At 58.5% G+C, this 57,671-nt stretch carries 48 protein-coding genes and 4 pseudogenes (1 of these 52 running past the window's edge); 27 read left to right on the forward strand and 25 right to left on the reverse strand.

Annotated elements, in window-relative coordinates; translation table 11 throughout:
* Window positions 1-118: 118 nt before the first annotated feature.
* The 5 genes from J4E42_RS24820 to J4E42_RS24840 all read right to left on the reverse strand — a co-directional run bounded on the left by J4E42_RS24820 (window position 119) and on the right by J4E42_RS24840 (window position 4,531).
* Window positions 119-1,522, reverse strand: coding sequence for a heavy metal sensor histidine kinase (locus tag J4E42_RS24820; RefSeq protein WP_207286388.1), 1,404 nt, complete (start codon window positions 1,520-1,522; stop codon window positions 119-121).
* Window positions 1,519-2,190 carry a heavy metal response regulator transcription factor gene (locus J4E42_RS24825; RefSeq protein ID WP_008043704.1) on the reverse strand — a complete coding sequence of 224 codons (672 nt, stop codon included), beginning with the start codon at window positions 2,188-2,190 and terminating at the stop codon, window positions 1,519-1,521. The genes J4E42_RS24820 and J4E42_RS24825 overlap by 4 nt, the downstream gene beginning before the upstream one ends.
* Before the next feature lie 40 nt (window positions 2,191-2,230).
* The gene (locus J4E42_RS24830) at window positions 2,231-2,488 is read right to left on the reverse strand and encodes a DUF2790 domain-containing protein (protein WP_008032450.1); all 258 of its coding nucleotides are present in this window, start codon (window positions 2,486-2,488) and stop codon (window positions 2,231-2,233) included.
* A 123-nt stretch (window positions 2,489-2,611) separates the two neighbouring features.
* A complete protein-coding gene (locus tag J4E42_RS24835; RefSeq protein ID WP_008043703.1) occupies window positions 2,612-3,382 on the reverse strand; it encodes an alpha/beta hydrolase in 771 nt (256 codons plus the stop codon).
* A 246-nt stretch (window positions 3,383-3,628) separates the two neighbouring features.
* Entirely contained in the window at window positions 3,629-4,531 is a 903-nt protein-coding gene (locus J4E42_RS24840) for a LysR family transcriptional regulator (protein ID WP_207286389.1), read from the reverse strand.
* 142 nt (window positions 4,532-4,673) lie between these two features.
* Here J4E42_RS24840 and J4E42_RS24845 point away from each other — a divergent pair, with 142 nt between their 5' ends.
* The 6 genes from J4E42_RS24845 (at window position 4,674) to J4E42_RS24870 (ending at window position 11,741) form a co-directional block, all read left to right on the forward strand.
* Entirely contained in the window at window positions 4,674-5,975 is a 1,302-nt protein-coding gene (locus J4E42_RS24845; protein ID WP_207286390.1) for an FAD-binding oxidoreductase, read from the forward strand.
* A 51-nt stretch (window positions 5,976-6,026) separates the two neighbouring features.
* A complete protein-coding gene (locus J4E42_RS24850) occupies window positions 6,027-7,115 on the forward strand; it encodes a polyamine ABC transporter substrate-binding protein (protein WP_207286391.1) in 1,089 nt (362 codons plus the stop codon).
* Between the two features lie 314 nt (window positions 7,116-7,429).
* A complete protein-coding gene (locus tag J4E42_RS24855; protein WP_207286392.1) occupies window positions 7,430-8,401 on the forward strand; it encodes a tripartite tricarboxylate transporter substrate binding protein in 972 nt (323 codons plus the stop codon).
* The gene (locus J4E42_RS24860) at window positions 8,398-8,892 is read left to right on the forward strand and encodes a tripartite tricarboxylate transporter TctB family protein (protein ID WP_008032439.1); all 495 of its coding nucleotides are present in this window, start codon (window positions 8,398-8,400) and stop codon (window positions 8,890-8,892) included. The genes J4E42_RS24855 and J4E42_RS24860 overlap by 4 nt, the downstream gene beginning before the upstream one ends.
* A gap of 24 nt (window positions 8,893-8,916) precedes the next feature.
* Window positions 8,917-10,425: a tripartite tricarboxylate transporter permease gene (locus tag J4E42_RS24865; RefSeq protein WP_008032438.1), complete on the forward strand. Its 1,509-nt coding sequence runs from the start codon at window positions 8,917-8,919 to the stop codon at window positions 10,423-10,425.
* Between the two features lie 317 nt (window positions 10,426-10,742).
* Window positions 10,743-11,741, forward strand: a complete 999-nt coding sequence (locus J4E42_RS24870; RefSeq protein WP_008032437.1) for a bile acid:sodium symporter family protein — start codon at window positions 10,743-10,745, stop codon at window positions 11,739-11,741.
* Between the two features lie 19 nt (window positions 11,742-11,760).
* Here the strand turns inward: J4E42_RS24870 and J4E42_RS24875 are convergent, their stop codons facing one another.
* Entirely contained in the window at window positions 11,761-13,326 is a 1,566-nt protein-coding gene (locus J4E42_RS24875) for an aldehyde dehydrogenase (NADP(+)) (protein ID WP_207286424.1), read from the reverse strand.
* 6 nt (window positions 13,327-13,332) lie between these two features.
* Window positions 13,333-13,962: an isochorismatase family cysteine hydrolase gene (locus J4E42_RS24880; RefSeq protein ID WP_207286393.1), complete on the reverse strand. Its 630-nt coding sequence runs from the start codon at window positions 13,960-13,962 to the stop codon at window positions 13,333-13,335.
* 100 nt (window positions 13,963-14,062) lie between these two features.
* On the opposite strand from J4E42_RS24880, the gene J4E42_RS24885 reads away from it, so the two are divergent.
* Entirely contained in the window at window positions 14,063-14,569 is a 507-nt protein-coding gene (locus tag J4E42_RS24885; RefSeq protein WP_008042728.1) for a helix-turn-helix domain-containing protein, read from the forward strand.
* 47 nt (window positions 14,570-14,616) lie between these two features.
* Here J4E42_RS24885 and J4E42_RS24890 read toward each other — a convergent pair whose 3' ends face one another.
* From J4E42_RS24890 to J4E42_RS24915, 6 genes are all read right to left on the reverse strand, one after another.
* Window positions 14,617-15,786 (reverse strand): M20 aminoacylase family protein, encoded by a 1,170-nt coding sequence (locus J4E42_RS24890; protein ID WP_207286394.1) that lies wholly within the window; start codon window positions 15,784-15,786, stop codon window positions 14,617-14,619.
* Window positions 15,787-15,811: 25 nt separating this feature from the next.
* Window positions 15,812-17,044: a diaminopropionate ammonia-lyase gene (locus J4E42_RS24895; protein WP_207286395.1), complete on the reverse strand. Its 1,233-nt coding sequence runs from the start codon at window positions 17,042-17,044 to the stop codon at window positions 15,812-15,814.
* Between the two features lie 59 nt (window positions 17,045-17,103).
* On the reverse strand, window positions 17,104-17,880 hold the full coding sequence (locus J4E42_RS24900; RefSeq protein ID WP_008032422.1) for an amino acid ABC transporter ATP-binding protein: 777 nt from the start codon (window positions 17,878-17,880) through the stop codon (window positions 17,104-17,106).
* Window positions 17,873-18,538 (reverse strand): amino acid ABC transporter permease, encoded by a 666-nt coding sequence (locus tag J4E42_RS24905; protein ID WP_207286396.1) that lies wholly within the window; start codon window positions 18,536-18,538, stop codon window positions 17,873-17,875. Before J4E42_RS24905 ends, J4E42_RS24900 begins: the two co-directional genes overlap by 8 nt.
* Window positions 18,539-18,546: 8 nt before the next feature.
* Window positions 18,547-19,188: an amino acid ABC transporter permease gene (locus J4E42_RS24910; protein ID WP_207286397.1), complete on the reverse strand. Its 642-nt coding sequence runs from the start codon at window positions 19,186-19,188 to the stop codon at window positions 18,547-18,549.
* A 115-nt stretch (window positions 19,189-19,303) separates the two neighbouring features.
* A complete protein-coding gene (locus J4E42_RS24915; protein ID WP_259331713.1) occupies window positions 19,304-20,281 on the reverse strand; it encodes a transporter substrate-binding domain-containing protein in 978 nt (325 codons plus the stop codon).
* Between the two features lie 261 nt (window positions 20,282-20,542).
* Between J4E42_RS24915 and J4E42_RS24920 the strand changes: the two genes are divergently transcribed.
* Window positions 20,543-21,007, forward strand: coding sequence for an Lrp/AsnC family transcriptional regulator (locus tag J4E42_RS24920; RefSeq protein ID WP_008032416.1), 465 nt, complete (start codon window positions 20,543-20,545; stop codon window positions 21,005-21,007).
* Window positions 21,008-21,070: 63 nt separating this feature from the next.
* Here J4E42_RS24920 and J4E42_RS24925 read toward each other — a convergent pair whose 3' ends face one another.
* The 6 genes from J4E42_RS24925 to J4E42_RS24950 all read right to left on the reverse strand — a co-directional run bounded on the left by J4E42_RS24925 (window position 21,071) and on the right by J4E42_RS24950 (window position 27,227).
* Window positions 21,071-23,506, reverse strand: a complete 2,436-nt coding sequence (locus J4E42_RS24925) for a TonB-dependent receptor (protein WP_207286398.1) — start codon at window positions 23,504-23,506, stop codon at window positions 21,071-21,073.
* Between the two features lie 91 nt (window positions 23,507-23,597).
* A complete protein-coding gene (locus J4E42_RS24930) occupies window positions 23,598-24,575 on the reverse strand; it encodes a FecR domain-containing protein (protein WP_207286399.1) in 978 nt (325 codons plus the stop codon).
* Entirely contained in the window at window positions 24,572-25,078 is a 507-nt protein-coding gene (locus tag J4E42_RS24935) for a sigma-70 family RNA polymerase sigma factor (protein WP_207286400.1), read from the reverse strand. The genes J4E42_RS24930 and J4E42_RS24935 overlap by 4 nt, the downstream gene beginning before the upstream one ends.
* A gap of 169 nt (window positions 25,079-25,247) precedes the next feature.
* Window positions 25,248-25,922: a metalloregulator ArsR/SmtB family transcription factor gene (locus tag J4E42_RS24940; RefSeq protein WP_207286401.1), complete on the reverse strand. Its 675-nt coding sequence runs from the start codon at window positions 25,920-25,922 to the stop codon at window positions 25,248-25,250.
* A gap of 19 nt (window positions 25,923-25,941) precedes the next feature.
* Window positions 25,942-26,571, reverse strand: coding sequence for a hypothetical protein (locus J4E42_RS24945; protein ID WP_207286402.1), 630 nt, complete (start codon window positions 26,569-26,571; stop codon window positions 25,942-25,944).
* Between the two features lie 224 nt (window positions 26,572-26,795).
* Window positions 26,796-27,227, reverse strand: a complete 432-nt coding sequence (locus tag J4E42_RS24950) for a nuclear transport factor 2 family protein (RefSeq protein ID WP_207286403.1) — start codon at window positions 27,225-27,227, stop codon at window positions 26,796-26,798.
* Between the two features lie 232 nt (window positions 27,228-27,459).
* Between J4E42_RS24950 and J4E42_RS24955 the strand changes: the two are divergent.
* A pseudogene (locus J4E42_RS24955) lies at window positions 27,460-27,681 on the forward strand (hypothetical protein); the annotation flags it as partial.
* 163 nt (window positions 27,682-27,844) lie between these two features.
* Here the strand turns inward: J4E42_RS24955 and ilvD are convergent.
* Entirely contained in the window at window positions 27,845-29,527 is a 1,683-nt protein-coding gene (gene ilvD, locus J4E42_RS24960) for a dihydroxy-acid dehydratase (RefSeq protein ID WP_008042755.1), read from the reverse strand.
* A 385-nt stretch (window positions 29,528-29,912) separates the two neighbouring features.
* Between ilvD and mqo the strand changes: the two genes are divergently transcribed.
* The 6 genes from mqo (at window position 29,913) to J4E42_RS24990 (ending at window position 38,630) form a co-directional block, all read left to right on the forward strand.
* Window positions 29,913-31,559, forward strand: a complete 1,647-nt coding sequence (mqo, locus tag J4E42_RS24965) for a malate dehydrogenase (quinone) (protein ID WP_207286405.1) — start codon at window positions 29,913-29,915, stop codon at window positions 31,557-31,559.
* A 169-nt stretch (window positions 31,560-31,728) separates the two neighbouring features.
* Entirely contained in the window at window positions 31,729-32,544 is an 816-nt protein-coding gene (dapF, locus tag J4E42_RS24970) for a diaminopimelate epimerase (protein WP_207286406.1), read from the forward strand.
* A 248-nt stretch (window positions 32,545-32,792) separates the two neighbouring features.
* Entirely contained in the window at window positions 32,793-33,971 is a 1,179-nt protein-coding gene (locus J4E42_RS24975; RefSeq protein ID WP_207286407.1) for an SIR2 family protein, read from the forward strand.
* Window positions 33,968-35,770 (forward strand): ATP-binding protein, encoded by a 1,803-nt coding sequence (locus J4E42_RS24980; protein WP_207286408.1) that lies wholly within the window; start codon window positions 33,968-33,970, stop codon window positions 35,768-35,770. The genes J4E42_RS24975 and J4E42_RS24980 overlap by 4 nt, the downstream gene beginning before the upstream one ends.
* Before the next feature lie 73 nt (window positions 35,771-35,843).
* Window positions 35,844-36,731, forward strand: coding sequence for a hypothetical protein (locus J4E42_RS24985; protein WP_207286409.1), 888 nt, complete (start codon window positions 35,844-35,846; stop codon window positions 36,729-36,731).
* A 219-nt stretch (window positions 36,732-36,950) separates the two neighbouring features.
* The gene (locus J4E42_RS24990; protein ID WP_207286410.1) at window positions 36,951-38,630 is read left to right on the forward strand and encodes a hypothetical protein; all 1,680 of its coding nucleotides are present in this window, start codon (window positions 36,951-36,953) and stop codon (window positions 38,628-38,630) included.
* A gap of 277 nt (window positions 38,631-38,907) precedes the next feature.
* Here the strand turns inward: J4E42_RS24990 and J4E42_RS24995 are convergent.
* A pseudogene (locus J4E42_RS24995) lies at window positions 38,908-39,000 on the reverse strand (integrase); the annotation flags it as partial.
* A 221-nt stretch (window positions 39,001-39,221) separates the two neighbouring features.
* Here J4E42_RS24995 and J4E42_RS25000 point away from each other — a divergent pair.
* The 3 genes from J4E42_RS25000 to msrA all read left to right on the forward strand — a co-directional run bounded on the left by J4E42_RS25000 (window position 39,222) and on the right by msrA (window position 40,692).
* A complete protein-coding gene (locus tag J4E42_RS25000) occupies window positions 39,222-39,512 on the forward strand; it encodes a DUF6124 family protein (protein ID WP_207286411.1) in 291 nt (96 codons plus the stop codon).
* A 193-nt stretch (window positions 39,513-39,705) separates the two neighbouring features.
* Complete coding sequence (locus J4E42_RS25005) at window positions 39,706-40,071, forward strand: hypothetical protein (protein ID WP_207286412.1); 366 nt, start codon at window positions 39,706-39,708, stop codon at window positions 40,069-40,071.
* 114 nt (window positions 40,072-40,185) lie between these two features.
* Window positions 40,186-40,692, forward strand: coding sequence for a peptide-methionine (S)-S-oxide reductase MsrA (gene msrA / locus J4E42_RS25010; protein ID WP_008042771.1), 507 nt, complete (start codon window positions 40,186-40,188; stop codon window positions 40,690-40,692).
* A gap of 56 nt (window positions 40,693-40,748) precedes the next feature.
* Here the strand turns inward: msrA and J4E42_RS25015 are convergent, their stop codons facing one another.
* Both J4E42_RS25015 and J4E42_RS25020 read right to left on the reverse strand, forming a co-directional pair.
* A complete protein-coding gene (locus J4E42_RS25015; protein ID WP_207286413.1) occupies window positions 40,749-42,188 on the reverse strand; it encodes a DHA2 family efflux MFS transporter permease subunit in 1,440 nt (479 codons plus the stop codon).
* 76 nt (window positions 42,189-42,264) lie between these two features.
* Window positions 42,265-43,113: a type 1 glutamine amidotransferase domain-containing protein gene (locus tag J4E42_RS25020; protein WP_207286414.1), complete on the reverse strand. Its 849-nt coding sequence runs from the start codon at window positions 43,111-43,113 to the stop codon at window positions 42,265-42,267.
* Between the two features lie 121 nt (window positions 43,114-43,234).
* On the opposite strand from J4E42_RS25020, the gene J4E42_RS25025 reads away from it, so the two are divergent.
* The gene (locus J4E42_RS25025; RefSeq protein WP_207286415.1) at window positions 43,235-44,161 is read left to right on the forward strand and encodes a LysR family transcriptional regulator; all 927 of its coding nucleotides are present in this window, start codon (window positions 43,235-43,237) and stop codon (window positions 44,159-44,161) included.
* A gap of 786 nt (window positions 44,162-44,947) precedes the next feature.
* Here J4E42_RS25025 and katG read toward each other — a convergent pair.
* Complete coding sequence (gene katG, locus J4E42_RS25030; RefSeq protein WP_207286416.1) at window positions 44,948-47,200, reverse strand: catalase/peroxidase HPI; 2,253 nt, start codon at window positions 47,198-47,200, stop codon at window positions 44,948-44,950.
* Between the two features lie 422 nt (window positions 47,201-47,622).
* Between katG and J4E42_RS25035 the strand changes: the two genes are divergently transcribed.
* From J4E42_RS25035 to J4E42_RS25045, 4 genes and pseudogenes are all read left to right on the forward strand, one after another.
* Window positions 47,623-48,750 carry a diguanylate cyclase gene (locus tag J4E42_RS25035; RefSeq protein ID WP_008042064.1) on the forward strand — a complete coding sequence of 376 codons (1,128 nt, stop codon included), beginning with the start codon at window positions 47,623-47,625 and terminating at the stop codon, window positions 48,748-48,750.
* Window positions 48,751-49,143: 393 nt separating this feature from the next.
* Window positions 49,144-50,037: pseudogene (locus tag J4E42_RS29800) on the forward strand (cache domain-containing protein); the annotation flags it as partial.
* Window positions 50,038-50,361: 324 nt separating this feature from the next.
* Window positions 50,362-50,898 (forward strand): annotated as a pseudogene (locus J4E42_RS29805) (methyl-accepting chemotaxis protein); the annotation flags it as partial.
* A 187-nt stretch (window positions 50,899-51,085) separates the two neighbouring features.
* Entirely contained in the window at window positions 51,086-52,573 is a 1,488-nt protein-coding gene (locus tag J4E42_RS25045; RefSeq protein ID WP_310650444.1) for an FGGY family carbohydrate kinase, read from the forward strand.
* Here the strand turns inward: J4E42_RS25045 and J4E42_RS25050 are convergent.
* Window positions 52,530-53,513: a LysR family transcriptional regulator gene (locus tag J4E42_RS25050; RefSeq protein ID WP_259331715.1), complete on the reverse strand. Its 984-nt coding sequence runs from the start codon at window positions 53,511-53,513 to the stop codon at window positions 52,530-52,532. The two genes, J4E42_RS25045 and J4E42_RS25050, sit on opposite strands and share 44 nt — an antisense overlap.
* Before the next feature lie 289 nt (window positions 53,514-53,802).
* Between J4E42_RS25050 and J4E42_RS25055 the strand changes: the two genes are divergently transcribed.
* The 4 genes in view from J4E42_RS25055 to J4E42_RS25070 are tightly spaced (at most 56 nt apart) and all read left to right on the forward strand, a layout consistent with a single transcriptional unit that may run on beyond the window.
* Window positions 53,803-54,318, forward strand: coding sequence for a flavin reductase family protein (locus J4E42_RS25055; protein WP_207286419.1), 516 nt, complete (start codon window positions 53,803-53,805; stop codon window positions 54,316-54,318).
* 56 nt (window positions 54,319-54,374) lie between these two features.
* Window positions 54,375-55,361: an ABC transporter permease gene (locus J4E42_RS25060; RefSeq protein WP_008033226.1), complete on the forward strand. Its 987-nt coding sequence runs from the start codon at window positions 54,375-54,377 to the stop codon at window positions 55,359-55,361.
* A 46-nt stretch (window positions 55,362-55,407) separates the two neighbouring features.
* Window positions 55,408-56,358 carry a sugar ABC transporter substrate-binding protein gene (locus tag J4E42_RS25065; protein ID WP_192228388.1) on the forward strand — a complete coding sequence of 317 codons (951 nt, stop codon included), beginning with the start codon at window positions 55,408-55,410 and terminating at the stop codon, window positions 56,356-56,358.
* 22 nt (window positions 56,359-56,380) lie between these two features.
* Window positions 56,381-57,671: the 5' portion of a sugar ABC transporter ATP-binding protein gene (locus J4E42_RS25070; protein WP_008033229.1), read on the forward strand. Its footprint extends 209 nt past the window's final position; the window shows 1,291 of its 1,500 coding nt (coding positions 1-1,291); the start codon lies at window positions 56,381-56,383; the stop codon falls past the right edge of the window.

Genomic DNA, 57,671 nt, shown 5'->3' on the forward strand with positions numbered 1-57,671 from the left:
GAGCCTTTTGGTTACTTTGGGGCTTTTCCAAAGTGACTCGCCGTAAGGGCGAAACCAATAGCCGGCGTTACCGCAGAAAACGGATATACACACTAAATGCTAAAACACCAAGCCAGCCTCACTCACCCACCCGCCGCCCCGGAAAAAACAACTCAAAACACGTCACCCCCTCACTGCTGCTCACACTGTAAGCCCCGTTATGCAACTGCATGATCGTCGCCACGATCGACAGCCCCAAGCCATTGGAATGAGCCGAACGCTCGCGGGATTCGTCAACCCGGTAAAAGCGTTCAAACAGCCGGGGCAGGTGCTCGGCAGGGATGGTCTGGCCAACGTTACGCACGACCACCCGGATCCCCTCAGCCGAAGGTATGGCGCGAATGACCAGCTCAGAATGCGCCGCGCCATATTTGATGGCATTGGCGCACAGGTTGGCCAACGCACGGCGCAGCAGCATCGGCTCAGCCCAGATCACGCCGCTGCCCTGGGCATCGATGCTGATCCCGACATCCGCCGCCAGCCCTTCAAAATAGTCGGCCATACGTTCCATTTCGTCAGCGGCATCCAGCTCCTGGCGTTGGCTCAGGGCACTGGCCGGGTCGGTACGCGCCAGAAACAGCATGTTGTCGAGCATCCGCGCCAGACGCTCAAGCTCTTCGACGTTGGAGGCGAGCAGTTGCTGATAGGCCTCGACGCTGCGGTTCTGCTGCAACGCAACCTGGGTTTCGCCGAGCAGGTTGTTGATCGGCGTGCGCAATTCATGGGCCATGTCGGTCGAGACCTGACCCAGTTGCACGAAACCCTTGCCCAAACGGTCGAGCATTGCATTGAGCGCGTCGATCATCGGCAGCAGCTCCCGTGGCGCGCCCTGGCCATCGAGGCGCTCGGTGAGGTTGCCGACACCAATGCCGTGGGCATGCCGGGCCAGGCGTCGCACGGGCAGCAGGCCGCGATGCACCAGCAGATAGCCGGACAGCGCCAGCAGAATCGCCGCCACGCTGGCGAAGAGGTACACGTTGAGGCGGTAACGGGCGAGCACGGCGGTGCGCTCGGTCATCAGGCGTCCGGTGACCACCTGCAAGCTGCCCATATCGTCGGATTCGATGGTCGCCGCGACGGCCGCGAAAGGGACGCCGTCCACGCCGGGATAGTGCTGCACATCGGCCAGGCTCAACGGATGGTCCATCGACACCGGTGCCAGCGATGGCAAGGCGAGGTTGCCGGGATTGACCACCAGCAGCGGTTTTTGTCCGGCGGCGCCAATGGTCAGCAGGGCTTCGCGATTGCCCAGCATGTTCTGGAACAGCGCCGGTTTGGTCTTGATCAGCTCCAGCGTATTGCTGTCGTTGAGGAAGGTGCGCAGTTGATCGATGCGGTTCACCAGGGCCGCGTCGTCGCGGCGGATCAGCTCGCGCTCCAGGTCGCGGTACAGCGCCACGCCCAACAGGGTCAGCGAGACAAACGCGAGCAGGGCAAACACCAGCGCCAGGCGCAGTGTCAGGGAATGGCGAAGGCGACTCATGCCTGGGTGTCGAAGCGGTAGCCGATACCGCGCACGCTGTGGATCAGCTTGAGCTGGAACGGGTCATCGATTTTCAGGCGCAAGCGACGCACGGCGACGTCGACGACGTTGGTGTCACTGTCGAAATTCATGTCCCAGACCCGTGACGCGATCATCGAGCGCGACAAGACCTGGCCTTGATGCGTGGCAAACAAATGCAGCAGGGCGAATTCCTTGTTGGTCAGGGTGATCTTCACGCCTGCGCGGGTGATGCGGCGCTTGAGCACGTCGATCTGCAGGTCGTCCACCTGCAGTTGTTCTTCTTCGCGGGTGGGGCCGCGGCGGGTCAGGGTGCGCAGGCGCGCCACCAGTTCGGCGAAGGAAAAAGGCTTGATCAGGTAATCGTCGGCGCCCAGTTCCAGGCCCTTGATGCGGTCGGCGATGTCATCCCGCGCGGTGAGAAACAACACCGGCGTGTCGGCTTCCTTGCGCAAGCGGCGCAGAACCTCCCAGCCATCCATTTTCGGCATCATCACGTCCAGCACGATGACATCGAAATCGTGCTCCAGAGCCAGGTGCAGGCCATCGATGCCGTCCCGCGCCAGGCTGACGGAGTAACCGAGCTCCTGCAGGCCGTTGAGCAGGTAATTGCCTGCCTTGGGTTCGTCTTCGACTACCAGGATATTCATGGGGTTTGTGCCTCAGCCAATTGGCGCCAGTGTAGCCGGATCAATGATCGTTGGTGCAGCCCGTGCCGTTGACCTGGTAATCGAGGACGTGCTCGCGACCCTGGTGGTCGAGGTAGTCGAGTCGCGCCGGGATCACGCCGCATTGCTGCGAGATGTCGGTACTGGCGAGGACTTTGGCGACGTCCATGTGCACGAAGAAACCGGTCTTGTCGTGGATCACCGGCGCAGTGGTCTGCGTATCGGCAAACGCCGAGCCGGTGGCGAGGAGGGCGGCGAAACCGAGGATTAACATTTTCATGAGGTGTCTCTCTATTCAGGTTGGCTGCCGGGAATGGCCTGACAGTGAGTTCAGGTTAACCAGGCGATCCGGACAGCCGACCAACAGTTCAATGACAAAGTTGTAATGAAACCGGGCCTGGCGTTATGGCTGGCGGCCGGAGGCTTCGAGGATCAGGTCGGCGATTTCTTTGGAATGGGAAACCAGCGACAAATGGCTCGACGGCAGCTCGATGGTGGTCGCGCCCATGCGTTTGGCGAGGAAGCGTTCGAGGTCCGGGTTGATGGTCTGGTCGAGGCTGGAGACCGCGTACCACGACGGTTTGCTGTGCCAGGCGGCTGCGGTGGTGCGATCAGTGAATAGGGTTTTGGCAATCGGCTGCTGCACGGCGAACAGTTGCATCGCCTTGTCGTGGGGCACGTCGCTGGCGAAATATTTGAGGAAGGCATCCTGTTTCAGGCTGACGAAACCGTCGTGTTCTTCGGTGCCGGCTCGCACGGGCATGGTCGGGTATTTGGCTGACAGGGCGACGAAATCTTCCCCGGCGTCCGGGGCGCGGGCCGCGACGTAGACCAGCGAGCTGACCTTTGGATTGACCCCGGCTTCACTGACCACGGTGCCGGCGTAGGAGTGGCCGACCAACACCGTCGGGCCGTCCTGTTGGTTGAGTACACGCTGGGTGGCGGCGACGTCATCGGCGACCGAGGTCAACGGGTTTTGAACGGCGGTGACGTGCAATCCGGCGGCCTGTAACCGCGAAATCACGTCCGCCCAACTTGAGCCATCAGCCCATGAGCCGTGTACCAGCACGACGTTGTCGGCCTTGACCGGCGCGATGTCGCCGGCCATGGCGGAGCCGGTGCCGAGCATCAGCAGGCTGGCGGCGATCAGGCAGAGTTTGTTCAATGGTTTCATGGTATCGACCCTTGTCATCATCAGTGGGAGGCGTCACCCGGTGTGGGTGACTGACGACGCCACTTTAGGAAGCGAGGGTGCTGGCTACGCTGACAACTCGATGACAAGTTTGTAATGCACGGCTGTCGGGTTTTGCGGTGATCTTGCGACCGTCATCGCCGGCAAGCCGGCTCCTACAAGTACGTGGTGTTTGTACCGAATCCTTGTAGGAGCCGGCTTGCCGGCGATGGGGCCGGTGGGATGCACCTAAGGCTCAAGCGCTTCCCTTTCAGCCTGCTGCGCAAACCATTGCAGGACCATCGCGCAAGCCGGATGAGCAACGGCTGAAGGTTGCAGATTCAACGCGTAAATACCGCGTGTTGCCAACGGCCGGCCAAACGGGATAACCAGTACCCCTCGCTCTATCGACTCGCCTGCCAGCGTCATATCCGTCATCGCCACACCCAATCCTCTCGCCGCCGCGTCCAGCGCCAGTTCATCGAGGTTGAAGGGGATGTGCCGGTAATCATCCAGCGATTTACCGCCATTGGCCGACAACCACTGAGCCCAATCATTGCGGTCCGCCGAGCGATGCAACAGCGGGAAACTCACCAGGTCTTCCACCGCTGCCAATGGCCGCGTCGAGGTGCCCAGCCCGGGCGCGCACACCGGCACCAACGCTTCCTTGAACAAGGTCAGGCTATCCGGATCAGCAGACGGCTCGGGCAGATAGAGAATGTACGCATCACTGTCGATGGCCGGCTCCACCACTTCTGTCGCCACGGTCTCGATCGACAGCGAAACCTGCGGATGACTTCGATAAAACTCGCTCAACTTCGGCAGCAACCAACGAACCGCCAGCGACACATGCATGCGGATGCGGAAGGGGCGTTCCTGTGGCGAGAGGCGGTCCTCCAGGGTTTTCAGTTGCGCCAGGATATTTCGTGCGGTTGCCAACACCTGTTCGCCTTCCGGCGTCAGTCGCACATGGCGGCTGTTCCGCGCAAACATCGGCACGCCAAAGTGGCTTTCCAGCAGCTGAATCTTTCGGCTCACCGCACTTTGGGTCAGGCACAGCCTGGCGGCCGCTTGGGTGAAGCTGCCCGAGTCGGAGACTTCCACCAGCGCCTGCAAGGCCTGGAGCGAAGGAACGTGGCGAATTTTATCCATGCGTTTTATGAATGGCTCGATGATTTTATAACGTTGGTTGTATCACTACAGGCCTTATAGATTCTAGCTCTGGCGAGCGTTTCCGGAAACGTCCATGCGATTACAGCATGCGCTCGCAGAATGACAGTCAATGAGGTGAGGCATGACCAATGAATGTGGCTGGATTGCGCAGGCGGGAAGTTCAGCCGCTCGCGGTCCTCTCAAAGGCACGGTAAAAGCCGACTGGCTGATTATCGGTGCCGGTATCACCGGGCTGAGTGCCGCGCACTCGCTCGCGCAATTGCACCCTCAGGCGCGGATCGTGATCGTCGACCGGCAGCGTGCGGCGCAGGGCGCTTCGGCGCGCAACTCAGGCTTCGTCGTAGGCCACGAACATCCGACCAGGGACGAGTTGATCGGCAACCACGGGTTTGCCGGTTATGAAGTGGACACCGCGATTTCACGGGCTGCCAGCGATGAAGTGCGCCAACGCATCGCCCGTCACGGTATCGAATGCGACTTCAGGGATTGCGGTTACTTCTTCGCGGTCAGCGACCCAGGCAAGTTGACCGATGTCGAGGGAAAACTGGCCACGCTACGCGCCGTCGGTGCCTCTGCTGAGTTTCTGCAAGGTGAGCAACTGAGCGAAAAACTCGGCACCCGGCACTACCAGGCCGCGATCTGGTGCGGTCAGGGCAACGCGCTGCTGCAACCGGCGAAATACGTGAAGGGCTTGCTGGATGCACTGCCGGACAGCGTGACCGTGTTCGAGAACACCGACATCACCGGCCTGGAGCGTCTGGGCAAAGGGCGAATTCGCGCCAATGGCATCGCTGGCAGCATCGAGGCGACGCAAGTCATGGTGTGCCTGAATGCGTTCATTCCCCGGTCGGGCATAGAGGACAGCGGAACCTTCCCGATGGAACTCAGCGCCAGCCTTACCCGTCCGCTCAGCGATGAAGAGTTCCAGTCCATCGGTGCCGTCGAACCGTGGGGCGTGCTCTCCACCCGGCCGCTCGGCGCCACGGTGCGCCTGACCCCGGACCGTCGCGTGATGATCCGCAACACTGCGGAGTACCGCTCTCGTGACCTGACCGACAGTGAACTGTTGCATCGGCGCAAACACCATGTGCTCGGCTTGCAACGGCGTTTTCCGTTTTTGGGCGAGCAGGACATCCAGTACACCTGGACCGGACATTTGAGCGCCTCGCGCACCGGGCAACCCTTTTTCGGCAAGGTCGAAGAGGGCGTGTATGCGGTGGCTGGCTGCAATGGTTCGGGTGTCGCGCGCGGCACGCTGTGGGGGCGATTGCTCGCCGAAATGGCCTCGGGCACCAGCTCGCCGATCCTCGAATCGGTCATGCGCAGGGCGCAACCGGGCTGGCTGCCGCCAAAGCCCTTGCTCGATATCGGTGCCATGCTTCGCATGCGCGTGGAGGCGGTCAGGGCCAGAACAGAAATCTAGAAACCCCGGCGATCAAAAAACAACAAAAGCTCATCAATAAGGTGATTGAACATGCGCGCGAACACAATTCCCCTGATGGTTGTACTGACCACGTTGTCGGCCGCCACGTACGCCGACGAAGTCGTCAATATTTCCAACTGGAACGGCTACATCGCCGACGACACCCTGACCAGCTTCACCCAGGCAACCGGGATCAAGGCGACTTACGACATCCACGACAGCAACGAAGTGCTGGAATCCAAGCTGATGACCGGCAACACCGGCTACGACGTGGTCAGCCCGTCGAACCATTTCCTGTCGCGCCTGATCAAGGCCGGGGCCATTCAGAAACTCGACCGGAGCCAACTGCCGAACTGGAAAAACCTGGACCCGGCGCTGATGAAAAAACTCGAAGTGAACGACCCGGGCAACCAGTACGGCTACCCATACATGTGGGGCACGGCGGGGATCGGTTACAACGTCGAGAAGATCAAGGCGATCTTCGGCAACACCGATGTCACCCATTCCTGGAAGCTGTTTTTTGAAGAAGAAAACATCAAGAAACTCAGCCAGTGCGGCGTGGCGATCATCGATAACCCGACGCAAATCCTGCCGATCACCCTCAATTACCTGGGCCTGCCGCCCCATAGCCACGAGCCGGCGGACTACAAGAAAGCCGAGCAGGCGCTGCTGAAAATCAGGCCGTACGTGCAGTACTTCCATGCGTCCAAGTACATCAGTGACCTGGCGAACGGCAATGTCTGCGCGGTGATCGGCTTCAACGGCGACATCGTTCAGGCGGCCGCCAGCGCCAAGGAAGCGAACAACGGCATCGACATCGCTTACTCGATTCCTGATGAAGGCTCGACCCTGTGGTTCGACATGGTGGTCATGCCCAAAAGCGCGCCGCACGAGAAAAACGGCTACGCCTACATGAACTACCTGCTGACACCGCAAGTCATTGCCAACATCAGCAACAGCATCCACTACGCCAACCCCAACCTCGCCGCGGATCAATATGTGACCCCGGCCGTGAAGCAGGACCTGGCGATCTACCCGCCGAAGAGCGTGCTGGACAAGCTGTTTACCGTCGATGAACTGCCGGCGGCGATTGCGCGGTTGAGCACGCGTCTGTGGACCAAGTTGAAAACCAATACTTGAGGTTGATTGCCCCTTCCTTGACTGCGCGAGTCAGGGAAGGGGCAGTGTCAGCGGGTCAATCCCCGTCAACGACGCTCAAAGCCATCGCGCAACCCTGCAACTACTCCCACCGCGACGGCCACCACTTTGAGTCCGTGCAACGCCCCGCGCGTTCATTCAGGCGTCTTCCTGAAATGAACTGATTCACTGTTGTATGCCGCCATTCAAACCATGGCCTACGCTTATCCCGAGATGGCTGTTCAACGATCCGGATTTATGCCCGGACCGACGTTCAGCCGGCGCCCCATAAAAACAAAAGTCCCGGGAGAAAACGCATGTTCGCATCGTTACGTCGATCCACCCTTTGCCTCGCGGTTGTCGTCACTGCCGCTGTGCTCACAACGCCTGCCTTTGCGCTGGAAACCGTCAAGTTCATGGCCCCAGGTTCGGTGGGGGGCGGTTATGACCAGACCGCTCGCGTGCTGGGCAAAGCCTTGATTGAAGCCAACGCGGCCAAATCCGTCACCTTTGAAAACAAGGGCGGCGCAGGTGGCACGCTGGGGCTGGCGCAGTTTGCCAACAGCACCAAGGGCGATCCGGATGCGCTGCTTGTGATGGGCGCGATCATGGTCGCTGGCATTGAGCAGAACAACCCGCAGATTACCTTGAAGGATGTGACGCCGATTGCCCGGTTGTTCACTGAGTACAACGTAATTGCGGTGCGCAAGGAATCCGAATTCAAAACCCTGGACGACTTGCTGAAAGCCTTCAAGGAAAAACCGACCAGCATTGCCTGGGGCGGGGGTTCCAAGGGCTCGATCGATCACATCGGTATTGCTGAACTGGCCGCGAAAATGGGCGTCCCGGTCAACAAGGTCAATTACGTCGCTTTCGCCGGCGGAGGTGAAGTGGTTGCCCAGGCGTTGGGCGGGCAGATCAAAGTCATCACCGGCGGTTATGCCGAACTTGGCCAGTACATCAGGAGCGATCAGTTCCGTGTACTCGCCATCGGCGCACCGGAGCGCGTTGCAGGCATCGACGCCCCGACGCTTAAAGAAAGCGGGTATGACGTGATCATCGGCAACTGGCGTGGTGTTTACGGTGCCGCGGGCCTCACGCCCGAGCAACGCAAGGAAGTCACCGACGCCGTGGTGGCGGCCGCCAACAGCAAAGTCTGGAAAGACAACATCGAAACCAACAAATGGTCGCCCAACATCCTCACCGGTGACGAGTTCGGCAAATTCGTCGATGCGGAGCACGTGCGGCTGCGGGCAATGCTGGTGGAAGTGGGGCTGGTCAAGCCATGAGTCAATCGCGTGCAATCGTGCCGGTGCAACTGGCGATTGGCGTCGGTGTGCTCGCCATTAGCGCCATGCTGGGCTACGGCGCCTTTCTGTTTCCCGAGGAGATGGGGTTCGTCATCCTGGGGGCGTACGTCTATCCCTACGCCGTGGCGGTATTCCTCGCGGGCGTGGGGGTGGTTCTGTGCTTTCAAGCCGTCACCGGCGGTTTTCGCGAACTGGCCGATCACGATGACGAATCCGCCAAAGTGGTGCCTGGCGGCAAAGCGGGGGTGGCCTGGGTGACGGGGGGGCTGCTAGGCGTTGCCGTGCTTATCAATCTCATTGGCTTTGTCCTGTCGGCCGCGTTGTTGTTTGCCTGTTCGGCGAGGGGTTTCGGCAGTCGTCATCCGCTGCGCGATCTCGCCATCGGCATTGCCCTGACGCTCCCGATTTATTGGCTGTTCAATGCCGGGCTGGGGGTTTCCCTTCCGCCGCTTGTCAACGCCTGGATCTGATTCAGGCCGCAGGAGATCAACAGGGTGGATATTCTCGCAAGCCTGGCAATGGGGTTTTCCTCGGCCCTGACGCCGATCAATCTGATGTGGGGGTTCATTGGTTGCCTGCTCGGCACCGCCATCGGCGTCTTGCCGGGCATCGGGCCGGCGCTGACTGTGGCGCTGTTGCTGCCCATTACCGCGAAGGTCGATCCCACCGGCGCGCTGATCATGTTCGCCGGTATCTACTACGGCGCTCAGTTCGGTGGTTCCACGACTTCCATTTTGCTCAATACCCCAGGGGAATCGTCTTCCATGGTCACGGCCCTGGAAGGCAACCTCATGGCCCGCAATGGTCGAGCGGGGCCGGCCTTGGCCACGGCGGCCATCGGGTCCTTTGTGGCAGGCACTGTCGCCACGGTTCTGCTGACCTTGTTCGCGCCCATTGTGGCGAAACTGGCACTGAAGTTCGGGCCTGCGGAGTATTTCGCGATTCTGGTGCTGTCGTTCACGACGGTGTCTGCGGTGCTCGGGGCGTCGATGTTGCGCGGCTTTGCATCCCTGGGGATTGGCTTGACCATCGGTTTGATCGGGCTGGACTCGACCTCGGGTATCGCTCGTTACACCTTGGGCGTCCCGGAGCTGGTGGATGGCATCGAAGTTGTGCTGGTGGCGGTCGGGCTGTTTGCGGTGGGCGAGGCGTTGTACAGCCTGCTGTATCAGAAAGAAGAGGCTTCCGGCCGACACCGCATGTCCTCGTTGTGGATGACGCGCGCCGACTGGAAGCGCTCGGTTCCGGCCTGGCTGCGAGGGACACTGATCGGTTTTCCCTTCGGTTCGATTCCGGCCGGTGGTGCGGAGATCCCGACGTTCCTGTCCTATTCGACCGAGCGCAAACTCAGCAAGTATCCGAAAGAATTTGCCGCCAACAAAGGCGAGGGCGCCATCGAGGGCGTCGCCGGCCCTGAAGCGGCGAACAACGCAAGCGCCACAGGTTCGTTGGTGCCGTTGCTGACGCTTGGTATCCCGACTTCCGCCACGGCAGCCATCCTGTTGGCGGCGTTCCAGAACTACAACCTGCAACCGGGGCCGCTGCTGTTTGAAACCTCGGGTGCACTGGTCTGGACCCTGGTGGCCTCGCTGTACATCGGCAACGTCATCCTGCTGGTGCTGAACCTGCCGTTGGTGGGGCTGTGGGTCAAACTCCTGCAAATCCCCCGGCCTTATCTGAATGCCGGGATTCTGGTGTTCGCCACCATCGGCGTGTATGGCATGCGTCACTCATCTTTCGACCTGTTGCTGATGCTGGCGATCGGGTGGGGCGGGGTGTTGATGCGGCGGTTCGACTTCCCCGTCGCGCCGGTGATCGTGGGCATGCTGCTGGGGCCGATGGCGGAGAAACAGCTGCGTAACGCGTTGTCGATCAGCGAGGGCGACTGGACGGTGTTTCTGACACAGCCGATTTCCGCCGCGTTTCTGGCGTTGACGTTACTGGTGCTGGTGGTGCCGCATCTGCTGCACGCCAGGGGTATCAAGTTGCATGAGGATGATTGACTAACAGCCAACCGGCTTCTTCGGGTGTACTTGTTCCCCTGTAGGAGCCGGCTTGCCGGCGATAGCGTCCTTTCAGGCGATAAATATGTGGACTGACCCACCGCTATCGCCGGCAAGCCGGCTCCTACAGTTGATTTGTGTCATGGTCGAGTACCGCGTCCGCATGAAGTTGCCGCCCCCCGTTGTTTTTGCTGATGAATACATTCGCATCAACGTTATGTCCGTTAGGCGATATCTACTGGCTTGTTAGCGTTAGTCGGTAATCGGCAGGCGCGTTAGAGTCGACCCACGCCCCTCGCCACCACCGGATAATACCGATGACCCGCCCCCGCTTTTTACCCGACAACTTCACCCTGACCCTGATCGGCGTGGTGATTCTCGCCAGCCTGCTGCCCGCCAGTGGTCAGGTCGCGGTCGGTTTTGGCTGGCTGACCAACATCGCCATTGCCCTGCTGTTTTTCCTGCACGGCGCCAAACTGTCGCGTGAATCGATCATCGCCGGGGCTGGCCACTGGCGCCTGCATTTGCTGGTGTTCAGCCTGACGTTTGTCCTGTTCCCCTTGCTTGGGCTGGCGCTCAAACCCTTGCTGTCGCCGATGATCGGTGCCGACCTGTACATGGGCATGCTCTACCTCTGCGCGCTGCCCGCAACGGTGCAGTCAGCGATTGCGTTCACGTCCCTGGCGCGCGGGAATATTCCGGCGGCGATTTGCAGTGCGGCGGCCTCCAGCCTGTTCGGGATTTTCCTCACGCCGTTGCTGGTGACCTTACTGCTGAATGTGCACGGCGAAGGCGGCTCGACGCTCGATGCAATTCTGAAGATCAGCGTGCAACTGCTGCTGCCGTTCATTGCCGGACAGATCGCCCGACGCTGGATCGGCGCCTGGGTTGCGCGCAACAAGAGCTGGCTGAAATTCGTCGACCAGGGCTCGATCCTGCTGGTGGTTTACGGCGCGTTCAGCGAGGCGGTGATCGAAGGGATCTGGCATCAGATACCGCTCTGGGAACTGGCCGGACTGGTGGTTGCTTGCTGTATTTTGCTGGCGTTGGTCTTGCTGGCGTCCACCGTGCTGGGCAAGGCGTTCGGCTTCAATCAGGAAGACCGCATCACCATCCTGTTCTGTGGTTCGAAGAAGAGCCTGGCCACCGGCGTGCCGATGGCCCAGGTCCTGTTCGCCGGCAGCACCATGGGTGTGTTGATCCTGCCGTTGATGCTGTTCCACCAGATTCAACTGATGGTCTGCGCCGTGTTGGCGCAGCGCTATGCCAATCGCAAGGAAACCATCCCTGAACTCATGGCTCAGGTTGATCCTTGATCTCCGGTCTGGCTGACAACTATTGCCCGTCGACGAGGCGAGGCAGCCCCAACGGGTTGAAATCACGCAATACCTCAGGCAACAGCGCGTCCGGAAAACCCTGGTAAGCCACCGGCCGCAGGAAGCGTTCGATCGACGTCATGCCCACCGAGGTGAAGCGACTGTCCGAGGTCGCCGGAAACGGACCGCCGTGAACAGTGGCGTGCGTCACCTCCTGCGGATGGGCGAAGGCGTTGACGACGATGCGTCCGGTTCTGCGCTCCAGCACCGGCAACAGGCGCCGGGCCAGTGGCAAGTCAGTTGTTTCGAGGTGCAGGGCGGCGCTGAGTTGGCCTTTGAGCGAGCGGGCAATGGCGAGCAGTTCTGCCTCGTCCTCGACGGTCACCAGCAGCGCCGATGGTCCGAAGACTTCCTGCGACAGGGCGGCTTCCTCGAGGAAACGTTGGCCGGTGACCTCCAGCAATGCCGATTGGCCGTCAACGTCGGCGCTGGCGGCCGTGCCTTCGGCGATGCGCTGCGCACCGGCGTTTTCCATCGCGGTGAGACCGTTCAGGTAAGACGCATGGATCCCCGGCGTCAGCATCGTGCGGGCTGCAGCCTCACTGACGCGCTGCACCATGGCGGCGCGCAGCGCTTCGAGCCCAGCGCCTTTGATCGCGATCAGCAGCGCGGGTCTGAGGCAGGCTTGCCCGACATTGACCAGCATGCGCTCGATAAAGCCATCGCCGATCTGCGCGCCGCGCTCGGCCAGGGCTGCGGGCAGGATGAATGTGGGGTTGATGCTGGTCATTTCGGTAAACACCGGGATGGGATCGGGCCGCAGTTGCGCACGCCGATACAGCGCCATGCCGCCTTGTTCCGAACCGGTAAACGTCACGGCTTTAATCAAAGGATGATCGACCAGCGCTTCGCCGATGGTGTTGCCGCTGCCGCGTACCATCGAGAAGACCCCCTCGTGCAACCCGTGCTCCTGCACGGCCTTTTGGATGGCCCGCGCCTGGATTTCCGAAGCCCCCGGATGGGCGTTGTGCGCTTTGAGGATGACGGTCGCGCCGGCGGCCAATGCCGAAGCGGTGTCGCCACCGGCCACGGAATAGGCAATCGGAAAGTTGCTCGCGCCGAAAATGGCCACCGGGCCGATGGCCATTTTCTGCAGGCGATGGTCCATGCGCGGGCGCGGCTGACGATCAGGTTGTGCCGGATCGATGGCCAGTTGCAGGAAGCGGCCTTTGCGCACGACCTCCGCGAACTGACGGAACTGGACGGCGGCTCTGCTCGCTTCGCCCTCAAGCTGAGCTTCTGGCAGACCTGTTTCGAGCGCGGCCCGTGCCGCCAGCTCCTTGCGGGTGGCCTCGAGATTGTCGGCAATGCTCTCGAGAAACGCCGCGCGCCGTGCGAGCGACGTATGGCTGTAACTGTCGAACGCTTCGTCCGCGAGCGTTGCTGCCTGGTGGACTTGCGCGACGCCGCCGAGGGCAAAATCCGGTTCGATCAGCGTGTTGGTCGCGGGGTTGAGCGCTTTCATCGTTCCTTCGGTGGCCGCGACATCGTGGGTCCCGATGATCAGGTTTCCTGTCAGTGTCATCATCGGTTATTCCTGCCCTTCGAGGGCGGCGACGAGTTCGTCCGTGGTCACAATCGAATGGGCAAACGTGGGGCCGTTCAACTCGTGGGCGGCGTGCATCATTTCCGGGCGGAAGGCGGCGGTCGCATCGCGCACCAGGGTGACGTGGTAACCCATTTCCGATGCATAACGGGCGGTCGCTTCGATGCAGGTGTTGGCCAGCAGACCGACGATGATCACGTGGGTGACGCCTTTTTGCTTGAGGCGAAAATCCAGGTCGGTGTTGGCGAAACCGCTCGAACCCCAATGCTCCTGCACGACGATGTCACCGTCCTTCGGCGCAAAATCCGGATGCCATTCGCCGCCCCATTCCCCGCGAGCAAAGTGGTGCATGTGCATGATCTTGCACTGGGTCGGCGTTGGATGGTCCCAGCCTTCGTAGTCACCGTGTTCCCAGCGATGGTGCGGTACGATGACGACCGGAATGTCGAGGGCGCGAACCGTGCGGTCGAGCGTGCGCAGGTTGTCGAGCAGGCCGACTTGCTCGGCGATCGGCTTGATCAGGGGAAAGACCTTGCCGTCTTCCGAGAGGAAATCGTTGTAGGGATCGACCAGCAGATAGGCGGTCCTGTTGAGCGGATAAAGGGCGTTCGACATGACGATGTTCTCCACAAAAGTTGAGTGATCGGTGCCGGGGACTTGCCTGGGCATCTTGTTGATATGATAATCATAGTTACAGCGAAAGAGGCAAGCCCGTATGTCGACCAACATTGCTGCTCCCGACACTCTATGCCCGATTGCGCGGGCCGAAACAGTCGTGGGCGACCGCTGGACCGTGCTGGTCCTGCGTGAGTTGTTCATGGGAAGTCATCGATATGACGAGATCCAGGCGCAGACCGGCGGCACCCCGCAAATGGTCGCTACACGCCTGAAAAACCTGGAAGCCGATGGCCTGGTAGAACGCCGCCTCTACAACGAACGGCCACCGCGCTACGAGTACCACCTCACCGCGAAAGGGCAGGCCTTCTACTCGGTGGTGTTGGCACTGCGCGCCTGGGGGGAAACCTGGTGCAAGTCGCCGGAAGAAGGGTTGGCGGTGGTGTACACCCACAAAACCTGTGGCGAGCCCGCCGGGTTAGGACCGCTGTGCGCACATTGCGGTGAGCTGTTGCGCCGCGAAGAGTTGATCAGTGAGCAGAGCGCGGCGTACCGCGCAGAGAGGCAGGCGCGGCGTGAAGCGTTCAAGGGCAGTCGAAGCGCGTAGCCACCCGACAGAAAAAGCAGCACGTTGTCGTGCTGCTCTGTGGCGGGTTATCCCGCAGCGAGTGCTGTACGGGCAACTTCGGCGAAATAGTGCGCCCCCGTGGCCAGCACATTGTCGTTGAAGTCATACCTGGCGTTGTGAAGCGGAGTCCCCCCTTCATCCGCTGTGTCGCCGTTGCCGATAAACACGAAATTGCCGGGTACGACCTGCAGGAACGCGCCGAAATCCTCTGAAATCATCATCGGCTGGATGTCCGCATTCACCCGGTCCGGGCCAACAATTCGGGTCGCCGCCGCAACTGCGATGGGGGTGCACTTTTCCCAGTTCACGGTGGGTGCGAATTCATGGGTGTATTCGAACTCGCACGATGCGCCGTGGAGCCTGCAAATGCCTTCGCAGATTTCTCGCATGCGCTTTTCCAGCATGGCCTGGACCTCGGGCGCGTAGCTGCGCGTGTCGCCCTTGATGACGACGTGGGTTGGAATCGCATTGCGGATGCCATCGGTGATGAACTCTGTGCAGGAAATCACGGCCGGAACGCTCGGGTCGAGGTTGCGGGAAATCACCGTTTGCAGGGCCAGCACCACCTCGGAAGCGATGACGATCGGGTCAACCCCCATGTGCGGTCGTGCCGCGTGCGTGCCTTGGCCTTTGATCCGGATAACGAAGTTGTCCTCGCTGGCCATGATCCCTCCAGAGCGCGTCGCGATTGTGCCGACGGGCAATCCCGGCATGTTGTGAGCGCCGTAGATCGCATCCACCGGGAAGCGATCAAACAGGCCATCAGCAATCATCGCTTTGGCGCCACAGCCGTGTTCTTCGGCGGGCTGGAAAATGAAGCGTACCGTCCCGTTGAAATCGCGAGTTGTGGTCAGTAGCCTGGCGGCGCCGAGGATCATGGACATGTGGCCGTCATGACCGCAGGCATGCATTTTCCCTGCGGTTACCGAGGCGTGATGCCGCCCCGGAGCATCTTCGTGAATGTGCAGTGCATCCATGTCGGCTCGAAGCCCCACCACCGCCGGACTGTCTCCAACCTTCAAACTGGCGACCAGGCCTGTGCCGCCAATGCCCCGATGCACCTCAAGGCCCATCGACGTGAGCGCATCAGCCACGTAGTCGGACGTGTGGATTTCTTCGAAACCGACCTCAGGGTGTTGATGGAGGTGGTGACGCCAGCTGACCAGCTGCGCGTGAAACTCGTGGTCGTCGATCACTGCATGGGCTCCTGCGTTCTGTTGATCACACATTTTTTTGTAGCTGCCATTGGTGCTGACGGGCAGTGACCGCTTCCGCGGATTCACCCACCAGACGCTCGTAGACCGACGGGGCCGTCGCACCTTCGGTACTGATGATGAGCACTCGGGAGTCTCGGTCGATGCCGACTGTTCTGGCTGTTGCCGGATCGCGTAGAAGGATTTGAAGCGCTGCCAGACCGGCCACCGCCGACTCACCGGCCACCACGGGAATGTCGGTTGGACTGCCGTGAGCCAGCTGCTGCATGGCAGACACGGCGTCGTCGTCGCTGATGGTCATAAAGAAATCTACGCACGGTTCGAGGAATCGCCAGGCGAGGGGAGAGGTTTCGCCGCAGGCCAGGCCCGCCATGACCGAGTCCACCGAGCCTGTTGCTTTGGCGGGCAGGCCCTGAACCGCACTTTGGTACAGGCAATCCGCTTGCCGGGGTTCGACCATGACGAAGACGGGACGCTGTTCCTGGTAAATTTCCCAGAGGTAACTGCTGATGCCCGCTGCCATTCCTCCCACCCCCCCTTGCAGGAACACGTGGGTGAAAGGGCAGGTCGCCTGGGCCTTGCCCGTGGTTTGCTCGATCAACTCGGCGGCGATGGTGCCGTAGCCTTGCATCACATCGCGAGGGACGATCTCATAACCCTCATACGAGGTGTCCGACACCACCGGCCAACCGTTTTGTTCTGCCACGGCGGCGGTATGTTCCACCGACTCGTCGTAGTTACCTTCAACCCGGATGATGCGGGCGCCATACGCGGCAATGGCCGCCTCGCGCTCCGTACTCACGTTGGCATGCAAAACGATGACGCATTGGCAGCCGACGCTTTGAGCCGCAGCCGCCAGGGCTCGCCCGTGATTGCCGTCAGTGGCACTGATGACCGTGAAATCATGCAGGCGCTGCCGATATTGACCGGTGATGAGCCCTTTGGGATCAAAGGATTCATGGGGCATCAGCCGCAGAATCAGCCTGATCAGCGCGATCGGTGCGCCGAGTGCCTTGAAGCTGCCCAGGGGTGAACGTGTCGATTCGTCCTTGACCCAGAGCCCGGCCACGCCGAGTTCTTCAGCCATGCCCGGAAGCTCCCACAGCGGTGTCGCCGTTTGGTTCAGGTGTTCCCAACTCGATAGCCAGTCTCGTGACTCATGGGCCGCGTCGACACTCATGATGTCCTGAAGGTGTTTTGGGTAGGTGCTGCGAGAGGCGCGTGGGTTAGCGAAATACATAGCGGTTCCTTGTAACGCTGGAGAAAAGGCGTGCGCGTTTTGGCGATTTCCAGGGGCAGTCATGCCGTGGTCGTTCTGTAGCGCCCTAAAAACTGGCGAACGCGTTCACTGTCTGAGTTGGTAAAGAATTTTTCCGGTGCGGCTCTTTCAATGATCTGTCCTTTTTCAATGAACACGACCTCGTTGGAGACGGCGCGGGCAAACTCCATTTCATGCGTCACGATGACCATCGTGAAACCGTCCTCGGCCAGTGAGCGCATCACCGCCAGGACTTCCCCGACCAGTTCTGGATCGAGCGCAGACGTTGGCTCATCGAACAAGATGACTTGCGGGTTCATCGCCAAGGCTCGCGCAATGGCAACCCGCTGTCGTTGGCCTCCTGAAAGCGACCAGGGATAAGCATCGTGCTTGTGCGACAGGCCCACTTTCTCCAGCAGCGCAACCGCCTGATCATTGGCCTCTTTGCGACTGACACCCATGACGTGAATGGGCGCCTCGGTGACATTCTGAAGCACGGTCAGATGGGGCCAGAGATTGAAGCTCTGGAATACCATGGCGGTTCTTGCACGCATCGCCGCCAGTTCGCGATTGGACATGGCTTTGCCGCCGCCACTTTTAACGCCCATGCGATCACCGCCGATGTAGATTTCACCGGTATCAGGCACTTCCAGCCAGTTGATGCAACGCAACATGGTGGATTTGCCTGAGCCGGAAGAGCCCAGAATGCTGACAGTCTGTCCTCGCTCGACCTTGAGGTTGATGCCGCGAAGCACCTCAATGCCGGCGAAGTGTTTATGCAGGTCGCGGATTTCAACGACCGGGGCGGACTTATTCATGGACCAATCCTCTTTTCTGCGCTCGGCGACCCAGGCGACGAAGTAATGCCTCAACCAACAGGGTGATGGACCAATACAGTGCGATCACGAATATGAAGGGCGGCAGCGGAACAAAATATTTGGCTTGTACAGCAGAGGCCGCAGCCGTCAGATCCATCAATGTGATGATCGACAGGAAGGCGGTGTCCTTCAGCAGGCAGACCAATTGGTTGCCAAAGAGCGGCCCGGAACGCATCACCATTTGCGGGAGGAGAATCCTCCAGTACATGTTTGAGTTGACGAAGCCATGGGCATAGGCCGCTTCCGCCTGGCCTGCGGGCAGCGCGGTTCTCGCCGCCCGCAGGATCTCGGCGAAATAGGCACCGTGATACGTAATCAGGGCAATGAAACCCGCCGACCATACATCCAGGCTGATACCCAGGTTGGGAAGCCCGTAGTAAAGGAGGTACAGGAAGATCAGGAAGGGCAGCATTCGCATCAGGTCCAGCGCCCCGCGAACAAGCCGTCGAAACAGGTTGTCCTGTCCTTCCAGCAGGAAAGCGATAACGCAGGCCAACATAAATGAGCAGGCAGACGACACGCCAAAGAGTATGAGTGTGTTCTGCAGCCCGGCCGCGAACACGTCCAGGTTGTCCCACAGCATTTCAATTCCGTTCATGGGAGCCCCTACATGGCCAGGCGCTTGGCGCGCGAGTCTGCAATTCTCTGGAAGCGGACAAGTCCACCGATGATCACGATGTAAAGCAGGCCCGCCGCGAGGATGGGAGGAAGCGGATCGTAAGTGACGGCAGCGATCCGATTCGTCACGCGCGTCAGGTCCACAATGCCGATCATGGCGATCGCGGGACTGCTTTTGACCAACAGGGACATTTCGTTCACAAGCCCGGGAAGGCTGGTGGTCAACATCTGCGGGAGCATGATGCGGCGAAGTGTCAGCCCCGTGGTCATGCCGGCGGCTTTTGCCGCTTCCAGTTGTTCGCGCGAGAAACTGGTCAGGGCGCTGCGCCAGATCTCGGCGTTGAACGCCGTGGTGTTGAGGGTCATGGCCGCAATGGCCACCACCCGGGCGTCGACTTCCCAGCCGATGGAAGGCGCAATCACAAACAGAAACAGCACCAGCGTGACCATCGGTGTCGCCCTGATCAAACTGACATAGACCGCGAGGGCCTGGCTCAAGACCGGGATTTTTGCCGCCCGCAACATGGCAACGACAAGCCCCAGAATGATGCCGAGCACGATAGAAATGCCGGACACCCAAATGGTCGTCCAGGCCGCGTACACAAGCGTGATCCAGTCACTGCTTTGCATTGAAAACATCCTTCGAACAAGTCTTTTGGCCGTCGGCTACCTGCCGGGTCAAAAGAACGATCTACCGACCTGACCATCGCTGACACTTCTTGCGCCAACGATGGCGGCTCTCAGGTTATTTCGCGGTCAGTTGAGTGAACTGTGGCGCAGAGGTAATTGGCTCGCGAGGCAGGTCATCGAACGACTGTCCGAGCCATTTTTTCTGTAGTTCGGCGAGCTTGCCGGTGTCACGCAAGTGGTTCACAAAACCACTCAGGTAATCGAGGAGCTCCTTGTTGCCCTTGGCCACTGGCCAGGCGATGTAGCCCATGCTTGAAGTGGCCTCGCCAACGGCGAACACCTGTGGACGTTCCTTCACCAGCATGTTGGCGGGCACGATCGAGTTCACAACGTAGTCGAGCCGGTGGTTCGCCAGGTCGGCATACGCCTCCGGGTAGGATTGGTACTGCACGATCTTGCCAATGGAACCGCCGGAGGCTTTGAGCTTTGCATCCAGCTGCGTCAATCGGGCCAGTTGCGCACCACCGGCCTGCACGCCGACGATCAACCCGGAAAGGTCCGAGACGCTTTTGATGCGGTCATCGTTTGCGCGCTTGATGTAATGCGAGACCTCAGGGGCGACCGGTGCCACGAAGTCAAAGGCGCCCAGGCGTTCCTCCGTAACACCGGCGCCGGTGATGGCGGCGTCGTACTTCCCGGAGGTGATACCCGCCAGCAGGCCGGTCCAGGGCATGATGTCCTGATTCACTTTGAATTGAGCGTACTTGCGCAGCTCCGCGATAACGTCCTTATGGAAACCTTCGGACTCGCCGTCCTTTATAAATTCGAAAGGGTAATAACTGTCTTCGGTTGCAACGTTAAGTGTGCCGCGAGTGTTTATCTCTGCCAGGCTGGCTGCACTCGCTGCGCCGGTAATACCGAGGCTGAAGATAATACTGGCTGCGCCAACGATAAGAAAACGACCGGCCTTTGAAATGATACGGCGGTCAACTCGACTTTCTTGAGCACTGTTCATCGTGAAACTCCCATCGGTTAAGTGGTGGGGCAGTACCAAACTAAAAGCTGCGATTGGGGGTGAGATGGCGTTAGTCATGCATTCTCCGTTTTTATTGTTTTCGGCGGGTGGAGCGCAGCCCTTGCCTGACAAGCAGGTGGGATAAAACGATGCTAATGCTCAGGGGGCGCACGATTGCTCGAAAATCGCGGCGTCAAACGCACCATCGTTGCGTTTTCAGCATTTTGTTGCGCGGTGGTCAGTCCAAGTGCGTTGGTACAAGGGCTTGTGCGCAACGAATGAGCGTCCAGGTGCCTTTTCTGCTGTAATGGCTGGGCCCCAGGTGAAGGAGTTTCCCCTATGCAGCTAGATGCCTATGACCGCAAAATTCTCAACTTCCTTCAGGAAAACAACCGGATTTCCCAGCGGGAACTGGCTGAGGGCGTGAACCTGTCTCCCTCGGCAGTCAATAGAAGAATCGCCGCCCTCGAAGCGGCGGGAGTGATCAGATATAACGTGAGCATTGTCGACCCGGCAGCGGTCGGCCGACCGATTACCGTTATCGTCGAAGTTAAACTAGAGAATGAAAGACTTGATTTGCTGGATGAGATAAAGCGGCGCTTTGTGAGTTGTCCGCAAGTTCAGCAGGTTTATTATGTGACGGGGGATTTTGACTTTTTACTGGTGTTGAATGTACGAGACATGAGTGAGTACGAACAATTAACCAGGGAGTTGTTTTTCTTCGGAAACATCAAGCAGTTCAAGACGTTTGTCGCGATGCAGAATAATAAAAGAACGTTTGCGATACCCTTGGAAATTGAATGACCCTGAAACGGCCCTCCCTGCGACAGCAGCCGGAAGGAGGGCGTTGATGGTCGATCGGTGGTGTTAGAACTCCGGCGTGTATTTCACGCTGAACATCACGTTGCGTGGTTCACCGTAGTTGTTGTTGCCATTGATCTGGTTGTAGGCCGCCGTGTAGTAAGTCTTGTCGAACAGGTTGTTGGCGTTCATCGCCAGCTCGATCTCCGAGGAGAGCTGGTAGCCGACACGGGCATTCCAGACGGTGTAACCCGGTACGTTGACGACGTGGTCGTAACCCAGCGTATGGCTTTGGGTCGTGAAGCCCAGGCCGGTACTCACACGGCTCCAGTCGCCACCCAACTGGTAGTTGCCCCAGACGCGCAGCATGTGTTTCGGCGTCCACCAGCTGAAGACTTTGCCTTCGTTGTCCGGGTCCTTGAGGTACTTGGTGGTGTTGTAGGTATAACCGGCAAACAGTTGCAGACCGTCCAGCACTTCGCCGCTGATTTCGGCGTCGAGACCCTGGCTGCGTACTTTGCCGGATGCCTTCGAGCAGTACCAACCGTCGCAGTTTTGCCCACCGTCCATATCGAGCGTGGCGCGGTTTTCCTGGTCGTAACGGAACAACGCCAGGGACGTATTGACCCGGCCCTCCATCAGCTCGCCCTTGAGACCCAACTCGTAGTTCGTACCGATGATCGGTTTGACTACCGAGCCGCTTGTAGTGCGTTCGGTTTGCGGTGTGAACACGTTGGTGTAGCTGGTATAGATCGCCCATTCGCGGCTCAAGTCATAGACGATACCGGCGAAGGGGGTGACTTCACCGTTTTCGTTGCTGGTGCTTTCAGGATCGGCGGTAATGCTGGTCGCGTCCTGGCGCCACGCTTGATAGCTGTAGTCGTACCAACTGACCCGTGAGCCGAGCACCAGGGTCAGCGGATCAATCGGCTTGACCCGCCAGCTGCCGTAGAGGCCTTTTTGGCGGATGTCATACTTGCTTGGTGTCCCACGGCCACCGGGGCTATTGAGCAAACCGTCGTAGCTGATTTCGGGACGGTTGTGATCAATGTCGAAGATGGTGTCGGCACTGTTATTGAAGGTTCGGGCGAATTTGTCGTCCGACGTGTATTTGGAATAGTTGCCGCCCACCATGATTTCCTGCTGCATGGACAAGGCTTCGAATTTGCCGTTGAGGTTCATGTCCAGAGCAACTTTGGTGGAGTCCATGTCCGTCACGAAGTCGGCGTACTGCACGCCGCTGCCATCGGCATTGATGCCGTTGCCACTGGATTGCACCCGTTGGTTTTTCGCTTTATTGGTTTCAGTCATGCGCACGGCGCCGACCTTGAAGGCCCAATCGTCGTTGAAACGGTGTTCCAAGTCGGTGTAGAGCGTGGTGACATCGATGTCCGAATGGTTCCACTTCGCCCCGGTGTACGTGCTGCGCGGCAGGTCGATGGGCTTACCGCCGGCGTAGCGGGGGAAGCCGCGCACGTTCGAGCGCGATTCGCCGTCGGACTGGCTGACTGCCAGGCCCAGGGTGGTGTCTTCACGTAGGTCGAAGTCCAGCGCGCCGTACAGCGAGGTGGTCTTGTACCATTCGGAATCGACGAACGAGTGGCTGTCGTCCTGGTCGGCAATGAAGCGCCCGCGCACGGTGCCGGCCTGGTTCAGCGGCCCGCCGGCGTCCAGTTGCAGACCGTAGTGGTCCCATGAGCCGGCCTTGCCGGTGAGGGTCACTATCGGTGCGGCCTGGCCGCGTTTGCGCACCAGGTTGACCGCGCCGCCAGGGCTGCCGGTGCCTTGCAGCAGGCCGGACGCGCCACGCAGCACTTCCATGCGATCGAAGAAGATCAGGTCCTGCGTGGCCCAGTTGCCCAGCGAGTAATAGTTGCGCGGAATCGGCACGCCGTCGTACTGCCAGTCATCGATCTGGAAACCACGCGAGCTCAGGATCAGGCCTCTGCCGACGCCTTGAGCACCGACCAGGCCGGTGGTCTTGTTGGCCGCGTCCTTGAGATCGACGATGTCCTGATCGTCCATTTGCTTGCGGGTCATCACCGTGACCGACTGCGGGATTTCCTTGAGGGTGTGAGTGCCCTTGCCGATGGTCACCGCCCGCGCAGCGTAGGAGCCTGAGCCTTCGGTGGTGGCGTCGGTGCTGCGTTCGACGATGTTGGTCACGCCCAGCTGCAACGCCGCGCTGTTGTCCGGGGCTGGCTCGACGCTGAAGTTACCTTGCCCGGTCACTCGCAATTGCAGGCCGCTGCCCGCCAGCGCCTTTTGCATTGCCTGTTCCGCAGGCATCTGGCCGACCACTGCCGGGGCTTGTTTGCCCTGCACCAGCGAAGGCTCCAATGAAACGATATGGCCGCTCTGGCTGGCGATGGCATTCAGCGTGCTGGCGAGTGGGCCGGCCGGCAGGTTGAACATCAGGTCTTGCGCCTGCGACAGGGCAGGGCTCGCCAGAGTTGCCAGGGCGACAGCGGCGGAAAGGGCATGGGGCCACGGGTTGAACACAGCGTTCTCCTGAAAATGTGGAAGTGTCAGGAGATAGGTGGGACGAGAAATGAAAACCGGACACGAATGAGAGTTATTTTCAAAAAAAATATCAGCGCGACTCTTTTGCACGTATCAGCGTCAACCATGGGCTGTAGCGATCCACGCGAATCGGCAGGGTTTCCGCCAGGGCCGTGAACACCCGATCCGGATCGTTCAACGGGAATACGCCCTGGACGCGCAAGCCGCGAACCTCGGGAGCCACGCGGACAAACCCCCGGCTGTACGGGCGTAGCGCATCGACGACGTGTTCCAGAGGATCGTCCAGCACGTTCAATCGCCCGCTGAGCCAATCGGCGCGATGACGCTGATCGCCGGCCACCGGGACAATTTTCCCTGCATACAGCAAGGCCGATTGACCTTCCTGCAGGTCGAGTGTCGTGCCGTCGAACAGACGGGCTTCGATGGAGTGTTGCAGCACCACAACGCGAGTCGCATCTTGTTCCTGAGCCACCAGGAAACGGGTGCCCAGCGCCCGTATTTCACCTTGAGCGGTGCGCACCCGCAGCGGCCGCAGGGGGTCGGCCGCCACCTGAATCACCAGCTCGCCGTGGCGCAGAATCACCAGCCTTTGCTTGTCATCGAAGCGCAGGTCCACCGCGCTGCTCGCGTTCAGACTCAGGCGGCTGCCGTCGGCCAGCGTGAAATCCTGACGCTGGCCACGGCCGGTGTGCAGATCCGCCAGCAGCGAGTCACCCAGCGGGCTGCGAATGCCGAGCCACGCGCCGCCGCCCAGCAGGCCCAGGCCCGCGATCACGCGGAGCGCATCGCGGCGTGAACCGTGGGGCTGCAACAGCAGTTGCCGCGCTTCGTTGGCCTGACCGGGCAGACGCCGATCCAGGGCACGAATCGTGTTGAAGGAACCGCCAAGGCGTTCCTGCAAGGTGGCCCAGGCCCGGGCATGTGCGGGGTCCATCGCCAGCCATGCGTTGAACCGCTCTTGCAGTGCGGCATCGGGCTTGCCGGCACGAAGGCTCACCATCCAGTCGATGGCCTGCTCGCTGACCGGGTCAAGGCGCGGCGTGCTCATGGCGCCGACTCGCTCAGGTAGCACTGACGCAACGCCTGTTTCATGTAGCGGCTGACCGTGCGTTCCGAAAGCCCCATTTTGTGAGCAATCGCCACGTAGCTCAGACCGTCCAGCTGGCTGTAGAGGAACGTGGCTTTGACGACCAGTGGCAAGCCGTCGAGCGCCCGGTCGATCGCGACCAGGGCTTCGATCAGTTGCAACTGTTCTTCAGGGGAGGGGGCAAACGCCTCGGGCAGCGTGGACAGGCGTTCGAGGTAGGCCAGTTCCAGCTTGCGTCGGCGATGACGGTCAAAGATCAGTCGTCGGGCAATGGTCGACAGGTACGCGCGAGGTTGTTCGATGCTGTCGGGGTCTACCCGGGCCACCAGCATCTGGCAAAACGTATCGGCGGCGGTGTCCTCAGCGTCCGCGTGATTGCGCAGGCGCCGCTGGATATGCTGCAGCAGCCAGCGATGATGGTCGCTGAAAAAGAAGCCCAGCTTGCTGGTCGGAGGAACTTGCACCGGTTGGCTTTCCAGATGTTAGTGTGAATCGTTCTCAATACTACCTTTGAGAGGATCGCCACTGCAATCTCTGACTTCGCCGGATGCCATTCGGCCAACGCTGCCTCGACCTTGGTAGGGAGGCGGTGAGGTGTACGCGTCTTACGATCCGGGCGATGTCGAAGACGGCTCAATCATCAACCGGATCTGTTTGCTCAGAAGGCCGCACGTTATCGGGCCCGGTGGCCGTTTCTGCGGTTGGTCGAAGCTTGAACCGGCAGACGTTACCGCCGCGCACCATGCATTCCGTGTGGTCGACTTCTGCGCCGCCCAGCGTGCCGATCAAGGCCAGGTCCAGTTCACAGACCACCGGATGGGCCTCTGCGAGTCGGTGAAAAACGCAGTTGTGTGCGACGATTTCCAGATCACCGCTGGAGCGAAAGAACACCTCCGACTGGTATCCCGCCTGGTTCATGTGTTGCACGATCCTGGCTTCGTCGACCACCTGCGATTCACGATCCAGCGCCAGTTTTCGGCCCATGCTGCGCATCAGCGTGGCCAGCGCTTCGGGACCGATGATGCCGGCCACTTCATCGATCAGCACACTCGCCAGCATCTGATACTGGCGAGGAAACTGCTCCTTGGCATGGTCGGTGAGCCGGTACAGTTGCTCTGGACGCCGGCCAGTCGGCCGGGTTTCGCCCCGCAACACCAGGCCGTCACGCTCAAGCGCCGCCAGATGCTGGCGAATCGCAGTGCGCGTGACGGCCAGTTGTTCGGCCAACTCGTCAATGCTCATGCCGCTCGCGTGGTGCAGCAGCGCATTGAGCAGGTCTTGCTGTGTCCGGCCCAGTCCTTCCAGCATGGTGTGTCCTCGCCCGACGTCAGAACTTGTCCGGGAACTGCTTGACCAGTGCCGCCGTCAGCGCGTCGGCCAGCGCCAGGATATGGCCGCGCATCATGTGCCAGGTCCGCGCTTCGCCCGCGTAATCGTGTGCGGCGAGTTCATCGATCTGCGCGACATGATGACCCCCGTGAGCACCGAGCATGGCAACCAGCGTGGCTTCAGGCAAGTTGGGGTTGGCTTTGGCCAGGAACGCGGCAATCGCCTTGGCATTGCTGGTCAGGTCCGCGACTGCGGCTTGCTTGCCTTTGCCGTCTTTGGCGACCGTTGCATCGCTGTAGTGCTTCACCGCGCCCCAGTGGCCGGCCAGCAATTTGAGCAACTGATCGGCAGCAGGCTGACCGTAGAGCGGGGCGATGCTATTGGCGATTTTGGTTGCGTTGTCGACCACCTGATCTGCGGCGACTTTGGCTTGCTGCTTGTCGGCAGCCTGATTGGCGATGGCGTAATTTCTGATCCAGAACACATGTTCGACCCACAGGTCGCGCAAGGCCAGGCGCGTGGTCAATGCAACGCTGTCAGGCGCAGCCGTTGAGGCGGGCGGCGTCTGACTCCAGACCGGTTGAGCACAGAACGCCAACAGCATTAGAGCCAGGATCTTGATATTCATGACGGCACCCTCGGGAAGTGGGATTGTTCGACAATATCAATTTAAGCATAAAAATATGTTTTTATTGGTTGCACGCCAAAATCGCGGATCAACGGTCGTTTACGGACCCCTGTAGGAGCGAGCCCGCTCGCGATGGACGTCAACGATTACGCGTATTTCCTGAACAAACGCGTCGCTCATAAATCCTTGCGAGCAAGCCCGCTCCTACAGCGGTTACACGGAAATCAGAACTTGAACGCCTGACGCCCGACCAGCAGCCAGTGGCCTTTCTGTTTCTGCCAGATCTGGAAGTTCTCGATTTCGGTCGGAATCACTTCAGTGCCTTTCAGCGCCTGTGCCGAGAAATGGTTGCGAACCAACGCCACGTCACCGGAGAGGGTGATGGTCTGGTTTTGCATTTCGAGGGTCTTGAAGGCGCTCCGGCCGGTTTCGATGTCGGCGATGTATTCCTGCTTGTTCTGGATTTTCCCGCTGGAATGCCCATAGGTCAGGTTTTCGGCGGTCAGAGCGTTCAGTTCGGAGATGTTCTTTTTCAGCATGGCCTGGGTCAGGTGGTCGACAGCCTGGGCCACGTCTTTTTCAGCGGCGGACGGGGCGGCCGCGACATAGCCACTGAACAGGCACAGAAATCCAACCACCAATTTCGCTTTTTTCATGGGTGTTTCCTTGTTGTTGTGGGTGATCGAGTGATGAACATGAAGATCATTCGTCAGTCGTCGTACAACCTAGCATGCGCTGAGGAAAAAACGAACATGGCCAGGGGGAATTACCGCATGTCGTAAAAACCGCACGAACGCAAATAGCCCTTCAATTGCGCTGTGACGCAGTCGAAAACCTGTTCAGAAGCCATGCGCGAATGGCCGCACCCACTGACAGGAGACCCACAGCGTGTCGATAAAATTACGATTGCTCTTGCTGATCGGCACCGGCCTGCTCACGGCCTTGATCATGAGCCTGGTCAGTTACCTGGGAAATTCGCAAATGGCGACCGCAGTGAATGACAACGAGGTCAGCATGACCGCGCTGCGCAATCACCTCGAAGCCGACATGATGCATGACGCGTTACGCGCGGATGTGCTGTCAGCGCTGGCGGGGAAATTGTCGCAGTCGGTGGATCGGTTTCGGCTGTGATATCCATTCAACATTGATGTTGCCAGACCGGCCCCCATCGCGAGCAGGCTCGCTCCCACATTGATTGCGTCAACGCGAAGATCAACTGTGGGAGCGAGCCTGCTCGCGATGGCAATCGCTCAAACGATACAGAATCAAAGCATTAAAGGTATTTGTCGGTGACGGCACCCTCGGAGGCACTGGACACCGTCTTCGCATACTTCGCCAACACCCCGCGTTTGTACCGGGATTCCGGCCGCACCCAACGGGTTTTGCGCTCGGCCAGTTCGGCATCGGAAACGCCGACCGTGATCTGCCGGGTTTCGGCATCGATGGTGATTTTGTCGCCATCTTCGATCAACGCAATCGGCCCGCCATCAAACGCTTCCGGCGTGATATGACCCACCACAAAGCCGTGTGAACCACCGGAAAAACGGCCATCGGTAATCAGCGCAACATCCTTGCCCAACCCCTTGCCCATGACCGCCGACGTCGGCGAGAGCATTTCGCGCATGCCCGGGCCGCCCTTGGGCCCTTCGTAGCGAATCACGATCACGTCACCCGCTTTCACTTCGCCATTGAGAATCCCGGCCAGCGCACCTTCTTCGCCGTGGTAGACCCGCGCCGTACCTTCAAAGCGCAAACCTTCCTTGCCCGTGATCTTTGCCACCGCGCCAGTGGGCGAGAGGTTGCCGCGCAGCACCACCAGGTGCGAGTCCTTTTTCACCGGCTGGTCGAAGGGCAGAATCACGTCCTGGCCTTCCGGATAATCCGCCACGTTTTCGAGGTTTTCCGCGAGGGTCTTGCCGGTCACCGTCATCGCATCGCCATGCAGCATGCCGGCCGCGAGCATGCGCTTCATCAGCGGTTGAATGCCGCCGATGGCGACCAGTTCGCTCATCATGTATTTGCCGCTGGGGCGCAGGTCGGCCACCACTGGCGAGACTTTGCCCAACTCGACGAAATCATCCAGCGTCAACTCGACATCCACCGCGTGCGCCATGGCCAACAGATGCAGCACCGCATTGGTGGAGCCGGCGAGGGCGATCACCACGCGGATCGCATTTTCAAAGGCTTTGCGGGTCATGATGTCCCGCGGTTTGAGGTCCAGCTTCAACAACTCCATGACCTGCTGGCCGGCGCGGAAACTGTCCGAGGCCTTGTCGCTGCCGACAGCGTCCTGAGAGCTGGAACCGGGCAGGCTCATGCCCAGCGCTTCAATGGCCGAGGCCATGGTGTTGGCCGTGTACATTCCGCCGCAGGAACCGGGGCCGGGAATCGCCACTTCCTCGATCTGCTTGACCTGGATTTCGTTGATGTCGCCACGCGCATTCTGGCCCACGGCTTCGAACACAGAAATGATGTCGGTGTGGCCGGCACCGGGCCGAATCGTCCCGCCATAGACGAAGATGGAAGGGCGGTTCAACCGTGCCATGCCGATCAGGCAGCCCGGCATGTTCTTGTCGCAACCGCCCACGGTCACCAGGCCGTCGAAGCCTTCGCAACCGGCCACGACCTCGATGGAATCGGCAATCACCTCGCGTGACACCAGCGAATACTTCATGCCTTCCGTACCGTTGGCGATGCCGTCGGAAATGGTGATGGTGTTGAAAATAACGCCCTTGGCCCCGGCAGCATTCGCGCCTTTCTCGGCCTCGACCGCCAGTTTGTCGATGTGCATGTTGCACGGCGTGACCATCGCCCAGGTCGAGGCGATGCCGATCTGCGGTTTCTTGAAGTCCTCGTCGGTGAAACCCACGGCACGCAGCATCGAGCGACCGGGCGCACGCTCCACGCCATCGACCACTTGAGAGGAATATTTGCGCAGATCGTTTTTATCGCTCATGACTGCTCCTCACCGGTTCATCGAAAAAACAGGTTGAGTATAGTGGCCCCGGCGCGCGTGTTCGGACTATCAGGTCGGGAACAGACGCGCGGGTTTGCTCCGGCGTGATATTCTTCACCTCAACTTGGTTTGACCTATTCAGTTTGCGTGTCCTCGAGACGCGCCAACAGAATCACTGTCGCTCAAGTAGCTGAAGCCAATAAAGATAAAAAGTCAGTTCAGTAGGGACATATAAACTGAGGTCGATGGATCACGTCGGCCTTGTGTGCCCACCCTCCGGATCTCATGTGCGAGCCCCCACGACATTTGCCTGAATGCCGTGTGAAACAAGGGTTTCGTCGTGAGGATGGAAGGGCGGATGACGTTTTATCAAAGGTGCTACAAGATGTTTAAGAAAATGAACACGGCCCTGCTGGGGCTGGCTTTGTCGATGGGGATCACGTCCGCTCACGCGGAAGAGGCAAAGAAAGTCGATGTGCTGCTGATCGGCGGCGGCATCATGAGCGCGACCCTCGGTGTATGGCTCAATGAGCTGGAACCTGGCACCTCGATGGAAATGATCGAGCGCCTCGACGGCGTCGCCCTGGAAAGCTCCAACGGCTGGAACAACGCCGGTACCGGTCACTCCGCCCTGGCCGAGTTGAACTACACCCCGGAAGACGACAAGGGCAATGTCTCGATCCCGAAAGCCGTTGAAATCAACGAAGCGTTCCAGATCTCCCGTCAGTTCTGGGCCTGGCAGGTTCAGCAAGGCGTGCTGAAAAACCCGCGTTCGTTCATCAACTCCACACCGCACATGAGCTTCGTGTGGGGCGATGACAACATCAAGTTCCTGAAAAAGCGCTACGAAGCCCTGCAAGCGAGCCCGCTGTTCGCCGGCATGCAGTACTCGGAAGACCCGGCGCAAATCGCCAAGTGGGTTCCGCTGATGATGGAAGGGCGCGACCCGAACCAGAAAATCGCGGCCACCTGGTCCCCGATCGGCACCGACGTGAACTTCGGCGAGATCACCCGCCAGTTCGTTGCGCACCTGCAAACCACCCCGAAATTCGACTTGAAACTGTCTAGCGAAGTGCAAGACATCACCAAGAACGAAGACGGCACCTGGCGCGTCAGCTACAAAAACCTGAAAGACGGCAGCAAGTCCGAAACCGACGCCAAGTTCGTGTTCATCGGCGCGGGCGGCGGTGCCCTGCACCTGCTGCAGAAGTCCGGCATTCCTGAAGCCAAGGAATACGCAGGCTTCCCGGTCGGCGGTTCGTTCCTCGTCACCGAAAACCCGACCATCGCCGAGCAACACCTGGCCAAGGCCTACGGCAAAGCTTCCGTTGGCGCACCGCCGATGTCGGTTCCGCACCTGGACACCCGTGTCCTGGACGGCAAGCGCGTGATCCTGTTTGGCCCATTCGCGACCTTCAGCACCAAGTTCCTTAAAGAAGGCTCGTACCTGGACCTGCTGACCACCACCACCACGCACAACGTGTGGCCGATGACCAAGGTCGGCATCAAGGAATACCCGCTGGTCGAGTACCTTGCCGGTCAGCTGATGCTGTCTGACGAAGACCGCCTCAACGCCCTGAAAGAATACTTCCCGAACGCCAAGGCTGAAGACTGGCGCCTGTGGCAAGCCGGCCAGCGCGTGCAAATCATCAAGCGTGATGAAGCCGCCGGTGGCGTGCTGAAACTGGGCACCGAAATCGTTGCTTCCGCTGACGGCACCATCGCCGGCCTGCTGGGCGCATCGCCAGGTGCCTCGACCGCTGCGCCGATCATGCTGACCGTGCTGCAGAAAGTGTTCAAGGACAAGGTCGCTTCGCCAGCCTGGCAGGAAAAACTGCACCAGATCGTGCCGAGCTACGGCACTCAGCTGAATGGCAGTCCTGAGAAGGTTGCACAAGAGTGGGCTTACACCGCCAAGGTCCTGCAACTGACCCCGCCACCGGCGATCGGTCAAGTAGCGGCCCCGGCAGCTGCCCCGGCGGAAGCGCCAAAAGCGCCGAAGGCTAACGCTGCAACTGATATGGCTCTGTAACCAGACGCCCAGTCAAAAAGCCCACTGAACCGGTGACGGTCAGTGGGCTTTTTTGTGTCTGGAATTCGGGGCTGGCGGGTAGCTTTCGCTTACCCTCACACAACTTGCAAAAGCACTGCGAATGGGGCTAGATCGCCTGCAAACGGCCATTCACCACAGGGATCTGTCTATGCCGCTGAGTTTCCATAAGATGCACGCCAATGGCGACGACTTCGTGGTCGTGGACGCGCGAAACTCGGCCAATCCAGTGACAAGCGCCCTGGCGCGGCAAATGGGGGATCGCCACCGCGGCATCGGCTTCAATCAACTCGCGGTGGTGCTCGATTGCGAAGACGCCGATGCGCGGTTGATGTTCTGGAATACCGATGGCTCCACGCTGGATGTGTGTGGCAGCGCAACGCGGGGTGCTGCGGACAGACTGATGCGCGAATCGAATTCGACGTCGATAACGCTCCGCACCAACCGGGGGCTGCTCACTTGCCAACGAACCTCCAACGGCAACATTTCCGTCAGCATGGGGCCGCCGTTGTTTGGCTGGTCGGATGTTCCTTTGGCTCATGAAATGGATACGTTGGTTCTGCCCCTTGATGGCGGCCCGAGTGCGTGCAGCATGGGCAATCCGCACTGCACCTATTTTGTGGATGACCTGACGGCGATTGATATCGCGGCCATCGGACCGACCCTTGAAACCCACCCGCTGTTTCCGCTCAGGACGAATGTGCACTTCGTTCAGGTCATTGACCGCAAGCATATTCGACTGCGCATTTGGGAACGCTGGGGCGGGATTCCGCTGGGTTCAGGTTCGTGCTCTTGTGGTGCTGCGGTTAACGGGATTCGTCGGGGGTTGTTGGACGATACTGTTGAGGTTGAATGTGATGGCGGGAGTGTTACGGTTCAATGGGATGGCGTGGGGGCGGTGTTTCTGATTGGGCCGGTAGAGGCAGTTTTTTCGGGGACAATTGCGGATAGCTTGTTGAAAGATTGATTGCTGCTTTGTCGTGAAGGGCGGAGGAGCCCCCATTGGGCTTCGAAGCAGAGCTGAGTGAGCCCATTCACTGCCCTTCGCGAAAGGCAGCAATCGGCCAATAGCTGTCGCTGGTGAGGGATGATTTCGTATCCGTTGCCTCCGAGAAGTCATTCACGATCTCGCGTGGTAGCACTCCGCCCACAGTGACATGTATTGTCTCTTAGTATTATTCACTCCTATATCTGCGCAGCCAGGGAGGACGGCCAGTGATTTCTATCGGCGACATCTACAATCAAGACATCAATTTCCTCTTCGGATCGGGTGCATCGTACGGCTTGCTCCCGACTCTCCAATTGCAAGTTCAGACTGGTGAGGGCGACTGTCGCTACACACTAGAAGACCTGGCCACCAAGTTTGAGCGCGAGCAAGATCCACGTCTGATCCCGCTGTTTATGCATTACTACGCCAGTTGCATACGTCCTGCCGAGCAACTCAGCTTGGAACAAGTAGCCGAAGAGCCAGGCGCCACAGTTATCAAGAACTACCGCACTTTCCTAACGACGGCACTCGAAATGGTGAAGCGCCGCAAAGCGCTGGACCGTCGCTGCAATGTATTCACAACGAACTATGACGGCTGTTTCCCGCTTGTGGCTGACGCGCTTATCAAGGAGGGCAACATCGACTTCGTACTGAATGACGGCGCCCGGGGATTCACGCGGCGTATCCTACAAGCCCGAAACTTCGGGTCGTACCTTTGCCAGTCCGGCGTCTTCGGCCGCTTTCAGACCAGTATCCCTCAGATCAACCTGGTCCATCTGCATGGGTCGGTCTACTGGAGCAAGCTGGGCTCCACAATTCAGGTTGGCTACGATCTGTCTCGCCGTGAAGGCCTGCTAGATCGCGAGGCGATGGCATTGTTGCGGCCATTCTCGTCAGCGCTTAATGACCCAGCCTCAACACTTGCCGACGTCCCATACATAGAGTTTTCTGATGCTGCGCTGAGGGCGTTCTGGTCGGAGTATGAGCGGATTCCCATCGTCAACCCGACCAAGTGGAAGTTTCATGAGACGGTCTACGAGGAGCATTACTACCAGATGCTGCGGCTGCTCAGCTACGAGCTAGAGAAGCCCAACGCTGTGCTGATCACCTTCGGATTTTCGTTTGCCGATGAGCACATCTTCAACCTCGTGATGCGCTCTCTTTCCAATCCAGGTCTGCAAGTGTTTGTCTGCTGCTACAGCAAGTCAGGGCATGCGGCGATGGAAGAAAAGTTCAAGGGACACCGCAACGTGAAGTGCCTGATGTTGCAGGAAGGGGTAATGGACTTCACTGCATTCAATGAGCAGGTACTGGCATGGCCAGAAGCTGTGGCCCTTGTACCGAATGCACCTGCAACTCCAACAGCTCCGCCTGTGGCCGATGCAGACTTTGGGGATCTGGTATGAGCATTCGTGTCGGCGAGGTCATCGCCGTCCATGGCACGAAATTGGTTTTGAAGATCGATGAGCAGTCGAGCAAGGAAACCTTGTTCTATGAGGGCCAGAAATACAAGGGGGTCTCAATCCGCGAGTATCTGTCAATCCAGCGTGGCTTCCGCGACATCATCTGCATGGTTGAGGGCGAGTTCCTGGACGAGAGCCGCTCTGAGATGCATGACGGCCGCCAGACGTTTGTTCGGAAGGTCGAAGCTAGGCCGATTGGATATTTCGACCACTCTGGCTTCACTCAGGGCATCAAGTATCTGCCAATGATCCAGGATGCAGCCTACCTGCTACCCGAGGAGAAAATTAGATCCATCTTCGACCGCAAAGCAGACGGCGATTTCAGAATCGGATCCATGCTGAAGGAGGAGATTGCGGTCGGGCTGCCATGGAATCGGCTATTCAATAGCCACATCGGCATCTTCGGTAACACCGGCAGCGGCAAATCTAATACGCTGGCGCAGCTATACACCGTTCTCTTCGATCAAAAATTGCCTCTCATCACCGGCAAGAGCCGCTTCATCATCCTAGATTTTAATGGTGAGTACGGCGGCGAGCAGCTCACGGCGGCAGATCATAAGACCGTCTACCAGTTGACCACGTTGACCAACCCTGATTTAGAGGATCCAAGTTCCCGCTTCCCGCTGGCGCCTAACGAGTTTTGGGAGCTAGAGACGATGTCGCTACTTTTTCAGGCGACGCCGAACACGCAAAAGCCTTTCCTCAACCGCGTCATTACAGGTAAGCAGCGCTTTGGGGGAAATCGAGGATCCTTAGCGACCTACGCAAAGTTGATGTTTCAGAGGTCGTTTTGCGCCGGGGAGGTCAAAACTGCGACCTTGGACTTGATGCGAGCAGTGGCGAGGCGCATGGGAAATCAACAGGTGCAAGATCTGCTGGCGGACGTTACTTGGTTCCGCAATGGAGCTCGTTTTGCGTGCCGCGGGGTATGGATCGACCCCGATGGCAGGAATTACGAGCAACATATCGCACCAATCATCGACACGTTGAACGTCGAACGTCTCGATGAATTCGACGAGCTGGTTCTGCGCGTAAACCTGCAGTTGATATCCGACCTGAACGCCGGATACGTGCAGTTCGAGCATATTCAGCCACTTCTGAAGCGTGTTGAGTCTTCGCTTGCTAGCCTGCGTAAGGTTTTGTCGATTGCGGATGATATTCCACATGAGCGCCTGCTCACGGTCATCTCCATGCGCCGCTGCAATAATGAGGTCAAGAAGGTTCTGCCGCTGCTTTTCGCCAAGCACTATTACAATAATCACAAGGCCACTGTCGCCAATCCTCCTGATCGCACCGTTCATCTCATCATCGACGAAGCGCACAACATCTTGTCCGAGCAATCTTCTAGAGAAAGCGAAACCTGGAAGGACTATCGGCTTGAGCAGTTCGAGGAAATCATTAAGGAGGGACGCAAGTTCGGGATGTTCATTACCATAGCTAGCCAGCGCCCGGCAGACATATCGTCCACCATCGTTTCGCAATTACACAATTTCTTCATTCACCGTTTGGTGAATGAGCGCGACTTGTACTTGATCGACAATACGATCTCGACGCTGGATCCGTTGTCACGCAGTCTTATCCCAGCACTTTCACAAGGATGCTGCGTGGTTACCGGCACAGCTTTTGAGCTGCCAATGGTCATCCAGGTGGACCGTCTGCCAAGTAACAAACAGCCCGCCAGTGAAGACGTTGATCTAGACAGGCTGTGGAGCGATGTTTTGGTGGCTGAACCAAGGCTCTAGAAAGCTTTTCTGATTTTGCCTGCGTTTTAGAGGATGTGAGTGAACGACATGGTTAGGAGTATTAGTTTAAGAAATGAGTAAAATTGACTTAATATTGCAGCGAGTAACTTCAGTTAGCCAAATAGCCTTAGTAATTATTGCGATTTTTACTATTTGGTATTCGGTAATTCCCTTGTATCAGAAAGAGTTGGCAAGCGAGCAACTGGCCAAAATTCAAATTGATCAAATGGCTGCCGAGGAGCGCGTGGAGTTCCTAAGGGCAAGTTATTCAACGCAAGTTCAAGAAATTGAATCTGCTCGAAAAGAAATAATGGCGCTGACCGCGAAGCTAACTGATGACAGATCTCGATTGGATATTTTAAAAGAAGAAATAGACAAGAAGAATACGCAGTTGCTTCACCTTAATTCAACTTTAACTAAAGAAAAACTACTGGCTATTTCTGCGAGCAACCAACTAATCCAATCTCAGAAACTAAAATTCATCCAGGCGTTAGAGTGGTATACCCTTGTTGCACCCCTCAGCGAAAAATGTGATAAGGCTCTGAGTCGATGGCGGCGTCCTGATAGTCGAGAATATGAGAAAATAAAAAAAGTAGGGTGTGATCCTTATGAGAATATAAGGTCTGCCATATCAAATATTCAGCTGGCGACTTCTAAAGACTCTTCGGGAGATAAATTGCAAATTGATCGATATAATTTGGATTTGTGGAGCAAGCAGGCAAATTCACTGATGGAGAAAAATAAATATCAGCTTTCTGATCAAATGGATTATGCACACAGAGACAAGCTTCTAAGTGAGGCGGAAGAAAGTCGAAAGGGCCTAACTCCAGGTGAAGCTGATGAGGAGCTAAGGCGAAGTCTTAAGGCTGGAAAGGCATTGATTGATTACGAGCATCAGATTAAGAAGGAAAATAGAGAAGTTGTGAGTTGGTATATCAAGCTATTGCGGGAAACGATTTAGGCACTTAGACGGTTGGTGGTGTAATGGCATTGTTTTTGCCGCACGCACTGAATTAAATTTTTCGTGAATTTATTATCCGTCTTCGAGTGTGGCGATGAAAAAACGGAGAGGATGTATAAAATTTATCAAATGGCGCAAGAAAACAAAAGGTTAAGTGTCTCTTGAGAGTCCTATCGATGCTTAAAGGTCACCACTTCAGAGATTAGAAAAGAGCCAATTATGATTAAAGGAAATGTAACCAAAACTGCCAAACCCAAAAAAGCTAAAAAAAAGGAGGAGGAAAAGGTAAGAGATGATTTCCTGCAGTCGGTTAAAAATCAACTTCGTGAAACCTGTGGTGGCATATGTTCTAATCCTCAATGCAGGGCTTACACCTTCGGACCGTCATTGGAAAAAAGAAACGGCCATTCCAGCATAGGCGTAGCTGCTCACATTGCCGCTGCCGCTCCCGGCCCCGGCGCACGCCGCTATAACGCGGATATGACAGCGGACGAGCGTAGTGCAGCGGCTAACGGAATCTGGCTATGTCAATCCTGCTCGAAGCTCATTGATACAGATGAAGTTCGATTTCCTGTTGAACTGCTCAAAAAATGGAAATTCGAAGCTGAGAAGCGTGCTATGGAGTTGATAGGTAAGACCTCCATCGGCCCTGATGAGCTACAACAAAAGCTGGTTGAAGCTGTTGCAAGCGCTACCCAGCTCGCCTACACAGGCATGGGGGACTTTAGCAGAGCGCCACTCCCTGGTTTTGTCCGTGGGTATGAAAACTACCTCAGTCAGCTCGATCCTCGCTTCGAGATCAAGACCACGGTTAGAGGGACTCATCTACATAATGAAATCAGTGTCAAACCAGGAGAAAGTGCGAAAATAGAAATTAGATTTAAAGATGAAGGCATAGCCCGTGAAGCCAATCAGAAATGGAAAAATTTTCTAGAAACGGGAGAAGATATTCAGCTAAAAACTAACGAGTTTGAGTTTGTTGGCTCTGCTTTATTCGAAATGCTTAACCAGAAGAAAAATGATGGTTTGCTGGTTTTGGAACCGCAAAAGACTGCTGTGCCGTCTACTCTGTATCTAAAGTCGATCCAGCATGATGCAGAATTTGAATTAGCTTCGTTTGACTCCTATCTTCATACGGCGGGCGATAATCTTTTCATATTAGGAGAGTGTCTTAATGGGTTGCTTAGTCAAAAATACACTTACAACTCAAAAAACCTTCAAGTAAATATTGATTATAACTTTAATCCTCAGAAGTGGATTGGTTCAAGATTTTCAAATATTGAGTATCTGCCAAAGCTTTTAAAGGCAGTTAGCTTTCTTAAGCGTGACGTACAATCAAAGATAGTTATTGAGTTTAATCTTGGCGGGCATATATTGTCGTTTGGAGAAAATACTACGCACGACCTATTCCCGTTTTATGATTTTTTTGCTCATGTTGTGCAGTTAATAGACAGGGCGAAGACAGTTGCCGCGGCAATCGACAGCGAGCTTAGAGTTTTAAGTATAGATTTGTCTGAGCACGATGAAAGACTTATCAATATTTATAGTGGAATATTGCGAAATAACCTGGTTGTGAGCCAGCCGTTTGGTAAAGAAATTCTTGCAGTGAATGCTTTAAAAATATCAGAAAAAACTCTGCAATCAATGAATGACGGGGGGCTTGCCTCCTATCTAAAAATTAACGAGCGCTGCGGTGATGATTTTGATCTGCTCGGGAATGTGGTGAGGCCACCAGTGTTTCAAAGTGTTTTGCAAGGCTTTGAAGCAGTGTTTTTTACTGATCTTGATTCACAATCAGGAAGAGAGATAGGTATCAAGGTTTATGCTGTCGAAGGAACAACTATAACGCATAGTGTAGAGGGTAATGAATTCAAGTTATTAAAACAAGACGTGGCGTAATGTCTAATTAATAAACTTGTAAGTTGATTTAAGGGTTTTCGATGTCGGAGATTTGTAATTGCAACTATTACGATATCTCCGGCAGGGTTTTCATCAAATTCCCAGCAGCGCTAAGAGTGAACAAATCCAATCCCCAGCTACGCGCGAACGACGGATTCTGGCCGGAAGGCGGAAGGCGGAAGGCGGAAACGGCAGCTTTTGGCCGCCAGCAGCCGATTACGAAGGGCAGCTATGGGTCGAATAGCGACGGTCTAGCGTCGACTGTCACTAACGATGATCAGACTTCCGTCTGTTCCGCCATTTCTAGGGCATCATCGACTTCGATTCCCAGGTATCTGACGGTGCTTTCAAGCTTCGTATGACCAAACAGAGGAAAAGGGGACAGATGTATTTCTTCGCGCTCACAGAAAATTTGCTTCGATCAAAAGCAACCCCCACAGATTCGTCGCCAAACTACATCGAAATTTCCTACAACCTAATAGGCTTGCACCTAGGAAGCAACCTTACTAACCTCCCTCTGCCGCTGCCAATACAGCGACCGGGTGTGGTAGCCCGTTTTTCTCATAGGAGCCCAGTTCATTGGAGTTCCAAATGCTCGACGAAAACGTTAACCCCTCCGAAACTTCTGAATCCCCACCCCGCAAACCCGCCGAGGCCGAGCGCCGGGCAAACCCGATCTTCGCCGTCGTCCCCACCGCAAGCACTGAAACCCTGCTGGTTCACGCCTGCGAAACACTCGCTTCTGCAAGCGTTATGGCCAGTGAGCTGGCGTTCATACTCGAAGGCCCCAAATGCAATTTGGCACTGGGCATTCAGCAAATGATTGCGTTAGCAGAATTGACGGTGAATCGGGTGCTGGATCAGGTTGACCCGCAGGAGTAGGCGAGGGCGTTGATATAACGTGATGCGCCAACAGAAGCTCTGCCCCAATTAGTCGGGGCAGGGCTTTTTTGTTTTTGGATTGAAGCCACAGCATCAGAGATCGCCAACCCTGCGTCTTCATCACTCGGAAAAGAATGAGTTAGGATCATCAAAGCCTAAAAACGGAACCTCTCAACCAAAGGACGCGACACTCATGGAAACCCCTTTTTCTCAGATCAGCGAGCGTTTGAACAATCGCCGATTTACCGTCGCGAATAACGCTCAAGGGCTGTCCGGTGCAGGCACCGTGTTTCACTACCACGTTGAGGGGAATGCCATTTCGAGCACTTATGAGGGCGGACGGATACGCATCGGTCATCAAGTCGGGCGTGTGACAGGCCCCGATACGATTGAGCTGCTTTTTCAGTGTTTGACGGCGGATGGCGAGATGCTTGCCGGCTGGTCTCGTGGCACTGTGGGCGTTGATCACGCAGGGCGTACCACTCTGGCCTTCGTTTGGGGTTGGTTGTCGGGCGCGACGGGTGGTGGGGAGTCGAGCTACGTCGAGCTTACGGCGTAACGGTTAAGGTTTATGATCATTGCGTCGACACCCGTGCGGCAGTCGCTCCGACTCGTTCAACAGTCCGATCCGTAATCAATAACGCGCCACTTTCATTGAGGAGAATGACCGTTCATGACGACGCAAACCGAAACCGCCATCCTGGCCGGTGGTTGCTTCTGGGGTATGCAGGATTTGCTGCGACGTTACCCCGGCGTGCTGTCCACACGGGTGGGTTACTCGGGAGGCGATGTGCCGAACGCGACTTATCGCAACCACGGCAATCACGCGGAAGCCATCGAGATCGTGTTCGATCCGCAACAAATCAGCTATCGCCAGATTCTCGAGTTTTTTTTCCAGATTCATGACCCGACGACTCAGAATCGCCAAGGCAACGATGTCGGCGCGAGCTACCGATCTGCGTTGTTCTACCTCAGTGATGAGCAGAAAGAGGTTGCCGAAGACACCGTGGCCGACGTCGAAGCTTCCGGCCTTTGGCCCGGCAAGGTGGTCACCGAAATCACCCCGGCCGGCCCGTTCTGGGAAGCGGAACCGGAACACCAGGATTACCTCGAACGGCTTCCCGACGGTTATACCTGCCACTTCATCCGACCCAACTGGAAATTGCCCAAACGCGGGTAATCAAGTACAGGGGCGGCTCGAATGAGCCGTCTCTGTTCAGCCGCTTTGAGGCAGGTTCAAACCCGCTTCAACACACTGTCCCCCGCATCCTTGGGCAACCTGATCACGTCAACCAACGCCAACAATCCCAACACCGCCACACCCACAAACGCCACTCGAAAGTCAGCCACCTGCGCCTGCAGCTCATGGCCTTGCACCGACATCGAAGCACGCAACAACAACGCAGCAACTGTCACCCCTAACCCCATGGCCAGTTGAAAAAATAGGCTGAACAACGCCGACGCTTCGCTCATGCGCGCCTTGGGTACGTCGGCAAAGCCGATGGAGTTGTAGCAGGTGAATTGCATGGATCGCGACAAGCCACCCACAAAAAGCACGGCGGCAATCACGGCAAATGGCGTCTGAGGGGTAAACAGCGCGCAGACCAGAATGGAAATTACGCCGATGATGCCATTGACCAGAAGGACTTGGCGAAAGCCATAACGCTGCATGATCGCCGTGGTGAACGGCTTCATCGCCAGGTTGCCGGCGAACACCGCGAGCACCAGCAGGCCGGCGTCGACGGGCGATAAGCCGAAGCCGACCTGGAACAGCAGCGGCAGCAAAAACGGCAAGGCGCTGATGGCCAGGCGAAAGAGTGATCCGCCGAAGAGGCTGACCCGGAAGGTGTTGATGGAAACGGTGCCGAGCGGCAAAAGCGGGTGGGTGTGATGTCGGCAGTGGTGCACGGCCCACACGACGAGGATCATGCCGGCGATCACTAGCGCGAGTCCTGAGTACATGGCGTTGCCGTGCTGGCTGCCCAGCCATTCCAGACCGCCCAGCAGCGAGGCGCAGGCGCCGGCCAACAGGGCGAAGCCTTTGCCGTCGAATGGGCGCACGTTGTCTTCTCGTCCTTCGGGCACCAGCCACAGTGCGGCAAATAGCGCCAACGCACCGAGCGGCAGGTTGACGTAAAAGATCCACGGCCATGATGCGTGGGTGACGATCAGGCCGCCCACGATTGGCCCGAGAATGGGCGCTACCAGGCCGGGCCAGGTAATCACCGCGATCATTTTTACCAGGTCTTTTTTGTCGGTGTTGCGCAGCACGGCCAGACGTCCTACCGGCACCATCAGTGCGCCGCCGATGCCCTGGAGCACGCGGGCGAACACGAACATTTCGATGTTCTGGCTGAGCCCGCACAGGAGCGAGGCGAGGGTGAAGACGATAATTGCGCCGGCAAACACTTTTCGCGCACCAAAGCGGTCGGCGATCCAGCTGGACAGCGGGATGAAGATCGCCACGGCAAGAATGTAGGCGGTGATGCCGATGTTCATGTCGACCGGCGTAATGCCAAATGCGCTGGCCATGGTGGGCAGCGCGGTGGCGATGACCGTCGCGTCGAGGTTTTCCATGAAAAAGGTCACCGCCACCACCAGCGCGATCAGCCGGGTTTGCAGGCGCAGGCCAGACTCGGCTGTGACACTTGAATCTGGCGTGGCGGGTGACTTCACCGATGTGATCCTTTTTCGAGGTGATTCAAACAAAAAACAACGCCACGAGTTTTACCATTCCGGGACCACTCAGTCTCTAGCTCTGAGGCTTGAGACGCTCGACGATTGCCTTGCCCACGTCCAGCGCGGAACCTGGGTTTTGGCCGGTCACCAGTTCGCGGTCGATGACGACGTTGGAGGTCCACGGCGAGGTGTTGCTGCGATAGACGCCGCCCGCTTGTTCCAGCGCCGTTTGCGGATAGAACTTCATCGCGCCGCCATTCAACAAGCCCTTGGCCAATTCCTCTTCCTGATTGCTGATGACCGTGAATTTGTAGCCGGCGTAGGTCCAGCCTTTGGTGGAGGCTTTGCCAGCGGTTTCGAGTTGTCGGGTGAATGCGACGGGATCGGCCAGGGTCGACAGCAGGGCAATCGGGCCGTGGCAGACGAGGGCGGTGGTCTTGCCGTTGTCATGGAAGTTGTTCAGCAGTTTCCCCAGCGCGGCGCTGTGCAGCAGGTCCTGCATTGGCGCGTGGCCGCCGGGGACGTAGACGGCATCGAAATGCTCGTAGCCGATCTGTTCGACCCGCGCGAGGCTGATGACCGGCGACTCGCCTTTTGAAGTGACTTTTAGCTGATCCAGCAGCGCCTTGTGCGCCTGTAAGGCCGCCACGTCATTGTTGAAATACATCTTGTCGTTGGACGATTGGTCCAGTGTCGGCGCCTTGCCAGTCGGTGTGGCGAAGGTGACCGAGTGCCCGGCATCGAGCAGCAGTTTCACCGGTTGCATCAGTTCGTTCAGGTAGAAACCGGTGGCGAAAACCTTCTGGTCCTTGAGGTCGAGGTGGTCGGAATCGGACAGCACGATCAGGACATTGCTGGCCTGTGCGTTGAAGGCAGCCGCGGAAATGGTCATGGCGAGGGCGAGTCGGGCGATAGGGCGCATGGGAGCTTCCGAACAGTGAGGTGATCGATCGGCGGTCGCCGGATCGTTGATTCACTATATTCATGCCTGTATGGGCGATAAACTCGCTGCGAAGGAAAGCACTTGTTCTTTGGAGGTAAGAGTGACCCGTCGATTCGATTATCTCGCGGACGTTGAAGTGTTCGTCACCGTGGTGGAAAAGGGCTCGTTGAGCGCCGGGGCGGTGTTTCTGGCGACCACGCCGTCGGTGGTCAGCCGGGCGATTTCGCGCCTGGAAGCGCGCCTCGGCGTCCAGCTGTTGCGGCGCACGACCCGGCGTCTGAGCCTGACCGAGGCGGGCCTGCTTTACCTTGAACAATCCCGCGCGGCGTTCGGGTTGATCGATGATGCCGAACGAACGATCCAGGGGCAGGAAGGCGAGTTGACCGGGCGTGTGCGGCTGAGTGTGCCGACGACCTACGGGCATTACCGGTTGCCGCCATTGCTGTGCCGCTTTACCCGGCAGTACCCGCAAGTGCGCATCGAGTTGAGCATCAGCAATCGCAATGTGGATTTGGTGGCGGAAGGGTATGACCTGGCGATTCGTCTCGGGCAATTGCCGGACAGTGGCCTGATCGGACGCAAGCTGGAGGACGCGGGTTTGTGCCTGGTCGCCGCGCCGGACTACCTGAAACGTGCCGGCACCCCGCGCAGTGTCGACGAGCTGGCGGCGCATGCCTGCTTGCCGTTTGTGATGCCCAGCAGCGGCCGCGTCGGGCCTTGGCTGTTTCGCGAACAGGGGGTTGATCGGGAGTGGATACCCGAGGCGAATGTGCAGGTGTCCGATGACGTGCTGGGCATTGTGTCCCTGGCCGAGCATGGCATGGGAATCTGCCAGAGCTACGATTTCATCGTTCGCGAGCGCATTCAAAGTGGACGCCTGGTGCCGCTGCTTGAACAGTCGGGCGGACGCTCCCGACCGTTCTCGGTGATCTATCCGCCCCATCGCCAATTGTCAGCGACCGCGCGGGCCTTGATCGACTTCCTGACCCGGGAAGTGGCCGAGCCAGACAGCGAGCCGTCCCGGTAGGTTTCAGCGTACTTGATGCACCGCAGCGCCTGGATCGCCAGCAAGCCGGCTCCTACAGGTTTTGCGCGAACCCTCAATCCCGAACACCCCCACAATTTGTAGGAGCCGGCTTGCCGGCGATGGCGATCTCACGGACGCCATCGCCAGCAAGCCGGGCTCCTACAGGTTTTGCGTGAACCCTCAATCCGGAACACACCCACAATTTGTAGGAGCCGGCTTGCTGGCGATAGCAATCTCACGGACGCCATCGCCAGCAAGCCGGGCTCCTACAGGTTTTGCGTGAACCCTCAATCCCGAACACACCCACAATTTGTAGGAGCCGGCTTGCTGGCGAAGGCGATCTCACGGACGCCATCGCCAGCAAGCTGGCTCCTACAGGTTGGATGGTGTCTCGCCCGGGGCGATTTTGTTCTGATCCGTATTTTTCTGCGCTATCTGCATCTGTCATGTACCAGTCCTGCGCCCCACAATGACCGCACGGTCCGCAGTCGCGGTAGCCACTGAACCGCAAACTCATCATGTAGGGGGCCCCATGCCCAAGATGGCCATTTTTCTGGGTGGATTTCTGCTGTTAACCATTTTGATCGGTGCCTTGGCCACGATCTCTCCGACCTGATTCCTTCCTTCAATGCGCAATAAGCACAACGCCTCCACTTGGGAGGCGTTGTTGTTTCAGCGGTACCGTTTATTTACAAGAATCCGTCGATGAACCCCGTAACCTGTAGGAGCCGGCTTGCCGGCGATGGCGTCCTCACGGCCACCACCGCATCGCCAGCAATCCGGCTCCTACAGGTCAAAACGATCCAGGTTCATCACCTTCGTCCACGCCGCTACGAAGTCTTTGACGAATTTCTCCTTCGCATCACTGCTGGCATACAGTTCGGCCAAGGCCCGCAGTTGCGCATTCGAGCCGAAGACCAGATCGACCCGCGTCCCGGTCCATTTCACTTGGCCGGTTTTGCGATCGCGCCCTTCGAACTCCTGATTGGCGTCCGACACCGGCTTCCATTCCACCCCCATGTCCAGCAGGTTTTTGAAGAAGTCGTTGGTCAACGCCTCCGGTTGCTGGGTGAACACCCCGTGTCGGGTTTGTCCGACGTTGGTGTTCAACACCCGCAAACCGCCCACGAGCACAGTCATTTCCGGTGCGCTGAGGGTCAGTTGTTGCGCCTTGTCGATCAACAGGTGCTCGGCCGTTACGCGGTAGCGGGTTTTCAGGTAGTTGCGGAAACCATCGGCGATGGGTTCGAGGAAGCCGAAGGATTCGACGTCCGTCTGCTCTTGCGAGGCGTCCGTCCGTCCCGGTGTGAACGGCACCGTCACGCTGTGACCGGCATTTTTTGCGGCTTGTTCGACACCGGCGCTGCCGGCCAGCACGATCAGGTCCGCCAGCGAGATTTTCTTGCCGCTGTTGTTGAACTCACGCTGAATGCTTTCCAGTTCCGCCAGCACGCTCGCCAGTTGTTCGGGTTGGTTGGCTTGCCAGGATTTCTGTGGCGCCAGTCGCAGGCGTCCACCGTTGGCGCCGCCACGTTTGTCGGAGCCACGGAAGCTCGACGCTGCCGCCCAGGCCGTTGATACCAGCTGCGAGACGCTCAGGCCAGAGGCGAGGATTTTGCTCTTGAGTGCTGCGACGTCACTGTCATTGACCAAGGCATGGTCGACCGGCGGAATCGGGTCTTGCCACAACAGTTCTTCCTTGGGCATTTCCGGGCCGAGGTAGCGTGAGAGCGGGCCCATGTCGCGGTGGATCAGCTTGAACCAGGCGCGGGCGAAGGCATCGGCCAACTGATCCGGATTGGCCAGGAAGCGCCGGGCAATCGGTTCATAGATCGGGTCTAAGCGCAGCGCCAGGTCCGAGGTGAGCATGGTCGGGTTACGCCGCTTGGACGGGTCGTGTGCATCCGGAATGGTGCCGGCCCCGGCGCCGTTTTTAGCCACCCACTGGTTCGCGCCTGCCGGGCTTTTGCTCAATTCCCACTCGAAGCCGAACAGGTTTTCCAGGTAGTTGTTGCTCCACCGGGTGGGCGTGGTGGTCCAGGTCACTTCCAGCCCGCTGGTGATGGTGTCCGGGCCTTTGCCGGTGCCGAAGCTGTTTTTCCAGCCAAGGCCCTGGGCTTCGAGACCGGCGGCTTCCGGCTCGGCACCGACGTTGTCGGCAGGGCCGGCGCCGTGGGTTTTACCGAAGGCGTGGCCGCCGGCGATCAGGGCCACGGTTTCTTCATCGTTCATGGCCATGCGGCCGAACGTTTCGCGGATGTCCAGGGCCGAAGCGACGGGATCGGGATTGCCTTCCGGACCTTCCGGGTTCACATAGATCAGGCCCATCTGCACGGCGGCCAGTGGGTTTTCCAGATTGCGCCCCTCATCGGTACGGCTGTCTTCATTTCTCCCGGGCTCGGCCACCAGTGGAACATCGCCGGGTGCTTGCACGGGTTTTTGCGCTTTGTCGTAGCGAACGTCACCGCCCAGCCATTTGTTTTCCGAGCCCCAATAAACGTCTTCATCGGGTTCCCAGACGTCTGCGCGGCCACCGGAAAAACCAAAGGTCTTGAAGCCCATCGACTCCAGCGCGACGTTACCGGTGAGGACGATCAGGTCGGCCCAGGAAATGTTGTTGCCATATTTTTGCTTGATCGGCCACAGCAGCCGGCGCGCCTTGTCGAGGCTGACGTTGTCCGGCCAGCTGTTGAGCGGGGCAAAGCGTTGCTGACCGGAACCGGCACCGCCACGACCGTCACCGGTGCGGTACGTGCCGGCGGCGTGCCAGGCCATGCGGATGAACAGCGGCCCATAGTGACCGAAGTCTGCTGGCCACCAGTCTTGTGAGTCGGTCATCAGTGCAGTCAGGTCGCGCTTGACCGCCGCAAAGTCGAGTTTTTTGAACGCTTCGGCGTAGTTGAAGCCCTCGTCCATGGGGTCTGACAGGGACGAGTGCTGGTGCAGGATCTTCAGATTCAGTTGGTTCGGCCACCAGTCACGGTTGGTGGTGCCACCGCCTGCGGCATGATTGAACGGGCATTTCGATTCGTTTGCCATGTGCGAGCTACCTTTGGTCGTGTTCATCCGGCTATCGGGCCCGGGGCGGGCGTTAAATAGCAACGAGCGGAATCAAGGACATAGGCTGCAGGGCCAGCAGTTGGATCAACTGATTGTGGTGACCACACGGGAATTCTGAACAGCGGCAATCAGGTTGCCTGCGCGGTGGCCCACGGGTGGCCTAGTCAAGCTTCGGGCTCATTCCTGTCTCCTTTTCAGCGCTAATCCGGCCGGCTTATGGCGCCAGCGCAGACTAAGGTTAGACCTGAGTCGGGAAGTCAGCTAATAGGGCGAGTGTTGGGGCGTGATAGACGTACTCTTTCAATCTGGCGCCCGGAAACATTTCAAGGCCTCGGTTGTTTGCGCTACTGGCTGGGTGCCACAATACTTCTTTGACGAAGCATCATGATCAGGCGGATCAAATGGAAGGACTCGGACCCCGGTATGACCCGGATGCTTTGATAGCAGCGCAGGTACGCACTGATCGCCTGCACCAGTTGTTCCATCAGTCGGTGACGGCGATTCCGGGCAGTGTCCTGGCGGCGATCATGCTGTGCCTGCTGTGTTGGGAGCGCTTCGATCACCACGTCATTTTTTGGTGGATGGGCATTCTGACGGCGTCGACTTCATTGCGCGTCTCGATGTTTATCGCCTATTTCCGCAGCGACAAAAGTACGCGCACACCTGAGCAATGGGAGTGGAAATACTGGAGCACGCTGGTGTTATCTGCCGGTATCTGGGGCGCGGGCGCGCTGGCATTGATGCCCCCGGACGATATTCTGGCTCAGTCACTGGTCATGCTTTTTACCGTCGGGATGTCGGTCAGTGCGGTGTCCTGCTATTCGGCCTACCGATACATGACGCTGGTGTCCATTGGCCTGGTGTTGTTGCCGTGCACGATATGGCTGTTGTTCCAGCCGTCAGCGATGCAAGTCGGCATGGCACTGGCGGTGCTGGTGTTCGCCTCATTCGTGGCCAGCGCTACCCGCAAACTCTCCGATGCGGTGGAAACCGCCTTTCGATTGACCCGTGAAATGGAGCAGGCGCACCGCATTTCCAATCTTGCCGCGCAGACCGATGAACTCACCGGCCTGAGGAATCGCCGGGCTTTTTTCGAGCACGCCCAGCAGTTGCACAGTTACTGCAAAAACAATCAGCTGCCGCTGTGCGCCGTGATGCTGGATATGGATCACTTCAAACACATCAATGACACCTATGGCCATCAGGTCGGGGACCAAGTGCTGAGTCAGATGGGCCTGGTCATCAGCACCTCGTTTCGTGAAACGGATGTCTACGGCAGGCTGGGGGGAGAGGAGTTCGCCATTCTGCTCCCGGACACCTCGATTGAGGAAACCCTGAACATTGCCGAGCAACTCATCCGCTCGATTGCCGAACTGATGACCGGGCCGGTGCATTGCATAACGGCCAGCCTCGGTGTCGCGTCGATGGACGCCTCCGACCTTGATTTGCACAGCTTGATGAACAACGCCGATAAGGCCCTGTATCGAGCCAAGGCCCGTGGCCGAAACCAGATCGCCGTTTCCGAGTGATGCCGTGCAAGGCTTGTGACCTCGCGGTCATTCAAGTTGCACCGGCAGAGCGCGCTTCTATATAGTGGCAAAATAATATCAACTATAAATAATTTGCCAGCAGGGCTGCATTCACACCGTTGGGCGCTCCGTGCTGGTTGACGAATCGCGCACTTGAGAATGTCCATGCCTAATCGCTCTCTGCACTTCAAGCTGTTCTGGACGGCCCTGATCGGGACCGTCGTCGTCATGGCGCTGCTGCTGGGCTCCATCGCCTATATCGCTTATGGCTCCTCCATCAAAGAAACCGCCGAGCTGGTCGACACGGTCGTCAAGGCCAATGCCAAGGAAGTGGAAGTCGAACTGGGTGTCGGTTTTACCGTCGCCGAATCGCTGGCCAGTGTCGCAACGGCCATGCAGCAACAGCACGTTGATCGCAAGACCGCCGATGCGGTGACCCGCCAACTGTTTGAAGCCAATCCGCAACTTTTGGGCCTGGGGCAGTATTGGGAAACCAACGCCTTCGATGGCAAGGACAGCGAATTCGCCAACCAGCCGAATCACGACGCCACCGGCCGTTACCTGACCTACTGGAACCGTGCGAGTGGCTCGGTGAAATCGGAAGCGCTCAGCGGTTATGCCCCGGAAAATGCCGATAACCAGTACTACTATCAGCCGCTGCACAGCCGTCAGCCGTGGGCTTCCGAACCGTTTGCCTACAGCACGGGCAGCGGCCAGAAAGTCATGATGGTGTCGATCATGGCGCCACTGTTGCAGGGCGGCAAAGCCCTGGGCGTGGCGGGTGTCGATATCCCGCTTGAAAGCATCAATCGCCAACTGGCGAAAATCGATGCCTACAAAGGTTATGGCGCTCTGGTTTCGAGCAACGGCCTGTACGCCAGCCACCCTGATGCGAAGCGTTTGAGCCAGCCGGCCGACGATTTGCCGACGGCTGCCAAAGAGGCGATCAAGGCCGGTCAGCCGTATGACTTCCAGCGCGATGGCTGGGGTTATGTGTTGCAACCGGTGCGCATCGGCAAAGCCCCGAACACCTGGGCGCTGATGGTGGCGTACCCGCTGGCCGAAGCCATGGCGGGTATCAATCAGTTCCTCTGGACCGCCGTCGTCATCGGCCTGGTGGCGCTGTTGGCATTGGCCATCGTGCTCTGGCATTTGCTGGCGTGGCACATTCGTCCGCTGTCCGGCCTGACGGTCGGCATCCAGGCCTGGGGCGGCGAATTGGGCCTGCGATTTGAACAACGCAGCGGCGATGAAACCGGCAAACTGGCGGGCGCGTTCAACCAGTTTATCCAGCGCCTGGGGGATCTGGTGGGGTCGATTCGCCACAGCAGCGGCGCCCTGATGCAGATCTCCAATCACCTGGGCGATACCACTCAGGCCGTTGCCGACCGTGCGACGTCGCAGCACACCGCGACCGAAGAAATGGCCAGCGGCGTCACCGCGCTGGCGCACTCGGTCACCGAGATGTCGCAGCAAGCCGAAGACGTGGAGCAACTGGCGCGCAACACCGAAGAGCTGACCAAGCATATCTCCGGCGATATGAACCAGACCCTGGCCGGGATCACCCACATCGACCAGACCATGGACGACGTTGCCGGCACTGTGGGCGACCTGGAAAAACGCTCGCAGCAGATTGCCGGGATCATCGCGGTGATTCGCAGCATCGCCGACCAGACCAACCTCCTGGCCCTGAACGCTGCAATCGAAGCCGCACGGGCAGGCGAGCAAGGTCGTGGTTTCGCCGTGGTGGCGGACGAAGTTCGGCAACTGGCAGAACGCACCAGCCGCTCGACCGGTGAAATCGGCGAGATGATCGGCGCCATCGGTTCTGATGTGCGCAACACGGTTGCCAACGTCCAGCAAGTCGGCGAAGCGGTGCGCCTGGGCGTGGTGCAACTGACCACGTCGGCACAAGGTGTCGATCAGATTCGCCAGCATGCCCAGGACATTCTGACGCGCATCAGCGAAGTGGCACGCCAGACCCAAAGCCAGGCCGCCACCGGTGAGCAATTGTCCGTCGCCATCCAGGGTGTCAGCCGGATCTCCGAGCAGAACGATCACGCGATCCGCAGCCTGCTCGATCAGTCGCTGCAATTACGCGATCAGGCCGGGTCGTTGAACCAGCAACTGACGCAATTCAAGGATTGAGAACTGCCTGCAGGAGGCGGCGGCGAAATCTTGCGCCGTCGCCGCTGACCACCGGCGCTCAGGCTTTTTCGCACGGACAGTGGCAGTTAATGCGCGGGGTGTTTGATGACAGTATTCTGTCTGCATAACAATCACCGCTGAATTGTGCGAGCGCCAACCCTTGAAGAGTCGAGCATTGCTGGTTGGGGTGGACATGGGCACCTCAAGCACTCGAGTCGTTGTCATGGACGAAAACGGCCGCAACCTGGGCGCCGCCAGTCGCCCCACACGTTTGTTGAATCCTGCGCGTCAGGTGTTCGAACAGAACCCTGACGAACTGTATGCCTCGGTCCTGCTGGCGATAAAAGATGCCTTGAGTCAGTCCGACTTCCAGCTCGCGGACGTTGGCGGCCTGGCGATTTGCGGACAGATGGCCGGGATTTCCACCATCGGCCGGGACTGGGAGGCGACCACGCCTTATGACTCGTGGCTGGATCTGCGTTGCGCCAGCCAGGTCCCGCGACTGAAGGCCTGCGAGCCACAGATCATCCAATGCTCGGGTGGCCCGGTGAGTGCCAATCACGCGGCGAAATGGCTGTATTGGCGCGAGGAGCAACCACACACCTACCGCAAGATCAGCAAGATCATCATGCCGGCCGCGTATGTGGCGGGGCGCATGGCTGACTTGAACAGCGATGCCGCGTTCATGGATTACACCTACCTGGGCTTCAACAGTTTTGCCGACAGCCAGGCGATGCAATGGAACACTTCGCTCATTGAGGCATTCGGCCTTGAGGCCGACCGGCTGCCCACGCTGGTAAAACCCTGGGATCGCATCGGCGCGGTCGGCCCCAGTGCGTCGAGCGTTTGCGGACTGTTGGCCGGCACGCCGATTTATGCCGGCTGTGGGGATATCGCCGCCTCGTTGCTGGGCACCAGGGCCTTCACGCCGGGGCAACTGTTCGACATTGCCGGCACCGGTTCAGTGTTGGCGACGTTGCTCGACCACTATGCGGTCGACTCGCAGCACAACACCCTCGCCACGTTCCGGCATTGCATCCCCGAGCTGTTTTATTCGATGGCCTACGTCGGTGGGGCCGGCATCAGCCTCAATCGGTTCGGTCTCGATAGCGTCGAATGCCAACAGCTCGAACAGCGGGCCGCCGCGCCGTTGGCCGAGCGCAATAAATTATTGTTCTTGCCCCATCTCGGCGGGCGCCATGCGCCGTTCGATGCCTCGCTGGCGGGCGCCTTCGTCGGTCTCGACTGGACCCACGACCGCAACGACCAATACCGGGCGATGCTGGAGTCGATTGCCTACGAATACGCGCGTTTTCTCGGGTGCATGAAGGACATGCAGATCGTTGTCGATCAGGGTGATGTATTCAGTCTGGGCGGCGGCTCCGGCAGCCAGCTGTTTAACCAGATCAAGGCCGATGTGCTGGGCCTGCCTTATCGCAAACCCCCAGCCGCCGAGTACGGTGTGCTCGGCGCAGCCATGTTGGCAGGGCACGGTGCCGGGGTGTTCGCTGATTTGCAGCAGACCGCCACTGATTGGCCGCGTCCGGACGAAACCCTGACCTTGCCCGACGTTTCGAAACAGGCGTTCTATGCCGGCATGCGCAAGGCCTATGAGCGAATGCTGACAAACCTCAAGCCGGTATTTGCCGATCTGCAGACGGTTTCGCTTCCCTGAGCACGATGGCGTCGGGTGTCGGGCTCAGAATGTGTCGCGACGCGGTGTCGAGGTGCTTGAAGTACTGAACGGCAAACTCCACGAAGGATCTGACCCGTGGCGGTAATTTCTTCCCGCCTTCGGTGAGCAAATGGAACCCCGTGGTGGGGCATTGATAGTCTTCCAGCAGCGGCACCAGCCGCTTGGCCTGAATGTCCTCCGCCACCTCCCAGACCGACTTCCAGATAATTCCCAAGCCTTGAACCGCCCACTGGCGCAGGGTAAAGCCGTCGTTGGCCAGCCGGTTGCCCTTGACCTGAATCGTGGTCGGCACGCCCTTGTTGATGAACTTCCAGCGATCCAGTGCAAAGTCGGCGCGCAGTTGCACCAGGCAGTTGTGTTGATGCAGGTCTTCGGGGTGCAGGGGCGTGCCGTGTTGTTCAAGGTACTGCGGCGAACAGCAGACCATTTGCCGGTCCACACCCAGGCTGCGGGCGATCAGCGAGCTGTCCGGCAGGTCGCCGAAACGGATCGCGATGTCCGAGCCGGACTCGACGAAGTCCAGTATCCGGTCAGTGAAAAACAGGCGGATGCTGACATGCGGGTTTTCGCGGATAAACGCATCGACCAATTGGCTGACCCACTGCCGACCCAGGTCGGTCGGGCAGGTCAGGCCGATGGTGCCCAGCAGGTCGCTTTGACCGTTTTTGATGACGCTGTCGAGCGCATCAACCTGTTCGAGAATTTTCAGGGCGTTTTCAAACAGCAACTGCCCTTCGGCGGTGGGGCTCAGGCTACGGGTGTTGCGCTTGAGCAAGCGCAAACCATAGAACTCCTCCATCGCCTTGAGCCGGCCACTCATGGCCGCTGGCGACAGGCCCATTTGTCGTCCGGCGGTTGAAAGTGACCCGGTCTGCACGACCAGGCGAAACATTCGCATGTCCTGTAATCGATCAACCATGGCAGTTCGTCTCGCGGAAGTTTCTTGTTAGTTGTTCATGAAGTATCGGCCGATTATTCAGTTAAAGCCATATTGTCGGCGGTGTTGATAAGTACGGCCATAAACATGAGAGCCCCTTGGGGCGGGCGTTTCAGGGTACTTGTGAAGGTAATTCAAATGAGTTTGTTGTTGGCTTCACCTTTCGGAATAGTTGAAAAGTCAATTTTTTAAAAGTGAATAGAAAATGCTGGGTGATTGTTAATAATGAATGCCTGCGCTTGATGAGTCACAATAAGAAGAGGGTTTATGTATGCGTGTTCAATATCAAGAGGCCGCCCCAGCGATTGATCTGGCCGGCCAATTCAAATTGGCGATGGGTCGCTTCGCCTCCTCCATAACCCTGATCACCACACTCGATGATGACGGCCACCCCCATGGTCTGGCGGCAACCGCTTTTTCTTCGGTGTCGATGGACCCCGCGTCGGCGCTGATCTGCATCAACCGAAGCGCCAGCGCCTCACCCGTGATCAAACGCTCCGGGCTGTTCTGCGTAAACATGCTGCAAAACAACCACGAACCGATCTGCAAGATTTTCAGTCAGCCGGACCTGCGCGAGCAGCGCTTCGTCGCAGGCGATTGGCAGACCGGTATGCACGGCATTCGTTACCTGGTCGACGCGCAGGCTGCGATCTTTTGCGAAGTGGTGCAGGAAATCGAACACGGCACGCACACCATATTCATCGGCAATGTCATTGATGTGATTACGCAACCTCTGGAAGCGCCGCTTCTGTATATGGGCGGGCGTTACAGGGAACTTAGGAATTAAACAGTCGTTGTGTCTTGCTCGGTCTTATAACAATTAGATAAGAAGTGGATGTGGGTATGAATAATCAGTTGCTGGTGAAATCAAGACTGTCCGGGTCCATTCCCAAGTGGATCGGACTGGACACCAATGTCGCAGGCCCGATGATCGGCCTTTTATTGTTATGCACGGTATTAACAGTCTTCACCGATAGTTTTCTGACGTTGAGTAACCTGCTCAACGTACTGGATCAAGTCACCGTGCTCGGCATCATGGCGCTGGGCATGACGCTGGTGATTCTCATCGGCGGTATCGACCTGTCCGTGGGCGCGGTGCTCGCGGTGGCGATCATGGTCATGAGCTGGCTCGAACAGGTGCTCGGGTTGCCGATGTGGGTCGCCATGCTCGGTGCGATCGCTGCCGGTGCGGCGTGTGGTTCAACCACGGCGTTGATGGTGGTCAGGGCAGGGTTGCCGTCTTTCATTGCGACGCTGGCAATGATGTCCATCGCTCGCGGGCTGGCCTACATGGTTACTGACGGCGCGCAAGTCAGCGGTTTCCCGGAGTGGTTCAGCAACCTCTCGGTGATTCGCTACGGCGGTGTGCTGTCGCTGACCGTGACCTGCTTCATCGTGCTGGCCCTGGTGTTCTGGTTCGTTCTCAAGTTCACCGTCCCCGGCCGCAGCCTGTACGCCATCGGCGGCAGCAGCAAGGTGGCCAAGCTCGCCGGCATTCGCGTCAAGGGCTACACCAGTGCCGTCTACATCATCTCGGGCATTTGCGCCGCGCTGGGCGGAATCATCATGACCTCGCGCCTGGACACTGCCGGAGCGGGCGCCGGCGTCGGTTATGAGCTGGATGTGATCGCGGCGGTAGTCATCGGTGGCGGCAGCCTCAAGGGCGGCGCCGGCAGCGTGGTCGGCACGATTGTCGGCGTACTGATCATCGGCGTTTTGCGCAACGGCTTGAACCTGGCCGGCATCTCTCCCTTCGTGCAGCAAGTGGTCATCGGCGCGGTGATTGCCTTCGCGGTGATGCTCGATCTGCTCAAGCGCAAAGCTGACTGAACCCCTTTGGTCGAACCGTCCAACACACAATAAAAAGGATAAAGACATGAACCTCCACGCATTTTCGCGGCGCTTTCTGTGGCTGCCGCTGTTGACCTGCATGATGTCGGCAGGCGTTCACGCCGAGAGTAAACCGGCGGAACAAATCACTGTCGGGATGTCGATCCCGAGCCTGCAATGGGTGTTCTACCTGATGGTCCGTGACGGCGTCATGGAACAGGCCAAGACCCTGGGTATCAAGAACGTGCTGGTGGCCGACGCACAGGCCGATCCCGCCCGCCAGGTCAGCCAGATTCAGGACATGTTGAGCAAGGGCATTGATGTGCTGCTCTATACCGCCACGGGCAGCGCGGCGTCGGCCGTGCCGGTGCGGCTGGCGCGTCAGCAGGGCGTGCCGGTGATCTGCATCGACAATTTCCCGAAGAACGTCGAATGCGATGCCTACATCTCCACCGATAACCTGGCGGCAGCGGGTGAGCTGGCCCGTCAGATGATCGCGCTGACCGGGGGCAAGGCTGAAATCGGCCTGCTCCAGGGCACCTTGGGCGACTCGACGGAAGTGGCTCGGGCCAAGGGCCTGAACGCGGTGCTGTCCCAGGCGCCGGAGATGAAAATCGTCGACCAGAAACCTACTGACTGGCTACAGGACAACGGCTTCAAAGTTGCCCAGGACATGCTGCAGAAGAACCCGAAGATCAACGTCTTCATCGGGCGTTCCGATGCCCCGGCGCTCGGTGCCGCCCAGGCGGTCAAAGTCGCCAACATCGATCACAAGGTCTGGGTGTTCGGCTACGACGGTTTGCCGTCGGCCCTGGAAGCCATCCGCGACGGCAAACTGGACATGACCATCACCCAGCAAGCGGTGGAAATGGGCCGTACAGCCTTGCGCACTGCGGTGAATCTGCAACAAGGCAAACCGGTCGAGAAGACCCAGCTGCTGCCGGCCTTCGTCACCACCCGGGAAAACGTCGCGGCTTTCCTTGAGCAACATCCTTGAGATCGGCGAAGGAGGGCACGTCATGAAAGCGATCACCAGCGATCAGGCGCCGCTGTTCAGCGCCTGCAACATCGGAAAATCCTTCAACTCGGTCAAGGTGCTGGAGGACATCAGTCTCGATATCGGTTACGGGGAAGTGGTGGCGCTGCTGGGGGAAAACGGTGCGGGCAAATCGACCTTTTCCTCCATCGTCGCCGGAGCGCTGACGCCGTCCAAAGGCACGATGTTCCTCGCCGGCCAGCCCTATGCACCGACCGGTCCGGGGGCGGCGATTGCCCTGGGGATCAACATGATTCATCAGGAGATCCATCTGCTGCCTGACCTGAGCGTGGCCGAGAACGTTTTCCTCGGCCATCTACCGACCCGGGACGGGATCATCGACCGCAAGCACATGTACCGCGAGACAGAAAAACAGCTGCGTCGACTGGGCCTCGATATCTCGCCGGACACCCCTGTGCGCCAGTTGAAAATCGCCGCGCAGCAACTGGTGGAGATTGCCCGGGCACTGACGTTCAATTCGCGGCTGCTGATCCTCGACGAACCGACGGCGGCGCTGGGCAAGGAAGAGACCGACCTGTTGTTCAGACAGATCGAGGAGTTGAAGAAAGAGGGCGTTTCTTTCATCTACATCAGCCATCGGATGGAGGAGATTGCCAGGATCGCCGACAAGGTGGTGGTCATGCGCGATGGCCACCTCATTGCTCGCCACGAAACCGGAGCGGCCGATGTCAGCGTGCTGGTGTCGCAGATGGTCGGGCGTTCGATCGAGCGCTTGTTTCCGCAGCTGCCAGCGCCTCGCGAAGAGGTGGTGTTGAATGTCGAACAGCTATCGGACAAGGCCGGGCGCTTCCACGACATTTCGTTTTCGGTGAAGGCCGGCGAAGTCTTCGGCATCGCGGGCATCGTCGGCGCCGGCCGCACGGAGCTGGTTCAGGCGATTGCCGGGTTGAGTGCGGTGAATCACGGCAAGGTGATGCTGGGTGACCGGCACCTGCCGGCCAACAACGTGCTGGCGGCGATCCGTGCCGGCGTGGTGCTGATCCCCGAAGACCGCAAGTCCGAAGGTGTGGTGCTGAGCCAGACCATTGCCGAAAACCTTGCCTACTGCAATCTCGACAGCCTGAGCTCCTGCGGCGTCATGGCCAATCAGCGGGTGCTGGCGTTTGCCCAGGAGCGCATTGCGACACTGGGGATCAAGGGCCTGGCGGAACAGATGCTCGACAAGTTGTCGGGCGGCAATCAGCAGAAAGTGGTCATCGCGAAATGGATCGCGCGCAACCCGAAAGTCATCATTCTCGATGAGCCGACCCGGG

The organism is Pseudomonas sp. FW300-N2A2 (assembly GCF_017351735.1).
GTDB lineage: Bacteria > Pseudomonadota > Gammaproteobacteria > Pseudomonadales > Pseudomonadaceae > Aquipseudomonas > Aquipseudomonas migulae.

Coding starts and splice junctions, on each gene's coding strand:
- J4E42_RS24820 (WP_207286388.1), bottom strand. CDS start 1,522: ATGAGTCGCCTTCGCCATTCCCTGACACTGCGCCTGGCGCTGGTGTTT.
- J4E42_RS25035 (WP_008042064.1), top strand. CDS start 47,623: ATGGAAGGACTCGGACCCCGGTATGACCCGGATGCTTTGATAGCAGCG.
- J4E42_RS24845 (WP_207286390.1), top strand. CDS start 4,674: ATGACCAATGAATGTGGCTGGATTGCGCAGGCGGGAAGTTCAGCCGCT.
- J4E42_RS24915 (WP_259331713.1), bottom strand. CDS start 20,281: ATGACTAACGCCATCTCACCCCCAATCGCAGCTTTTAGTTTGGTACTG.
- J4E42_RS24945 (WP_207286402.1), bottom strand. CDS start 26,571: ATGAATATCAAGATCCTGGCTCTAATGCTGTTGGCGTTCTGTGCTCAA.
- J4E42_RS24855 (WP_207286392.1), top strand. CDS start 7,430: ATGTTCGCATCGTTACGTCGATCCACCCTTTGCCTCGCGGTTGTCGTC.
- dapF (WP_207286406.1), top strand. CDS start 31,729: ATGCCGCTGAGTTTCCATAAGATGCACGCCAATGGCGACGACTTCGTG.
- J4E42_RS24885 (WP_008042728.1), top strand. CDS start 14,063: ATGTCGACCAACATTGCTGCTCCCGACACTCTATGCCCGATTGCGCGG.
- J4E42_RS24825 (WP_008043704.1), bottom strand. CDS start 2,190: ATGAATATCCTGGTAGTCGAAGACGAACCCAAGGCAGGCAATTACCTG.
- J4E42_RS24895 (WP_207286395.1), bottom strand. CDS start 17,044: ATGTATTTCGCTAACCCACGCGCCTCTCGCAGCACCTACCCAAAACAC.
- J4E42_RS24835 (WP_008043703.1), bottom strand. CDS start 3,382: ATGAAACCATTGAACAAACTCTGCCTGATCGCCGCCAGCCTGCTGATG.
- J4E42_RS24840 (WP_207286389.1), bottom strand. CDS start 4,531: ATGGATAAAATTCGCCACGTTCCTTCGCTCCAGGCCTTGCAGGCGCTG.
- J4E42_RS24940 (WP_207286401.1), bottom strand. CDS start 25,922: ATGCTGGAAGGACTGGGCCGGACACAGCAAGACCTGCTCAATGCGCTG.
- J4E42_RS24875 (WP_207286424.1), bottom strand. CDS start 13,326: ATGACACTGACAGGAAACCTGATCATCGGGACCCACGATGTCGCGGCC.
- J4E42_RS24910 (WP_207286397.1), bottom strand. CDS start 19,188: ATGCAAAGCAGTGACTGGATCACGCTTGTGTACGCGGCCTGGACGACC.
- msrA (WP_008042771.1), top strand. CDS start 40,186: ATGACGACGCAAACCGAAACCGCCATCCTGGCCGGTGGTTGCTTCTGG.
- J4E42_RS25065 (WP_192228388.1), top strand. CDS start 55,408: ATGAACCTCCACGCATTTTCGCGGCGCTTTCTGTGGCTGCCGCTGTTG.
- J4E42_RS24860 (WP_008032439.1), top strand. CDS start 8,398: ATGAGTCAATCGCGTGCAATCGTGCCGGTGCAACTGGCGATTGGCGTC.
- J4E42_RS24930 (WP_207286399.1), bottom strand. CDS start 24,575: ATGAGCACGCCGCGCCTTGACCCGGTCAGCGAGCAGGCCATCGACTGG.
- J4E42_RS24980 (WP_207286408.1), top strand. CDS start 33,968: ATGAGCATTCGTGTCGGCGAGGTCATCGCCGTCCATGGCACGAAATTG.
- J4E42_RS25000 (WP_207286411.1), top strand. CDS start 39,222: ATGCTCGACGAAAACGTTAACCCCTCCGAAACTTCTGAATCCCCACCC.
- J4E42_RS24830 (WP_008032450.1), bottom strand. CDS start 2,488: ATGAAAATGTTAATCCTCGGTTTCGCCGCCCTCCTCGCCACCGGCTCG.
- J4E42_RS25060 (WP_008033226.1), top strand. CDS start 54,375: ATGAATAATCAGTTGCTGGTGAAATCAAGACTGTCCGGGTCCATTCCC.
- katG (WP_207286416.1), bottom strand. CDS start 47,200: ATGGCAAACGAATCGAAATGCCCGTTCAATCATGCCGCAGGCGGTGGC.
- J4E42_RS24900 (WP_008032422.1), bottom strand. CDS start 17,880: ATGAATAAGTCCGCCCCGGTCGTTGAAATCCGCGACCTGCATAAACAC.
- J4E42_RS25020 (WP_207286414.1), bottom strand. CDS start 43,113: ATGCGCCCTATCGCCCGACTCGCCCTCGCCATGACCATTTCCGCGGCT.
- J4E42_RS25055 (WP_207286419.1), top strand. CDS start 53,803: ATGCGTGTTCAATATCAAGAGGCCGCCCCAGCGATTGATCTGGCCGGC.
- J4E42_RS25005 (WP_207286412.1), top strand. CDS start 39,706: ATGGAAACCCCTTTTTCTCAGATCAGCGAGCGTTTGAACAATCGCCGA.
- J4E42_RS24990 (WP_207286410.1), top strand. CDS start 36,951: ATGATTAAAGGAAATGTAACCAAAACTGCCAAACCCAAAAAAGCTAAA.
- J4E42_RS24870 (WP_008032437.1), top strand. CDS start 10,743: ATGACCCGCCCCCGCTTTTTACCCGACAACTTCACCCTGACCCTGATC.
- J4E42_RS25050 (WP_259331715.1), bottom strand. CDS start 53,513: ATGGTTGATCGATTACAGGACATGCGAATGTTTCGCCTGGTCGTGCAG.
- J4E42_RS24950 (WP_207286403.1), bottom strand. CDS start 27,227: ATGAAAAAAGCGAAATTGGTGGTTGGATTTCTGTGCCTGTTCAGTGGC.
- J4E42_RS24920 (WP_008032416.1), top strand. CDS start 20,543: ATGCAGCTAGATGCCTATGACCGCAAAATTCTCAACTTCCTTCAGGAA.
- J4E42_RS24850 (WP_207286391.1), top strand. CDS start 6,027: ATGCGCGCGAACACAATTCCCCTGATGGTTGTACTGACCACGTTGTCG.
- ilvD (WP_008042755.1), bottom strand. CDS start 29,527: ATGAGCGATAAAAACGATCTGCGCAAATATTCCTCTCAAGTGGTCGAT.
- J4E42_RS24880 (WP_207286393.1), bottom strand. CDS start 13,962: ATGTCGAACGCCCTTTATCCGCTCAACAGGACCGCCTATCTGCTGGTC.
- J4E42_RS24985 (WP_207286409.1), top strand. CDS start 35,844: ATGAGTAAAATTGACTTAATATTGCAGCGAGTAACTTCAGTTAGCCAA.
- mqo (WP_207286405.1), top strand. CDS start 29,913: ATGTTTAAGAAAATGAACACGGCCCTGCTGGGGCTGGCTTTGTCGATG.
- J4E42_RS24905 (WP_207286396.1), bottom strand. CDS start 18,538: ATGAACGGAATTGAAATGCTGTGGGACAACCTGGACGTGTTCGCGGCC.